At 34.5% G+C, this 57,671-nt stretch carries 56 protein-coding genes, 3 tRNA genes and 4 pseudogenes (1 of these 63 running past the window's edge); 35 read left to right on the top strand and 28 right to left on the bottom strand.

The genetic code is table 11. The features are described from left to right. A protein-coding gene (locus J6569_RS03220; protein ID WP_296317563.1) for a hypothetical protein crosses the window boundary here: on the top strand, nucleotides 1–885 show its 3' portion. The gene continues 747 nt to the left of window position 1, outside the view; 885 of the gene's 1,632 nt are visible here — the last part of the coding sequence; its start codon lies beyond the left edge, outside the window; it ends in the stop codon at nucleotides 883–885. A 14-nt stretch (nucleotides 886–899) separates the two neighbouring features. Then, nucleotides 900–3,029, top strand: a complete 2,130-nt coding sequence (locus tag J6569_RS03215) for an AAA family ATPase (RefSeq protein WP_296317561.1) — start codon at nucleotides 900–902, stop codon at nucleotides 3,027–3,029. A gap of 143 nt (nucleotides 3,030–3,172) precedes the next feature. On the opposite strand, the gene J6569_RS03210 is transcribed toward J6569_RS03215, so the two are convergent. The 3 genes from J6569_RS03210 to J6569_RS03200 all read right to left on the bottom strand — a co-directional run bounded on the left by J6569_RS03210 (nucleotide 3,173) and on the right by J6569_RS03200 (nucleotide 5,587). Continuing rightward, nucleotides 3,173–3,748, bottom strand: coding sequence for a manganese efflux pump MntP family protein (locus J6569_RS03210; RefSeq protein WP_296317559.1), 576 nt, complete (start codon nucleotides 3,746–3,748; stop codon nucleotides 3,173–3,175). Between the two features lie 61 nt (nucleotides 3,749–3,809). Continuing rightward, nucleotides 3,810–4,424 carry a hypothetical protein gene (locus J6569_RS03205; protein WP_085165507.1) on the bottom strand — a complete coding sequence of 205 codons (615 nt, stop codon included), beginning with the start codon at nucleotides 4,422–4,424 and terminating at the stop codon, nucleotides 3,810–3,812. A gap of 29 nt (nucleotides 4,425–4,453) precedes the next feature. Next, a complete protein-coding gene (locus tag J6569_RS03200; protein WP_296317601.1) occupies nucleotides 4,454–5,587 on the bottom strand; it encodes a bifunctional tRNA (adenosine(37)-C2)-methyltransferase TrmG/ribosomal RNA large subunit methyltransferase RlmN in 1,134 nt (377 codons plus the stop codon). Between the two features lie 175 nt (nucleotides 5,588–5,762). On the opposite strand from J6569_RS03200, the gene J6569_RS03195 reads away from it, so the two are divergent. Then, nucleotides 5,763–6,497 carry a M15 family metallopeptidase gene (locus J6569_RS03195; protein WP_065590754.1) on the top strand — a complete coding sequence of 245 codons (735 nt, stop codon included), beginning with the start codon at nucleotides 5,763–5,765 and terminating at the stop codon, nucleotides 6,495–6,497. Nucleotides 6,498–6,510: 13 nt separating this feature from the next. Here J6569_RS03195 and J6569_RS03190 read toward each other — a convergent pair whose 3' ends face one another. Together J6569_RS03190 and J6569_RS03185 are read right to left on the bottom strand one after the other, a co-directional pair. Beyond that, nucleotides 6,511–7,680, bottom strand: a complete 1,170-nt coding sequence (locus J6569_RS03190; RefSeq protein WP_208610473.1) for an ATP-binding protein — start codon at nucleotides 7,678–7,680, stop codon at nucleotides 6,511–6,513. Nucleotides 7,681–7,824: 144 nt separating this feature from the next. Beyond that, nucleotides 7,825–8,505, bottom strand: a complete 681-nt coding sequence (locus tag J6569_RS03185; RefSeq protein WP_034910896.1) for a response regulator transcription factor — start codon at nucleotides 8,503–8,505, stop codon at nucleotides 7,825–7,827. 329 nt (nucleotides 8,506–8,834) lie between these two features. Here J6569_RS03185 and J6569_RS11225 point away from each other — a divergent pair. From J6569_RS11225 to asd, 5 genes and pseudogenes are all read left to right on the top strand, one after another. Then, nucleotides 8,835–9,090, top strand: a pseudogene (locus J6569_RS11225) (serine dehydratase subunit alpha family protein); the annotation flags it as partial. Nucleotides 9,091–9,112: 22 nt separating this feature from the next. Further along, on the top strand, nucleotides 9,113–9,322 hold the full coding sequence (locus J6569_RS03175; protein WP_238786468.1) for an L-serine ammonia-lyase, iron-sulfur-dependent, subunit alpha: 210 nt from the start codon (nucleotides 9,113–9,115) through the stop codon (nucleotides 9,320–9,322). Nucleotides 9,323–9,455: 133 nt separating this feature from the next. Next, nucleotides 9,456–9,531 (top strand) — tRNA-His (locus J6569_RS03170). A gap of 22 nt (nucleotides 9,532–9,553) precedes the next feature. Beyond that, a tRNA-Pro gene (locus J6569_RS03165) sits at nucleotides 9,554–9,630 on the top strand. A 378-nt stretch (nucleotides 9,631–10,008) separates the two neighbouring features. After that, on the top strand, nucleotides 10,009–11,112 hold the full coding sequence (asd, locus tag J6569_RS03160) for an aspartate-semialdehyde dehydrogenase (protein WP_296317554.1): 1,104 nt from the start codon (nucleotides 10,009–10,011) through the stop codon (nucleotides 11,110–11,112). A gap of 86 nt (nucleotides 11,113–11,198) precedes the next feature. Here the strand turns inward: asd and J6569_RS03155 are convergent. The 4 genes and pseudogenes from J6569_RS03155 to nagB form a co-directional block, all read right to left on the bottom strand. Further along, a pseudogene (locus J6569_RS03155) lies at nucleotides 11,199–12,610 on the bottom strand (IS1182 family transposase). A 117-nt stretch (nucleotides 12,611–12,727) separates the two neighbouring features. Beyond that, complete coding sequence (locus tag J6569_RS03150; RefSeq protein ID WP_296317552.1) at nucleotides 12,728–13,957, bottom strand: ROK family protein; 1,230 nt, start codon at nucleotides 13,955–13,957, stop codon at nucleotides 12,728–12,730. A gap of 36 nt (nucleotides 13,958–13,993) precedes the next feature. Next, nucleotides 13,994–15,136: an N-acetylglucosamine-6-phosphate deacetylase gene (gene nagA, locus J6569_RS03145; protein ID WP_296317551.1), complete on the bottom strand. Its 1,143-nt coding sequence runs from the start codon at nucleotides 15,134–15,136 to the stop codon at nucleotides 13,994–13,996. Between the two features lie 11 nt (nucleotides 15,137–15,147). Then, nucleotides 15,148–15,954 (bottom strand): glucosamine-6-phosphate deaminase, encoded by an 807-nt coding sequence (gene nagB, locus J6569_RS03140; protein ID WP_034910836.1) that lies wholly within the window; start codon nucleotides 15,952–15,954, stop codon nucleotides 15,148–15,150. Nucleotides 15,955–16,203: 249 nt separating this feature from the next. On the opposite strand from nagB, the gene nagE reads away from it, so the two are divergent. Further along, entirely contained in the window at nucleotides 16,204–17,694 is a 1,491-nt protein-coding gene (gene nagE, locus J6569_RS03135) for an N-acetylglucosamine-specific PTS transporter subunit IIBC (protein WP_174799279.1), read from the top strand. Between the two features lie 255 nt (nucleotides 17,695–17,949). Here nagE and tusC read toward each other — a convergent pair whose 3' ends face one another. Genes tusC through fkpA form a run of 3 tightly spaced genes read right to left on the bottom strand, consistent with a single transcriptional unit; the run spans nucleotide 17,950 to nucleotide 19,476 of the window. Further along, entirely contained in the window at nucleotides 17,950–18,303 is a 354-nt protein-coding gene (tusC, locus tag J6569_RS03130; RefSeq protein WP_296301218.1) for a sulfurtransferase complex subunit TusC, read from the bottom strand. 14 nt (nucleotides 18,304–18,317) lie between these two features. Continuing rightward, complete coding sequence (tusD, locus tag J6569_RS03125; protein WP_366941233.1) at nucleotides 18,318–18,683, bottom strand: sulfurtransferase complex subunit TusD; 366 nt, start codon at nucleotides 18,681–18,683, stop codon at nucleotides 18,318–18,320. A gap of 4 nt (nucleotides 18,684–18,687) precedes the next feature. After that, on the bottom strand, nucleotides 18,688–19,476 hold the full coding sequence (gene fkpA / locus J6569_RS03120) for an FKBP-type peptidyl-prolyl cis-trans isomerase (RefSeq protein ID WP_296317549.1): 789 nt from the start codon (nucleotides 19,474–19,476) through the stop codon (nucleotides 18,688–18,690). Between the two features lie 228 nt (nucleotides 19,477–19,704). On the opposite strand from fkpA, the gene fabZ reads away from it, so the two are divergent. From fabZ to rnhB, 4 genes are read left to right on the top strand one after another with little or no spacing between them, the layout of a single operon-like run. Further along, nucleotides 19,705–20,151: a 3-hydroxyacyl-ACP dehydratase FabZ gene (fabZ, locus tag J6569_RS03115; RefSeq protein ID WP_034910827.1), complete on the top strand. Its 447-nt coding sequence runs from the start codon at nucleotides 19,705–19,707 to the stop codon at nucleotides 20,149–20,151. A 44-nt stretch (nucleotides 20,152–20,195) separates the two neighbouring features. Further along, on the top strand, nucleotides 20,196–20,975 hold the full coding sequence (gene lpxA / locus J6569_RS03110) for an acyl-ACP--UDP-N-acetylglucosamine O-acyltransferase (RefSeq protein ID WP_296317548.1): 780 nt from the start codon (nucleotides 20,196–20,198) through the stop codon (nucleotides 20,973–20,975). Beyond that, nucleotides 20,975–22,117, top strand: a complete 1,143-nt coding sequence (gene lpxB / locus J6569_RS03105; protein WP_296301222.1) for a lipid-A-disaccharide synthase — start codon at nucleotides 20,975–20,977, stop codon at nucleotides 22,115–22,117. The genes lpxA and lpxB overlap by 1 nt, the downstream gene beginning before the upstream one ends. Before the next feature lie 33 nt (nucleotides 22,118–22,150). Beyond that, nucleotides 22,151–22,741 (top strand): ribonuclease HII, encoded by a 591-nt coding sequence (rnhB, locus tag J6569_RS03100; protein ID WP_296317546.1) that lies wholly within the window; start codon nucleotides 22,151–22,153, stop codon nucleotides 22,739–22,741. A 1-nt stretch (nucleotide 22,742) separates the two neighbouring features. On the opposite strand, the gene J6569_RS03095 is transcribed toward rnhB, so the two are convergent. Next, a complete protein-coding gene (locus tag J6569_RS03095) occupies nucleotides 22,743–23,033 on the bottom strand; it encodes a hypothetical protein (protein WP_244178545.1) in 291 nt (96 codons plus the stop codon). Further along, nucleotides 23,016–23,316, bottom strand: a pseudogene (locus J6569_RS03090) (transposase); the annotation flags it as partial. The gene J6569_RS03095 and the pseudogene J6569_RS03090, both read right to left, overlap by 18 nt. A gap of 138 nt (nucleotides 23,317–23,454) precedes the next feature. Here J6569_RS03090 and recC point away from each other — a divergent pair. The 13 genes from recC (at nucleotide 23,455) to lysS (ending at nucleotide 37,537) form a co-directional block, all read left to right on the top strand. Next, nucleotides 23,455–26,664: an exodeoxyribonuclease V subunit gamma gene (gene recC, locus J6569_RS03085; protein WP_296317544.1), complete on the top strand. Its 3,210-nt coding sequence runs from the start codon at nucleotides 23,455–23,457 to the stop codon at nucleotides 26,662–26,664. A gap of 5 nt (nucleotides 26,665–26,669) precedes the next feature. Next, on the top strand, nucleotides 26,670–27,458 hold the full coding sequence (locus tag J6569_RS03080) for a TatD family hydrolase (RefSeq protein WP_366941232.1): 789 nt from the start codon (nucleotides 26,670–26,672) through the stop codon (nucleotides 27,456–27,458). Nucleotides 27,459–27,525: 67 nt separating this feature from the next. Beyond that, a complete protein-coding gene (locus J6569_RS03075) occupies nucleotides 27,526–28,491 on the top strand; it encodes a bile acid:sodium symporter family protein (RefSeq protein ID WP_296317540.1) in 966 nt (321 codons plus the stop codon). A gap of 128 nt (nucleotides 28,492–28,619) precedes the next feature. Further along, on the top strand, nucleotides 28,620–30,023 hold the full coding sequence (locus tag J6569_RS03070; RefSeq protein ID WP_174799269.1) for a DHA2 family efflux MFS transporter permease subunit: 1,404 nt from the start codon (nucleotides 28,620–28,622) through the stop codon (nucleotides 30,021–30,023). Nucleotides 30,024–30,027: 4 nt separating this feature from the next. Further along, nucleotides 30,028–30,660: an MBL fold metallo-hydrolase gene (locus J6569_RS03065; RefSeq protein WP_065561679.1), complete on the top strand. Its 633-nt coding sequence runs from the start codon at nucleotides 30,028–30,030 to the stop codon at nucleotides 30,658–30,660. A 156-nt stretch (nucleotides 30,661–30,816) separates the two neighbouring features. Further along, a complete protein-coding gene (locus J6569_RS03060) occupies nucleotides 30,817–31,404 on the top strand; it encodes a biotin transporter BioY (RefSeq protein ID WP_051634174.1) in 588 nt (195 codons plus the stop codon). Then, nucleotides 31,388–31,963, top strand: a complete 576-nt coding sequence (locus J6569_RS03055; protein ID WP_065561677.1) for a YiiX/YebB-like N1pC/P60 family cysteine hydrolase — start codon at nucleotides 31,388–31,390, stop codon at nucleotides 31,961–31,963. The genes J6569_RS03060 and J6569_RS03055 overlap by 17 nt, the downstream gene beginning before the upstream one ends. A gap of 97 nt (nucleotides 31,964–32,060) precedes the next feature. Then, a tRNA-Asn gene (locus J6569_RS03050) sits at nucleotides 32,061–32,136 on the top strand. A 211-nt stretch (nucleotides 32,137–32,347) separates the two neighbouring features. Further along, nucleotides 32,348–33,076, top strand: coding sequence for a type 1 glutamine amidotransferase (locus J6569_RS03045; protein ID WP_296302240.1), 729 nt, complete (start codon nucleotides 32,348–32,350; stop codon nucleotides 33,074–33,076). Between the two features lie 25 nt (nucleotides 33,077–33,101). Beyond that, nucleotides 33,102–33,953 (top strand): VanW family protein, encoded by an 852-nt coding sequence (locus J6569_RS03040; RefSeq protein ID WP_296317538.1) that lies wholly within the window; start codon nucleotides 33,102–33,104, stop codon nucleotides 33,951–33,953. A 121-nt stretch (nucleotides 33,954–34,074) separates the two neighbouring features. Next, nucleotides 34,075–34,701 carry a Fe-Mn family superoxide dismutase gene (locus J6569_RS03035; RefSeq protein ID WP_065561675.1) on the top strand — a complete coding sequence of 209 codons (627 nt, stop codon included), beginning with the start codon at nucleotides 34,075–34,077 and terminating at the stop codon, nucleotides 34,699–34,701. 189 nt (nucleotides 34,702–34,890) lie between these two features. Continuing rightward, nucleotides 34,891–35,989 (top strand): peptide chain release factor 2 gene (gene prfB / locus J6569_RS03030; protein WP_363319053.1). Its coding sequence is split into 2 segments (ribosomal slippage): nucleotides 34,891–34,965 and nucleotides 34,967–35,989, totalling 1,098 coding nucleotides; the frame shifts between segments, so codons are not numbered across the junction. A gap of 30 nt (nucleotides 35,990–36,019) precedes the next feature. Then, nucleotides 36,020–37,537 (top strand): lysine--tRNA ligase, encoded by a 1,518-nt coding sequence (gene lysS / locus J6569_RS03025; RefSeq protein WP_065561673.1) that lies wholly within the window; start codon nucleotides 36,020–36,022, stop codon nucleotides 37,535–37,537. Nucleotides 37,538–37,852: 315 nt separating this feature from the next. On the opposite strand, the gene J6569_RS03020 is transcribed toward lysS, so the two are convergent. Beyond that, nucleotides 37,853–39,088 (bottom strand): uracil-xanthine permease family protein, encoded by a 1,236-nt coding sequence (locus tag J6569_RS03020; RefSeq protein ID WP_366941231.1) that lies wholly within the window; start codon nucleotides 39,086–39,088, stop codon nucleotides 37,853–37,855. Nucleotides 39,089–39,214: 126 nt separating this feature from the next. Further along, nucleotides 39,215–39,841, bottom strand: a complete 627-nt coding sequence (gene upp / locus J6569_RS03015) for a uracil phosphoribosyltransferase (RefSeq protein WP_174799263.1) — start codon at nucleotides 39,839–39,841, stop codon at nucleotides 39,215–39,217. 248 nt (nucleotides 39,842–40,089) lie between these two features. On the opposite strand from upp, the gene J6569_RS03010 reads away from it, so the two are divergent. Beyond that, the gene (locus tag J6569_RS03010) at nucleotides 40,090–40,440 is read left to right on the top strand and encodes a DUF805 domain-containing protein (RefSeq protein WP_174799262.1); all 351 of its coding nucleotides are present in this window, start codon (nucleotides 40,090–40,092) and stop codon (nucleotides 40,438–40,440) included. A gap of 68 nt (nucleotides 40,441–40,508) precedes the next feature. On the opposite strand, the gene gntR is transcribed toward J6569_RS03010, so the two are convergent. Together gntR and ung are read right to left on the bottom strand one after the other, a co-directional pair. Beyond that, entirely contained in the window at nucleotides 40,509–41,513 is a 1,005-nt protein-coding gene (gene gntR / locus J6569_RS03005) for a gluconate operon transcriptional repressor GntR (RefSeq protein WP_296317534.1), read from the bottom strand. After that, nucleotides 41,510–42,199 (bottom strand): uracil-DNA glycosylase, encoded by a 690-nt coding sequence (gene ung, locus J6569_RS03000; protein ID WP_065590418.1) that lies wholly within the window; start codon nucleotides 42,197–42,199, stop codon nucleotides 41,510–41,512. Before ung ends, gntR begins: the two co-directional genes overlap by 4 nt. Before the next feature lie 204 nt (nucleotides 42,200–42,403). On the opposite strand from ung, the gene grcA reads away from it, so the two are divergent. Together grcA and J6569_RS02990 are read left to right on the top strand one after the other, a co-directional pair. Next, on the top strand, nucleotides 42,404–42,787 hold the full coding sequence (gene grcA, locus J6569_RS02995) for an autonomous glycyl radical cofactor GrcA (protein WP_034910787.1): 384 nt from the start codon (nucleotides 42,404–42,406) through the stop codon (nucleotides 42,785–42,787). Between the two features lie 582 nt (nucleotides 42,788–43,369). Further along, nucleotides 43,370–44,059 (top strand): aspartate/glutamate racemase family protein, encoded by a 690-nt coding sequence (locus tag J6569_RS02990; protein WP_065609188.1) that lies wholly within the window; start codon nucleotides 43,370–43,372, stop codon nucleotides 44,057–44,059. A gap of 4 nt (nucleotides 44,060–44,063) precedes the next feature. Here the strand turns inward: J6569_RS02990 and J6569_RS02985 are convergent, their stop codons facing one another. From J6569_RS02985 to rlmE, 5 genes and pseudogenes are all read right to left on the bottom strand, one after another. Further along, nucleotides 44,064–44,273 carry a helix-turn-helix transcriptional regulator gene (locus tag J6569_RS02985; RefSeq protein ID WP_034910784.1) on the bottom strand — a complete coding sequence of 70 codons (210 nt, stop codon included), beginning with the start codon at nucleotides 44,271–44,273 and terminating at the stop codon, nucleotides 44,064–44,066. Nucleotides 44,274–44,285: 12 nt separating this feature from the next. Further along, on the bottom strand, nucleotides 44,286–44,864 hold the full coding sequence (locus J6569_RS02980) for a DUF2975 domain-containing protein (RefSeq protein ID WP_296317531.1): 579 nt from the start codon (nucleotides 44,862–44,864) through the stop codon (nucleotides 44,286–44,288). A 243-nt stretch (nucleotides 44,865–45,107) separates the two neighbouring features. Beyond that, a complete protein-coding gene (gene folP, locus J6569_RS02975) occupies nucleotides 45,108–45,950 on the bottom strand; it encodes a dihydropteroate synthase (RefSeq protein WP_296317529.1) in 843 nt (280 codons plus the stop codon). Nucleotides 45,951–46,209: 259 nt separating this feature from the next. Beyond that, nucleotides 46,210–48,003: pseudogene (gene ftsH / locus J6569_RS02970) on the bottom strand (ATP-dependent zinc metalloprotease FtsH); the annotation flags it as partial. Between the two features lie 76 nt (nucleotides 48,004–48,079). Beyond that, nucleotides 48,080–48,706 (bottom strand): 23S rRNA (uridine(2552)-2'-O)-methyltransferase RlmE, encoded by a 627-nt coding sequence (gene rlmE / locus J6569_RS02965; RefSeq protein WP_085165954.1) that lies wholly within the window; start codon nucleotides 48,704–48,706, stop codon nucleotides 48,080–48,082. 96 nt (nucleotides 48,707–48,802) lie between these two features. On the opposite strand from rlmE, the gene yhbY reads away from it, so the two are divergent. After that, nucleotides 48,803–49,096, top strand: a complete 294-nt coding sequence (yhbY, locus tag J6569_RS02960) for a ribosome assembly RNA-binding protein YhbY (RefSeq protein ID WP_034910776.1) — start codon at nucleotides 48,803–48,805, stop codon at nucleotides 49,094–49,096. A gap of 62 nt (nucleotides 49,097–49,158) precedes the next feature. Here the strand turns inward: yhbY and greA are convergent, their stop codons facing one another. Beyond that, nucleotides 49,159–49,635: a transcription elongation factor GreA gene (gene greA / locus J6569_RS02955; RefSeq protein ID WP_296317526.1), complete on the bottom strand. Its 477-nt coding sequence runs from the start codon at nucleotides 49,633–49,635 to the stop codon at nucleotides 49,159–49,161. 305 nt (nucleotides 49,636–49,940) lie between these two features. Between greA and J6569_RS02950 the strand changes: the two genes are divergently transcribed. From J6569_RS02950 to hslO, 3 genes are all read left to right on the top strand, one after another. Further along, nucleotides 49,941–51,485 (top strand): hypothetical protein, encoded by a 1,545-nt coding sequence (locus tag J6569_RS02950; protein WP_296317524.1) that lies wholly within the window; start codon nucleotides 49,941–49,943, stop codon nucleotides 51,483–51,485. 101 nt (nucleotides 51,486–51,586) lie between these two features. Then, nucleotides 51,587–51,982 carry a ribosome-associated heat shock protein Hsp15 gene (gene hslR, locus J6569_RS02945; RefSeq protein ID WP_296317522.1) on the top strand — a complete coding sequence of 132 codons (396 nt, stop codon included), beginning with the start codon at nucleotides 51,587–51,589 and terminating at the stop codon, nucleotides 51,980–51,982. Then, nucleotides 51,978–52,853 (top strand): Hsp33 family molecular chaperone HslO, encoded by an 876-nt coding sequence (hslO, locus tag J6569_RS02940; protein ID WP_366941230.1) that lies wholly within the window; start codon nucleotides 51,978–51,980, stop codon nucleotides 52,851–52,853. The genes hslR and hslO overlap by 5 nt, the downstream gene beginning before the upstream one ends. A 221-nt stretch (nucleotides 52,854–53,074) precedes the next feature. On the opposite strand, the gene tsaA is transcribed toward hslO, so the two are convergent. The 4 genes from tsaA to metN all read right to left on the bottom strand — a co-directional run bounded on the left by tsaA (nucleotide 53,075) and on the right by metN (nucleotide 56,613). Continuing rightward, nucleotides 53,075–53,785, bottom strand: a complete 711-nt coding sequence (gene tsaA / locus J6569_RS02935; RefSeq protein ID WP_141671339.1) for a tRNA (N6-threonylcarbamoyladenosine(37)-N6)-methyltransferase TrmO — start codon at nucleotides 53,783–53,785, stop codon at nucleotides 53,075–53,077. A 125-nt stretch (nucleotides 53,786–53,910) separates the two neighbouring features. Then, nucleotides 53,911–54,813, bottom strand: a complete 903-nt coding sequence (locus tag J6569_RS02930; RefSeq protein WP_065590425.1) for a MetQ/NlpA family lipoprotein — start codon at nucleotides 54,811–54,813, stop codon at nucleotides 53,911–53,913. 14 nt (nucleotides 54,814–54,827) lie between these two features. Continuing rightward, nucleotides 54,828–55,469, bottom strand: a complete 642-nt coding sequence (metI, locus tag J6569_RS02925; RefSeq protein WP_085165959.1) for a methionine ABC transporter permease MetI — start codon at nucleotides 55,467–55,469, stop codon at nucleotides 54,828–54,830. Nucleotides 55,470–55,581: 112 nt separating this feature from the next. Next, complete coding sequence (metN, locus tag J6569_RS02920) at nucleotides 55,582–56,613, bottom strand: methionine ABC transporter ATP-binding protein MetN (RefSeq protein ID WP_296317517.1); 1,032 nt, start codon at nucleotides 56,611–56,613, stop codon at nucleotides 55,582–55,584. Between the two features lie 118 nt (nucleotides 56,614–56,731). On the opposite strand from metN, the gene gmhB reads away from it, so the two are divergent. Both gmhB and J6569_RS02910 read left to right on the top strand, forming a co-directional pair. Next, nucleotides 56,732–57,268 carry a D-glycero-beta-D-manno-heptose 1,7-bisphosphate 7-phosphatase gene (gmhB, locus tag J6569_RS02915; RefSeq protein WP_174799254.1) on the top strand — a complete coding sequence of 179 codons (537 nt, stop codon included), beginning with the start codon at nucleotides 56,732–56,734 and terminating at the stop codon, nucleotides 57,266–57,268. A gap of 110 nt (nucleotides 57,269–57,378) precedes the next feature. Then, nucleotides 57,379–57,671 (top strand): helix-turn-helix domain-containing protein (locus tag J6569_RS02910; protein WP_296317515.1); only part of this gene is annotated, 293 nt, incomplete at its 3' end.

Below are 57,671 nucleotides of genomic sequence, written 5' to 3'. Positions count from 1 at the left end.
GATGTTGAAAAATTAAAAGAGTTGCTAAATTTAACTTCAGAACAGCATACATTACGTCAAGCTGATATGGTTGAATCGGCATTAAAATTTGTGAATCAAGGTAAAGAGCGTTTTGGTGCAATTCGTAATCATCTTGAAAAAATGGTTAAACAGATTGAAGGACTTAGTGACAATAATGGCAATATGATACAAATTTATGCCATTATGAACGAAGCGACCAAAAAAGTAGAGAAAGTCCATCGTGAACGTAGACAAGAGCTTGAGAGTAAAGATGTTGGTGATAATTTGTTAGAGTCAATGAAGCTTGATGAAACACGCCGTAATTTGGATGAACACATTGATACTGTATCCACAGCAACTGTCGATACTATGCAAACCTATGGTGAATTAACAACTGAAGCTATTAAAATTCGTAATATGCAAGCAGCAACCAAAAAACAAGTTGAAAGTGCAAGAGCAATGCATTCAAGAGGCATCGCATCGGTTGCTTCACAACTCAGTGTTGTTGTAACAGCAGTTAACTCAGCTGCAATTAATGAAGCACAATCAATGGCCGGTAATACTTTAGCCGAAATGACTCGAGTAACAAATGATATTGCTAAAAATGAAGCTATTCGAATTGCAACTGGTCGTGATGAAATTAATAATGATTTAGAAGCAATGCTACAAAATTTAGCTGAATTTGGTGATACCCAAAAAGAAGCGACTGAAATCACCCGTGCGGCACTAGAAACAATGCGAGCAAATTTGGAAGAAATTGAAAAAATGTCCAAAGATGTTCAAAATGATACACGAGAATTTATTGCGGTGACAGGTGATGTTTTATCAGAAAAATCTGAAACCAAAAAAGATAGCTCACATACTACTTCACCCTTTAAACTATAACAAAGGAATGCACAATGTATTTAGTTAGAGGGCGTGAATATTTAGCGCAATACCCTAATTTTACTTTAGTAGGAAGGGAACATGATTTAGAGAGAATATCGTCTATTCTCATACGAAAATCATCAAATTCTCTTTTGTTGACAGGGCCTGCAGGTGTAGGTGTTTCAATGCTTAGTCTTGGTTTGCAGGCGGCTAAAAATAACCCAGATACACCATTTGATTTGATTGTAAAAAAATTATTTTGGTTAAATTGTGATGCTCTTTTTTCTAGCGGTGATAGTAATAAGATAAATAATGAGTTTCAAAGTATTTTAAAAAAGCTAATGCAAACTCCTGAGTCAGTGCTGATTATTACTGATACGGCTAATTTTTTAGAAGCAGCACATAATACAGGTAATGCTCATTTTATTAATGCTCTAAATAACGCCGATAAATCAAATAATTTTCAAGTTATCCTCGAAGTTCGTGATGATAAACTTAGTAGTGTGCTAAAGGCTAGCACGAATATGCCTGAACTTTACACACTTTACGATGTCAAAGAACCTACTGGGGATAATTTAAATTCCATTGTTACTACTGTTGCAAAGGAGTTATCTGGATACCACAAAATTGAAGTGGATAAAGATGCTATTGATGAAGCGATACATTTAACCTGTAAATATCGTGATAGTTTAGGTTTAGGTGGGGCACAGCCTCAACGTGCTATTTCATTACTTGATCGTGCGCTTGCTAGTTATCGTCAACTTACACATAAACAGCATCCAAAAATTGCTGAGTTAATGGGTAAGATCGAAAAAAGTACCAGTGAAACAGAACAATATGATTTGCGGCAGCAGCTTGAACAATGGCAGCAAGATTGGCAGAATTTAAAGTCTGAAATTAGTAAAACATATCAATATCAACGTGATGCTGAAACGTTACGCTTCAAACTGCAAGATGAAATCACTCAGTTACAAGAAGAAGAGGACAATAATAAAAATTCAGAATCAGTTGCTATAAAGACATTCGCGCAATTAACGGCTGGAGGATTTGACTCTCCAGCAGTCGCTAAATTAAAGGAAAAAATTCGACAAATTGATGCTGAAATTGCACAAAATAATGAACAACATCAAAAATTGGTGATGTTAGCCAATAAAGATTTGCGACTAAATCGCCAAGAAGTGATTGCTGAATTTAGCAAAGTTTCAGGTATATCAGCAAACAAATTAGATGAGAATGAAGTTGAAAACTTGATTAATTTGGAGGCAAATTTATTATCGCGAATTTTTGGTCAAGATAACATTGTTAAACATGTCGCCAATTCGGTAAAGGTGGCTAAAGTTGACACGCTTGAAGAATCAGGTCCTGCAATGTCTTACCTATTTTTAGGTCCATCTGGTGTAGGTAAAACTGAAATGGCCAAAGCTTTAGCGGAATATGTTTACGGTGACGAAAAATCGTTGGTTCGTTTTGATATGTCAGAATACATGGAAAAACATGCTGTTGCTAAATTAATTGGTGCACCTCCGGGATATGAAGGATTTGAAGCAGGTGGAATTTTAACAAACTCAGTTAGAACAAAACCGGTTGGAATCTATTTATTTGATGAGATTGAAAAAGCACATCCTGATGTCTTTAATATCTTTTTACAGATCTTATCGGATGGAAGATTAACCGATAATGTAGGTCGAACTGTCGATTTTTCTGATATCATGATTATTATGACCTCAAATATTGGACAATCTTACTATTTGGATCCTAACCTTTCTGACGAAGTTGCATGTGAATTAGCGACAAATGAACTGAATAATACTTATCGTTCAGAACTGCTTAATCGTTTTAATGGACGAGAAAATATTCTTCATTTTAAACGTTTACCAATGGAAGTTATTGAACGGATTATTCGTCGAGAAATTGACAAATTAAATCAATCATATAGTCATCGAGGCTATACTATCGAAATAAAAGATTCTTGTATCAGTACATTCTGTCACGATCATTATGATATCATTCGTGGTGCCCGAGGATTGCCGGGTTATATAAAAACCAATGTTAGGCCATTTATTGTTAATCATATTTTGCAGAATCCTCAAGATCAAGGAGTGTTTAAAGCAATTTATAACCAGCAGACACATAGTTTTGATATGGAATTTTACAAAAATTAAAGGAAGATAAAATAGAGTTAGTTTTCTGTAACCTTTATTAAGGAAAGTGATTGGTTTCGGACGTTATTTAAATTTGGATAAAATATATCAATCAATAAAACGTTCGAAACCTAACAGTATAGAAAGTAATTTTATTTGAAATATTAAACTGAAAGATGTTGATAAAGAGTTATTACTCCAATAGAAATAAGTACTAACCCGCCCAAAAGCTCAGCCCGTTTACCAATTAAACAGCCAATTTTATTACCCAATAATAACCCAATAGTAACCATTGTACAGGTAGCGAGTCCAATCATTGATGCAGCAAAAAAGATATTAACACTTGCTAATGCTAAGCCAACACCAACGGCAAATGCATCTATACTGGTTGAAATTGCTGTGAAAATTAGCATTAGAAAAGATTTTTTTGATGATGTTAATTCATCTTCTTGGCAATTTCCATTTGACTGTTTCTGGCTGTTATATATCATATTAATGCCTAAAAATAGCATGACAGCAAATACAACCCAATGATCCCATTGTTCAATATATTGCAACGCAATATAACCAACTAACCAGCCAAGCAATGGGGTAATAGCCTCAACAACACCAAATAGAATACCAATTTTGAATGCGCCTAAAATTGGTGTTGATTTAAGTGAAATCCCACGACAAACGGCGACAGCAAAGGCGTCGGTTGACATTGCTAGTGCTAATAATAAAATAGCCCAAAAATTCATGACATATACTCTTGCTTATAATTATTAAAAATTTATTAATATTATAATAATGGATGATGATTTATTTATTTGTTACTGAAAATAGATAATTTGCTATTTTTTTATCACCTTTGTTTTTATAAAGTTCAGCTGTTTTTATAACGTTGTTTCGACGATTAACATCATATTGAAAAAGCTGCTTAAACATTAAGTCAGCTGTTCTTTTATCATTATTTTGGATTGCACAATAACCATATTGTTCATAAGCATCAGCTTTCCAACGATGACGATCGAACTCAATACTCTGTTCAAATTGTTTTTTTGCTTCTTGATAACGATCTCGACCACATAAAAAAGAACCATAATGGATATGATATAATCCATTACCTGGTTGCATTAGAGTAATACGTTTGTAAATCATCTCGGCTTCGTTGTATTCACCAACATGTTGATCAAACATTGCCATGGCTAACATAACTTGGGGATTATTTGGAGAGTATTGTGCAGCTAATTTTAGATTATAATGTGCTACTTTGATATTTTCTTCTGACTCATTTGCTTTAGCAAGATATCCTAACCCAAGTCGCATCCTAGCCAAAGCGGCTTTTTCTGGATCAAATTCATTGTTGTTTTTCATTTGGCAACCCGCTAGTACTATCATCAAAAAATAGCTAGTTATAACTAACAATTTCTTCATCTATCTCTCCTTTTTATAAAGATTTATCCTTATGCTGTTTGCTTAACAAGGTTCTGCTTTTTGTAAAGAGTTCTTTTAGTGCGATCAACAACTTCACCAGCTAATTGGCCACATGCAGCATCGATATCATCCCCCCGTGTTTTACGAACTATTACGGTAAATCCATATCCCATCAATGTTTTCATGAAGCGATCAATTCGTGTATTTGAACATCTTGAATAAGGCGCACCAGGGAACGGATTCCAAGGAATTAAATTAATTTTGCTAGGTACATTTTTTAGGAATTGTGCAAGCTCATGAGCATGTTCAACGTCATCGTTAATTTGATTAAGTAATACATATTCAATAGTTACTTTTCCGTGATTTGCGTTTGAAGACGAAAGATAACGCAGAATTGAATCACGTAGCATAGACATATTGTATTTTAGGTTAATTGGCATAATTTCACTACGAATAGTATCATTAGGTGCATGAAGTGATATCGCTAGCGCCACATCAATCATACCAGCTAGCTTATCTAAAGCGGGAACAACTCCTGATGTCGATAGTGTTACACGCCTTTTTGATAAACCATAGCCAAAATCATCTAACATAATTTCCATAGCTGGTGCAACATTAGATAAATTAAGTAGCGGTTCACCCATACCCATCATAACTACATTAGTAATGGGCCTATCTGCTAATTTTCCGGTGACACCAATTGCATTTGATGCACGCCATACTTGGCCAATAATTTCAGAAACGGTTAAATTACGATTAAATCCTTGTTGGGCAGTAGAACAAAATTTACACTCTAGTGCGCAACCAACTTGAGATGAAACACATAATGTTGCACGATCACGTTCAGGAATATAAACAGACTCAATCAGTTGGTTATTACCAACATCAAGTGCCCATTTTATTGTGCCATCAGAAGAACGCTGTTCTATGGCAATCTTAGGAGCTTTAATTTCTGCTAAAGTCTTTAGTTGTTCACGTAGTTTTTTATTGATATCGGTCATTTGATCAAAATTATCTACACCAAAATGATAGATCCATTTCATTACTTGATCAGCTCGAAACGGTTTTTCACCAAGTGATATAAAAAACTCTCTCAATTGTTGGCGTGTGAAGTTTAGTAAATTTATTCTTTCGTTTATGGAATTAGTTTTATTAAGATTCATTGTATTGGTAGCGTCTAAACAATTTTCAGACGTATTAGATGTAGATGTTGTTAACATAAGGCCTCGTTTTTACACATTATGGCTATTTCTTTTTTTAGGAAAAGGATTATACTGTTTTTAACTTAATCTGGCTATATAGAATATTGGCAACGCTTGAAAGATGAAGAAATCAACAATGTTAAAAAAAATAGGTGGTTTAACTTTAAACTTATCTTTACTTCTATTTCCTACTTTTACCATGGCACAACAGATCACATTAAATAAACTGATTGGACAGTTTGACGAAAAAAAAGATAATGGTTTTATTGCGTTAGATTCAACTATACTACCTGTTAATAAAAAAGGAATGTATCTGCAAAAAGAGCCAACCGAACAACTTATAAAAGCCTACAATGATTTTAAAAAAGTTCATCCAGATGTTCCTTTTATCATAGTAAGTGCAACGCGGAATTACACTTACCAAAACGGTATTTGGCAACGGAAATGGGATGCTTTATCAGCTAAAATAAATGATCCAGAAAAAATTGCTGAAGAAATTCTAAAATTTTCGTCAATGCCTGGCACATCAAGGCATCATTGGGGAACAGATATTGATATTACCAGCGTTTCATCAAAATATTTTAAGTATGATAAAAAAGGCATCATTTTATATAAATGGCTTCAAAAAAATCTGCCTAAATATGGATTTTGCCAAGCTTTTAATGAAGGACGCAAAGGAGGGTATCAACCTGAAGAATGGCACTGGTCATATAAACCTATTGCTAGCCAATATATTGACCAATACAAAAATATATTGAAAAGTGATCCAGAAGTTATTATGAGATCTTTAAATTTTATAGGGCGCGATAAAATCAAGCTGGAAAGCCTAGTTAAAGAGTATGTATTAACGGTGAATGCTGATTGTTATTAATATATTTTTATTATTAATGTTTTCTCCAATAAGGCAAGCATATTGTTACAATAAGGCCTCCACCATCACGATTAGTTGCTTGGATAGTACCGTTATGCATAATGACGGTCTTTCTGGCAATTGCTAGTCCTAGACCATAACCTTTACCTAATTGTGGAGACTGAATACGGACAAATGGTTCAAAAATACTTGATAACTTATTTTCTTCAACACCAGGACCTCGATCTTTAACTTCAATTTGTAAATACTTACCTGTTTCTTTTAGTGAAACTTCTACGGCTTGCTCAGCTTTTGAAAAGCGAATAGCATTTCGGATAATGTTTTCAACAGCACGACGTATTTGTTCTGAATTACCTTTAACAATTGGATGAGTAATAGATGATAAAGTAAAATGTACTTCAATTAACTGGTGATTAGCTTCATAATTAGCATCATTGATTACTACACTTATTAAGTCTTTTAAATCAAAATATTCATCAGTGCGATTATTCATTTCAGCACGAGAATAATTTAGAATTTCGCCAATTAACTGATCTAAACGTTCTGACTCTAACTCTATTCTAGCTAAAGATGTATCAATATTTTGTTTATTTTGTTGAGCAAGTCCAATTGCTAGTTGCAATCGAGCAAGCGGAGTTCTAAGTTCATGAGAAACATCATGAAGGAGAGACTGACGATCAGAAAGTAATATATTAAGTTGCTCAACCATCATATCAAAATCTTTACCTAATTCGCTAAGTTCGTCACGCCTAGGTTTTAGTTTATTGAATAATCTGACAGAAAGATCTCCCTGAGATACCTTGAAAAAACCTTGCCTTAATAACCTCATCGGTCTAGTTAAATTCCATGCTAGAAAGAGGCTAAAAACAAGTCCAACACATATGCCCATTAATACAATGGGCAATGGCATGTTGAACAATGCCTTTTTAACATGATCCTCTTTATCCTCTTTAAATGAAACAGAATAAAGAGTTCCGTCAGGAGCGACAGTCATGCGTTGATAAGCATATGTAGGTGTTTCTAATTCATCGGTTAAAATATTAACTTGATCATTCAATGGAGAAACTAATTTTATTGACAGTAACGTTCTTTCTCGCTCAGGTAAATGTGCTATGAAATTAAGCGTTTCATCTTCACCAGCTACATGTAATAACTGGGCAATCATATCGACTTTCGTAGGCATATGATTGAGAAATCTTTGATTTTTATTTTCTACATAAATAGAAAACGCAATCCAAGTCAATTGGAAGGTAAGATAAAAGATTACCCCAAACGTGATAAGTATTTTCCAGAATAATCGATGATTCATGTCAAGCCTATTTGTTTGTTAACGAATACGGTAACCGACGGCTCTAATCGTCTCTATTGTCACATCATTTTGTGCAACTTGATGTAATTTTTGGCGAATATTGCTGATATGGACATCAACACTACGATCATAAAGTTCTCTTGCTCGACCAAGCCCAATTTCAGATAATTCTTCTTTAGTTACTACTCGCTCGCTATGTTTCACTAATAAAACTAATAAATTAAACTCGGTTGATGTCAAATCAATTACTTGTCCATTCCACGTACAAAGCCGTTGAGGTAGATCTAACATTAAACCATTAAAATGGTATTTTTTATCATCAACCATTTCGACCGAACGTTCATCAAAACGTCGTAAAACTGCACGTAATCTTGCTAATAATTCACGCGGATAACATGGTTTTGGAATGTAATCATCAGCACCTAATTCCAAACCCAAAACGCGATCAATATTATCACCCTTAGCAGTTAACATAATAACAGGCATATTACATTGTTGACGGATGCTTTTCAGGACATCAATACCATTAATATCTGGTAACATCACGTCTAAGATTGCTGCACGATATTTACCTGATAGAGCTTCATCAATACCATCTTTACCTAAATAAACACTTTTGATATTAAAACCTTCATTAGTCAAATATTCGCTAAGCATTTGTGATAATTCAATATCATCATCTATTAATAAAATATTTATCATAATCGCAATCGCCATTGTTATCTAATTATAGGTTTTTACATTATTGCAATAATAAAAAAAAAGTCAGGTTCTTTTACTAAAATATTACATATTTTAAACTATTCCTGATTATTTAATTCACTATTAAATAATGTAAAAAGGTTTAAGACATAACTATATGTATTAATATATTTTTTCACAATAACCACCATAACCATTATGCTACTTTCTAATGGTTATAAGTAGGTATTATTCAAATCTTAATTAAGATAGACTAAAATAGTCAGTTTACTTAACACTAAATGTTCCATCATTTAACATTACTAAAGTTAATATGGAGATAAAAAATAGAACAACAAGTAATCTGGCAACAATTAATTCAATTGGTAAAACATGATGTTTTACCTGCAGTTGGTTGTACAGAGCCCATATCTTTAGCTTTGGTTGCAGCTATTGCGATGCAACATAGTAGCAACAAACATTGAAAAAATTGATGCTTATGTTTCGCCTAATTTAATAAAAAATGGTAAGGTGGTAACTGTGCCAGGTACTGGTCTGGTTGGATTACCTATTATTGCTGCTGCCATTGGCGCAATCGGTGGTTGGGTATTATGAGCCTATTGATATGGCTATTTGTAGTATGATTCGTGATTTATCTGGTATTATTTGTGATGGTGCTTCAAGCAGTTGCGTAATGAAAGTATCAACTTCAGTGTCTTCTGGATTTAAAGCAGTATTAATGGCATTAAGCCAAATTAGAGTGATAGATAAAGAAGGAAGGAATTGTTTTTTGATAGCGTGGAAACATCAATCAATAATCTTGGTACCATTGTAGTCAAAGCATGAATATTTGCTTTATGATAAAATATTAGGCTTTTAGCGATTTTAATATAAGCAATCAGCATATTTTTAAAAAAATTACTGGACAATGTTATTTTTTATGCGTAATATTTTGTCCTGATTCTATGGTGGCTATAGCTCAGTTGGTAGAGCCCTGGATTGTGATTCCAGTTGTCGTGGGTTCGAATCCCATTAGCCACCCCATTTTATTAAATAGAAAAGCTAACGGCGAGTAGCGCAGCTTGGTAGCGCAACTGGTTTGGGACCAGTGGGTCGGAGGTTCGAATCCTCTCTCGCCGACCATTTTTAAATAAAAAGCTCGTTCATTTAGTTGAGATTTTTTGTTTCAAAATAGACTGTTTTTTCATCTGTTTGTTCCAATATGCACAACGAATTGATTCAACTAAGAAAAAAGTGTTGAGAACATATAACTTATTATAAATAAGTTGACTAATAATCCAATTATTTCAAAAAATAAAATACTGATTATTAATCATTTTGTTATGATAATTTGTTTTTTTTGTTCGTTATTGTGGTTGTTTTGTCTTTTTAATATATAACAGCATGTTATTATATTCCTACCTACAAAAATTATTCTTATCTTACTTGTTTTATGGTGATATTTTGTTTTAATAGATAAAAACATCTCTTTATATAACCTCTATTTATTGGGAATAAATTATGAAAAATGTTGGTTTTGTAGGATGGCGTGGAATGGTGGGTTCTGTTCTTATGCAACGTATGGTTGAAGAACATGATTTTGATTATATCAATCCTGTATTCTTTTCTACTTCTCAAGCAGGTCAAGCAGCTCCTATCTTCGGTGGTAAAACAGGTACATTACAAAGTGCAGATAATACTGATGCATTAAGGGCATTAGATATTGTTGTGACTTGCCAAGGTGGTGATTATACCTCAAAGATTTACGCAAAATTACGTGCAACAGGTTGGCAGGGTTATTGGATTGATGCAGCTTCAACGTTACGCATGGAAGATGATGCAATTATTGTTCTTGATCCTGTAAACAAAGCTAATATTCATGCTGCTTTAAATAGAGGTATTAAAACTTTTGTAGGCGGTAATTGTACGGTTAGTTTGATGTTAATGTCATTAGGTGGGTTATTTGCTGAAAATCTTATAGATTGGGTTTCTGTTTCGACTTATCAAGCGGCATCTGGTGGTGGTGCTCGCCATATGCGTGAGCTATTAACTCAAATGGGTATGCTAAATGCCGAAGTAGCAAAAGAGTTACAAGATCCGCATTCCTCTATTTTGGATATTGAGCGTAAAGTGACACAAAAAATGCGTGATGGTAGTTTACCTACTGATAATTTTGGTGTGCCATTAGCAGGAAGTTTAATTCCTTGGATCGATAAAGCGCTAGATAATGGACAAAGTAAAGAAGAGTGGAAAGGGCAAGCCGAAACCAATAAAATTTTGGGAACAAGTCAGATTATTCCTGTTGATGGACTTTGTGTTCGTATTGGAGCTTTGCGTTGTCATAGTCAATCGTTTACGATTAAATTGAAAAAAGATATTAGTGTGCCAGAAATTGAAAGGCTTCTTGCTGCACACAATGATTGGGTAAAAGTCGTGCCGAATGATCGTGATGTTTCGATGCGTGAACTTACCCCAGCAGCAGTAACAGGCACTTTAACAACACCTGTTGGGCGCTTACGTAAATTGAATATGGGCAAAGATTACCTTTCTGCTTTTACGGTTGGTGACCAATTATTATGGGGTGCGGCTGAACCATTACGTAGAATGTTACGCATTTTAGCCTAATTAGAAATAAAATAGAAAAACCCGATTTATCGGGTTTTTTCAGATTGATGACAAACCTCGATATAATTCGGGGTTTATTTTTTTATTTAAACCATAAACAGGATTTTTAATTTGGATTTTATTAAATAAATTAAAAAATGGCCTAAAAAATGTAACAAAAATAGCTTTATCGCTATTTTCTTGATATTTTGAGCCGTTGCGGCCAATAAACACTGCATTTGAACCTGTGCTCTTCCCCTAAATCTTGCATAGCGATGTCCGTGGTGTTGTTTAGCATCAGCAAAACTGCGCTCTACGGTCTCTTTTCGCCGAGCATAGACTTTTTTACCCCACTGACTTAAACGAATCTCATTGGCTTTCTCTTTATATGCTTCCCAGATATGGCGTGTGATGACTTTCTGTGTATTTTTACTCTGTGTACACTGTGACAATAACGGATAGACTTTGCAGGTTGCTGCATCAGAATGATAATGACGATAACCTTCTCTGCTGGTAGTTTTATATATTAATGATTTCCCGTTTGGGTAAGTATAAGTATCGGTTTGACTATTATAGATAAACTGCTTTTTTCTGATAGGATTCGCACCATGACTGGCACGGCGATAACCCAACACCGGATATATCTGCTCTGCCAGTAGTAAATGGCAAATGGGCGCTGTAAAATAGCCTGCATCAAGACCCACACCAACCGGATTAAAGCCAAATCGCTCTAACTGGCGTTTTAATCGAGCCATATAAGGCTGAGAATCATGGACATTTCCCGCTGTAACATAGGTATCGGTAATTAAATTATGTTTGCCATCAACCGTTCGATGATCTAAGTAGAAAAAACCTTTAGGCTTACCTTCCCGATGCATAAAGCCACTATCCGGATCGGTAGTACTGACTTTGACATCCTTATATTTCTCTACCGTCTATGGCTTTAAGGCTTTTTTCCGTTTAATTCTCTTTCTTCGTTGATGGCTTGATTAAGCGCATCAACATATTGACTGGGATCAACAATACGCTGCTCATTACGTGCCTTGCCTTTATTGGCATTTGCTTTTAGGCGAGTACTGTCCGTATATAAAACCCGACCACTTATCAACCCTTTGGCAATGGCTTGCTCAACAATATTATCAAAAATCTGTTGATAGATTTCACTGTCATTAAACCGACGGCGACAATTTTGGCTGAGTGTTGAGGCGTCAATCACTTTTTCGGTTAATCCCATTCCCAGAAACCAACGGTAAGCTAAATTGACCTGAATTTCCTGAACCAGACGACGCTCACTGGGAATACCAAAAAGATACCCCAATAGCATAATTTTAAACAGTCTGACCGGATCTTCTGCCGGACGACCGTTATTAGGGCAATAAAGTGGTGCTACCGCTTCTCGAATAAATTCAAAATCAATGACTTTAGCTATTTTACGAACAAGGTGATTTTGAGGGACAAGCGCATCTAACGAGATTTGCTCTATTTTTTCGGGTGTCGCTGGCGTTAGTTTTTTTAGCATAGAAGAATTCCTCTTATCATGGACTCTTCTCTATTAGATCAAAAAACTCGCCAAAAAGCGAGTTCTTTGTCATCAATCTGGAAAAACCCGATTTATCGGGTTTTTTATAACAATAGATTATGGTTCTTTTTCATTCAATAACGTCACTAATAGTGATCCATTAAATAAAGCTTGCTGCACTAATGCAAATGCGCCAATTGCTGAGCTGTCGTTAAGGGAAGAACAAGTGATAGTTAGGTTTTTCCGTAATCCCTCTAAGCTTTGAGCATTTAATGCACTATTAACAGCAGTTAATAGTATTTCGGGCGACTTGGTAAGTTCTCCTGCTAACACAATTCGCTGTGGGTTAAAGATGTTAACCATAATTGCAACTGCTCTACCAAGATTTTCACCTGCATCCTTAACTAACTTAGTAGCTAGTTCATCGCCTTGATTAGCATACTGACAGATATGATATATATCATAGTGTTCTAATGTTAACTTCGATATATAACCTTGCTCAATCATCTGTTTAGCTCGGTATTCAATTGCTTTATTTACAACTCGGTTTTCCAAGCAACCGAAGTTACCACAATGGCAACGTTCACCTAATGTATCTACTTGAATGTGCCCAACTTCACAAGCGCTTTGATTGTGGTTAGTAAGCAACTGTTGATTAACGATAACACCAGAGCCTACCCCGCGATGTACTCGGATTAAAATAGAATCATCAACATGTTGTGTTGAACCAAAATAACTTTCGGCTAATGCTAGACTTTGAATATCATTTCCTAGAAAAATAGATACATTGAATTCCTTTTGTAGTATCTCACCTAAAGCCCACTCTTTTACTTGAATATGTGGAGTGTATCGGACAATGCCATTAACTGAGTCAATCAAGCCTGGGAGTACAATAGATATTGCAACTAAATATTTTATTTTTTTGCTGTTTACCTGAATAAATTCTTTAATCAATGCAATTAGATATTCTTGAACTTGTTGTTGAGTAAAATTGATAAGTGAGCATCTTTTTGATGTAAGGCATTTAGCCCCTAAATCAAAAAGCTCTATTGTGACGTGGGATCGACTTAATTGTACGGCAATTGCTTGGTAATGTCCAAACTTAGCTTCGATTGAAACTGCAGGTCGTCCCCCCGTTGATTGTTGTGCATCAACTTCTTTAATTAATTTTTTTTTAAGAAGTTGACGGGTTATTTTGGTAATGCTTGCAGGAGCTAATTGGCTGATTTCGGCCAATTGAATACGAGAAACAGGTGCTTGCTGAACAATCAAACGGTAAATCATTGCATAATTTAGCTGTTTGATTAATTCAGCGTTGCCAACTAAGTTCAGATAATTAAATTTCATATATTACTCAATATTTTTCATTAACTATCTGATATTCTAGCGACTCACTTCTCCATTAACAACAGTTTTAATTATTTTAAAGTCACGATTAAATACAACAAGGTTTGCAATTTTACCCTCACTAATACTACCAAGATCTTTATCCACACCGATTGCTTTGGCAGGATATAGCGTTGCCATTCTTAACGCTTCATCTAGTGCAATACCGACATATTCAACTGTGTTTTTTACGGCTTCAATCATGGTTAATGATGAACCACCCAATGTGCCATTTTCATCAACACAGCGACCATCTTTATAATAAATGGTTTTACCTGCAAATACGCCTGATTCTAAATTAGAAGCAGCAAGCAGCATCGCGTCAGTAACTAAAATTAAATGATCTTGTTTTATTTTGTGACTATTGCGAATATTTGCCCAACTAACATGTTGACCATCAGCAATGATACCAACATAAACTTCTGGTTCATCATAAATTGCGCCAACTACACCAGGCTCTCGCCCTGAAATATAAGGCATAGCATTAAATAGATGCGTTCCTAAACGAATGCCATCATTAAAGCCACGACGGCAGTCATCATAATGACCATTTGAATGACCAACCGAAACATGAATGCCTGCATTAACCAATTGCTTGATGAAATGGCTTTCAACTCTTTCTGGCGCTAAAGTAATGATTTTAATTACATCAGCATTTTCGCAAAGGAAATTAATCATTTCTTTTGACGGCTGTCGAATAATATTTTCGTCATGAATTCCTTTTTTTTCAGGGCTGATATAAGGTCCTTCAAGATGCAATCCAAGTGCTTGATTAGGATGCGTAGCTAAGTATTCACGCATCACTTCAACTGCCTTTATCATAAATTCATCAGTTGATGTAATTAATGTAGGCAAATAGCTAGTACAGCCAGAAATAAGATTTGTGGCCTGCATGGCTTCTAATGTTTCAACGCTCAGTGCATCAAACGTTTCATTAAATTGCACACCACCACAACCATTAACTTGGATATCAATAAATCCAGGTGCAACAAGTGCACCTTGTAAATTTTCAATTTTGATATCTGTAGGTAATTCGTTTTGTTTACAGACTTTTGTAATTTTATCTCCATCAATAATAACAGCGTGGTTATCAAGGATCTCATAGCCTGTATAAAAACGGCAATTTGTTAATGCATACATTGAATTATCCTTTATAAAACGGTCACTTTAAGATTATCAGCTTCCATTTGTTTAAAATATTTTAGTGTTTTCACTTTAAGATCATCAGTACTTGGTTCATCACAAACAATAATTGATGCAGGATGCATTTGTAGTGCAGTGACAGTCCAAAGGTGATTAACAGATCCTTCAACACCAGCTTGTAATGCTAAACTTTTGTTATGACCACAAACTAATAAAATAACTTCCTGTGCATCCATTAAAGTTGCAACACCAATGGTTAACGCATGTTTTGGTACTTGATTCACATCATTATCAAAAAAGCGAGAATTAGCAATGCGTGTATCTTCAGTTAATGTTTTGATGCGTGTACGTGAACAAAGTGAAGATCCTGGTTCATTAAAAGCGATATGTCCATCTTGACCTACCCCCCCAACAAAGATATTAATTTTGCCGTAAGCTTTGATCTTGGCTTCATATTGACGGCACTCTTGATCAATATCTGGCGCATTACCATTTAATATATGGATATTGTTTTTATCAATATCAATATGATTGAAAAAATTTTCGTACATAAATGTGTGGTAGCTTTGTGGATGCTCTTCTGGAATACCAACATATTCATCCATATTAAAGGTTACAACATGTTTAAAGCTGACGTTACCTGCTTTATATTGTTTAATCAATTGTTGATACATAACTAATGGTGAACTACCTGTTGGCAGCCCCAATAAAAATGGACGATCTGCGGTAGGTTTAAACTCATTAATTTTATTAACAATGCGCTGTGCAACCCAGGCACCGACTTCTTGTGCATTTTCTAAGGGAATAAGTCTCATGTGCTGTTACCTCTTGTGATATAATTAAAAACTTTTTTCTTGAAATAAAATATGTTGTCTTTATTTTACTATATTAAACTAATTAATCAAAAAAAATGGTGATTTAAATCACAAAAAGAGAATAATTAATTTGCGAAGTAAAATAAATAATATAGAGTGGAATAATAATACTTAATTATCATCACTTAAAGATGTAAAATTTTATTACTTTTTATTATATACCCCTAATAACTATATGAGGTTAAACTTATGGGAATTTTAGCTTATATGCAACGTATCGGGCGTTCATTGATGGTACCTGTGGCAGTTCTACCAGCTGCTGCAATACTACTAGGAATTGGATATTGGATCGATCCTAATGGTTGGGGGCAAAATAGTATTGTAGCCGCTTTTTTAATTAAATCTGGCGGAGCAATTATTGATAATATGCCAATACTTTTTGCTATTGGTGTGGCTTATGGTATGTCTAAAGATAAAGATGGTGCAGCCGCACTTGCTGGGTTAGTTGGCTTTTTAGTGGTTACAACTTTACTGTCTCCTAGTTCGATTGCACTATTTAGTGGTATTGATACAAAAGCAGAAAATTGGTTAGAAAAAGTTCCTGCTGCATACCAAAAAATAAATAACCAATTTATTGGTATTCTCGTTGGTATTATTTCAGCTGAACTTTACAATCGTTTTAGTCAAGTGGAATTACATAAAGCATTAGCATTTTTTAGTGGTAAAAGGCTAGTGCCTATTATCGTATCGATAGTTATGTTATTGGTTTCTGCTGTTTTATATTTTATCTGGCCATCTATTTATGATGCATTAGTTGCTTTTGGTAAATATATTAAAGATTTAGGTTCAGTGGGTGCTGGTATTTATGGGTTCTTCAATCGTCTATTAATTCCTGTTGGTTTACATCATGCACTTAATTCTGTTTTTTGGTTTGACGTTGCAGGTATTAATGATATTCCAACTTTTTTAGGTGGACAAAAGTCAATTGATGATGGATTAGCTACAATTGGTATTACGGGTCGTTACCAAGCTGGATTCTTCCCAATTATGATGTTTGGCTTACCAGGAGCTGCGTTAGCTATGTATCATACAGCAAAAAAAGGTAATAAGGATAAAACAGCTTCAATTATGTTAGCCGCTTCATTTGCTGCATTCTTTACTGGCGTTACTGAACCATTAGAATTTGCGTTTATGTTTGTTGCGCCATTACTTTATGTTTTACATGCTATTTTAGCTGGTATTTCACTTTATATTGCCGCAGCGATGCAATGGATTGCAGGATTTGGTTTTAGTGCTGGCTTAGTTGATATGTTACTTTCTAGTCGTAATCCACTTGCTGTACATTGGTATATGCTTATACTTCAGGGTTTAGTGTTCTTTGTTGTTTATTATGTTGCATTCCGCTTTGTTATTGTGAAATTTAATCTTAAAACACCAGGTCGTGAAGATGAAGTGGAAACAACCCAAAGTGAAACGAAAAAATCAACGCAAGGTAATACAGATACAACAAAAATTGCAGAGCAATATTTAGCAGTTGTTGGCGGTAAAGAAAACCTAACCAATATTGATTCTTGTATTACACGTTTGCGTTTAGGCGTTAATGATTCGGAGCTTATTGATGAACAAGCTGCTAAAGCCCTTGGTGCAATGGCAGTAATAAAATTAGGTAAAACAGGGGTACAAATTGTGGTTGGTCAGCAAGCAGAAAAGATTGCAGATCAAATGAAAAAGTTAGTTTAGTTAATTAAAATAAGAGTTAAATCAAATTAAACCATAATCTACTCCTATTTAAGTATAATGAAAAAATAGAGTGGATTATTTATTTGATTTAATCATATACAAAATACTATTAGCTTATTTATAAATACTAGAATGTATTTATAAATAATCAGAAAAATCAGATAAAATAAATAAAACAAATAGTCTTATTGAACGATTTTTATTTAGGTATAATGCCTATTATTGCAGTGTAATATGTTGTATTTTAGTCTAGAATTAGAATCGAAAAATTACATCTTGAAGAGTTAATAATTGAGTTAATAACTGATTATTAATGACTTTACTAGGAATATTATGAGGTATTTGAATTAGATTTCTCGATTTGAGTGAAGATTCACATACGTACACATCATCAATATCATAAAGCTCAAGCATATTAAAAGTTGCAATATAATCACGCATTAAAATTTTATGGGGTTGTTGTTCTGGTAATAAATGGAATACACCATCATCAATAAAAAAAACAGAAATGTGGTTAATGACTGATATGGCCAATGCTATATCAAGAGCTTCTCGGCCTTTGGCATTTCCGTGAGGTGGTGAGCTAATAATAATTGCTAATTTTTTCATTTCAGTATCTTAAGTTAAAACTGAATAGTTCGATCTGTTGTTGCAATTGATTCACTTAGTTCTCCAAGGCCCGTTAAATGAAAATAATCCGCGAGATTATTTTTAATAACGCCACGCCTCTGAGCGGCAGCAACACAAACAGTTAAAGTTAAAGGGTATGTTTTTGCTAATTCCTGCCATGCAGAGATTAAATCAAATTCATCATTAGCGGGATCAGTATAACTGTTGCCATTATAAACACCATCAGCATAAAAAAAGATATTTTTAATGGTATGGGGAGTCTGTGACAGTAAAACTTGTGCAAATTGATATGCACAATAAGCGGATTGGGTCCCATAAGCAGGACCCATAACAACAAGAGTATAACTCAATGAATCAATCAAGTTAGTTAACTTGTTGTTCTTGATTTTGAGCTGGCTCTTGATTTTTATCATTTTTATCCCCATCAATGCCAAGCAATTCAACTTCAAAAATTAAAGTTGATGCAGGTTGGATTCCAGCTTTACCTTCTTGACCTGGAAGACTTTGGTCACCATAAGCTAAATCAGGTGGTACAACAAGTTTGATTTTTCCACCAATTCCGATCAACTGAATTCCTTCTGTCCAACCTTTGATAACAGCATTTAGTGGAAATGTTGCTGGTTCACCTCGATCATAAGAACTATCGAATTTACGTCCGTCAGTTAAAGTTCCTGTATAATGAACAATAACTGTATCTTGAGCTGTTGGACGACGATCAGAACCTTCTTGAATGATTTGATAAAGTAACCCTGATTTTGTTTGTTTTACTCCATCTTGTTTAGCAAATTCTGCACGGAATTTCTCACCAGATGCTGTATTTTCAGTTTTTTCTTTTTCAAAACGCTCTTTGCTTTCTTTTTGGATTCTTTTACCAAATTCATCTAAGATGGTTTTCACTTCATCTTTTGAAAGTTGAGAGGCATCTCGGAAAGTTTCATTAAAGCCACTGATTAAATATTCTTGGTCTGGTTTAATTTCATTTTGTTCTAAATTTGACTTCATGTATGTTGCAAATGATGAACCTAATGCATATGCTTCTTTTTGTGCATTAGTTGAAATTGTTACTTTATTTGATGAATTTTTCTCATCACAACCAGCTAATGTTAATACAATTACGCTGCTTACTAACGTCATTTTAATCAATGATTTCATTCTACTTCTCCAGATTATAAACTTTTTGGGTAATTATCTTAGTTATTATATCTGATTTGATATAAGATAATAAGGGTTTACAAATCATTTATTTTATAAATTTATAGTAATCCATTGATAATATATTAAGGAAAGCATCTTTTGCAATTTAAATCATCCTTGAGTGAAAGTGGTATCCTCAGTTATAATGTTAAAAATTTATAGTAATAATGTATAAGGATAGCTATTTTGACTACCGAACTTAATACCCTTGATGTTGAAGAAATCATCAGCCTGTTACCTCATCGTTATCCGTTTTTAATGGTTGATAGAGTTCTTAGTTACGAGAAAGGTAAAACACTAAAAGCGATAAAAAATGTTACTGTGAATGAGCCATTTTTTCAGGGGCACTTTCCAAATAAACCCATTTTCCCTGGTGTTTTGATTTTAGAAGCAATGGCTCAAGCGACTGGGATATTGGCTTTCAAAAGTATTGAAGAGCTATCACCAGGTCAACTTTATTATTTTGCTTCCATTGATAAAGCACGTTTTAAACGCCCTGTAGTACCAGGAGATCAGCTTATGCTCGATGTTGAATATATTAAAGAACGTCGTGGTATTGCATTATTCCATGGTGTTGCAACTGTCGATGGTAAGTTAGTTTGTGAAGCTGAAATGATGTGTGCCCGTAAATAATCGTTTTTTAGCATTTCCCCCAAAAACAGTATTAAGGAATAATTATGGCAATGGAGATACATCCAAGCTCAGTGATTGAAAAGGGAGCAAAAATTGGCGATAACGTCAGAATTGGTCCGTTTTGCTTTATTGGTGAGAATGTTGAAATTGGTGACGGTACTTTTTTAAAATCACACGTTGTTATCAATGGTCACACAAAAATTGGTAAAGATAACCAAATCTATCAATTTGTTTCGATTGGTGAGGTAAACCAAGATTTAAAATATCGTGGAGAGCCAACACGCACTGAAATTGGCGATCGTAATATGATTCGTGAAAGCGTAACTATTCACCGTGGCACTGTTCAAGGTGGTGAATTAACGCGAATTGGTAGTGATAATTTATTGATGATTAATGCACATGTTGCTCACGATTGTCATATTGGTGATCATTGTATTTTAGCAAATAATGCCACTTTAGGTGGGCATGTTCAATTAGATGATTATGTAATTATTGGCGGAATGACAGCCGTTCATCAATTTTGTGTGATCGGATCACATGTTATGGTTGGTGGTTGTTCAGGTGTTGCTCAGGATGTTCCACCTTATGTTATTGCCCAAGGTAATCATGCAACACCTCATGGCGTAAATTATGAAGGCTTAAAACGTAGAGGGTTTAGCAAAGATGCTTTGCAGGCGATTCGCAATAGTTATAAAATCCTTTATCGAAATGGCTTATCGTTTGAAGAGGCAAAAGTTGAAATTGAAACCATTGCCAAGCAACACTCTGAAATCCAATTGTTTATTGACTTTTTTACCCGTTCAACGCGTGGCATCATCCGTTAATGGCTAATGAAACAGTAGTCATTGCATTAGTCGCAGGAGAAGCCTCGGGCGATATTCTTGGCGCAGGATTGATTCGTGCGCTAAAAAATTACCATTCTAATATTGAATTTGTAGGTATAGCGGGTCCGAAAATGCAAGCCGAAGGCTGTAAAGCTTGGTACGAAATGGATGAATTATCGGTCATGGGAATTGTTGAAGTATTGGGTCGATTACGCCGTATTTTATCTATTCGCCGAGATATCACTAAACGCCTAGTTAAACTCAAACCCGATATATTTATTGGTGTTGATGCTCCCGATTTTAATCTTTCCCTAGAAGGAAAATTAAAGCAAGCTGGCATTAAAACGATTCATTATGTTAGTCCATCTGTTTGGGCTTGGAAGCAAAAACGCGTTTTCAAAATTAAGCGTAATACTAATCTTATTTTAGCCTTTTTACCTTTTGAAAAAGTCTTTTATGATAAGTTTGATGTTCCTTGTCGCTTTATTGGGCATAAGATGGCGGATGATATTCCTTTAAATCCAGATCAAACAACTATGCGTCAACAATTAGGTGTTCCCTTAAATAGCCTTTGTTTATCATTATTACCAGGTAGCCGTCATGCTGAAGTGACATTATTATCAGCACCTTTTTTAAAAGCAGCAAAGCTATTGCGAGAGCGTTATCCTAATATACATATTCTAGTGCCTTTAGTTAATGCTAAAAGACAAAAAGAATTTGAACAAATCAAAGCTCAAGTTGCACCAGAACTTAAAATACAGTTACTACATGGTCAAGCCCGTGAAGCGATGATTGCAAGTAATGCAGCAATCTTAGCATCGGGGACTGTGGCATTAGAATGTATGTTAGCTAAGTGTCCAATGGTAGTTGGGTACAAAATGAAAGCATTCACTTTTTGGTTAGCTAAAAAATTAATTAAAACGCCTTATGTGTCTTTACCTAATATTTTAGCCGGTAAAGAGATTGTACCTGAATTGTTGCAACAAGATTGCACACCAGAAAATATCGCCAACTGTATTATCCCTTTTTTAGAAGGGGATAATTCAGTATTGAAAGACACCTTTCTATCTTTGCATAAACAAATCCGTTGTAATGCTGATGAACAAGCTGCACAAGCTGTATTGGATGTTTTAAATAAATGATATCCTAATGATAATGTTAGAGGATTTACCTTGTTGTTAGAATTTACTTACCCCGATGCTACATTAATTGCTGGTGTCGACGAAGTTGGACGAGGTCCACTTTGTGGCGATGTTGTTACGGCTGCAGTTATTTTAGATCCTAACAAGCCCATTAAAGGCTTAACTGATTCTAAAAAACTAACCGAAAAAAAACGAGAACATCTATTTGATATTATCAAACAAGATGCTTTAGCTTGGAGTGTTGCAAGAGCATCTGTGGACGAAATTGATAAATTAAATATATTACATGCTTCCATGCTTGCTATGCAGCGAGCTGTATCTAAATTACCTATTAACCCCGATTTTGTATTAGTTGACGGCAATAGTTGCCCCGATTTTGGTATACAAACACAAGCTGTAGTTAAAGGCGATTTATTAGTGCCAGAAATCAGTGCTGCGTCTATTTTAGCTAAAGTTACACGCGATCGTGAAATGGTTGAGCTTGATAAATTATATCCACAGTATGGACTTGCTAAACACAAAGGTTATCCAACTAAATCGCATTTAGCTGCAATAAAGGAACATGGTATTAATCATTTATACCGTAAAAGTTTTGGACCAGTTAAGAGTTTAACATTATTTTAATTCACCATTGTTTATCAAGCGTTGTCAGCAATGGTGAGTTAAAAATAGAAACTGGTAAAATGACCATTTCTTGATAAAGAATTTTGTTTCCATAACGTTCTTTCAATTTCTTTTTTACGGCAGACGATGAAAGATTAAAATCTTTGATAGTTTTTAATTGGCCAATTTTCAATTTAAGTGCCTTATCATAAATTATTTTCCAAACTACTTGCTTTAATTTAGCAATTTCGCTATTAGGATCTGTTGATCTTTTGTGTTCATATATCAACCAATAATACATTGGTAGCCACATAAGTATAAATGCCAGCAATAACATGCAGGCATAATTGCTTTCTAATTTATCATATCTTTTTGATATTGAACGATACTGCTTAATTCTGTCAAACGCATTTTCAATTAAATGGCGATATTTATACAGATATCAATCCATGCTATTAACAGAAAGGTGGATTTTAGTTGAGTTTCCTCCATAGTTTTTTCCTATCTGTTCTTAATGCTGAGTTGGTGCATTTTGAGCTATGTTGATGCGCTCGCATAATAGAATCATCGAGGAAAGCCCATTCGAGATTAGCTATAATCAAAGATAACCCCCCATTTATTATTACTCGTTAATGGCTATCTTACTTATAAAATTGATACTAGAATAGCAACTAGATTTATTAATAACGATCAGCGATAATCTTAACCCAATCTTACTAATAATTAGTGTTGTTATGTTTACCATTTATCATTCAAATCAAGTCGATTTACTCAAAACATTATTAAGTGAATTGATGCGCAGGCAACCATTAGATGATGTATTTACACCTGATGTTGTTATGGTGCAAAGTCAAGGCATGGCACAATGGTTGCAAATTGCGTTAGCGGATGAGCTTGGTATTGTGGCTAATGTTGATTTTCTTTTTCCAACTCAGTTTATTTGGCAACTTTATCAAGTCTTGTTACCAGAGGCGCCAATTGAAAATAGCTTTAATGTTGAATCAATGAGTTGGCGTTTGTATTATTTGTTACCTCAAGTTATTAAACAACCTGAGTTTAGCGCGCTTAAACATTATCTTGATATTGATAAGCAAGATAAAAAACGGTATCAGCTTGCAACGCGTATTGCACGATTATTTGACCAATATTTAGTTTACCGTCCAGATTGGCTAGCAAAATGGGAGGCAAACCAGACTGTTGCCGAATTGAATCATCATTCTGATGAAACGTGGCAAGCGGAGTTGTGGCGAAAACTAATATCAATTAGCCAACCTTATCATCGCGCTAATATTTATCAACAAATGCTTGAAATGTTATTAAATAATAACTTTGAACGTTCACGTTTAGATGCATTACCCAACCGTATTTTTATTTTTGGTATTACTTCTCTTCCTCCTATTTATCTTTCGCTACTTTCAGCACTTGGCCAACATATTGATGTCCATTTAATGTTTAATAATCCGTGTAAATGGTATTGGGGCGATATTGCTGAAAAACAGTTGTCAGATATATTAAATACACCCGATAAAATACCCAATCCTCTGTTAACCTCATGGGGAAAACTTGGGCGTGATAATCTATTTTTGTTACAAGAATTTAATAATAAGCAAGATATTGAAGCGTTTGCCGATCAGGATCGTTCTTGTCTATTACATGCTATTCAGCAAGATATTTTAGAACTGTATCAAACCGATTTTGATAATAAAACTTTTGCCGTAACAGATAAGTCGATTTCGTTTCATGCCTGCCATAGTGAACAACGTGAAGTTGAGGTATTGTATGACTACCTGCTATCGGTTTTTGATGCCGATCCTACGCTGGAGTTGCGCGATTGCATAGTTATGGTATCAGATATTGATAAGTATGTTCCTTATATTCGAGCCGTCTTTGGTAATGCTGTTGAAAAGCGCTATTTACCTTTTACTATTTCAGATCAAAAAGCACGAAATATCGATCCTATCGTTCAAGGCTTTTTTGCCATTTTAAATTTTCCAAATAGTCGATTTACAGCAGAAGAACTATTTAATTTACTTGAAATCCCTGCTATTGCCGAAAAATTCGCTATTAACGAATCTCAATTAACCTTGTTGCGAACTTGGATTGTTGAGTCAGGCATTCGTTTTGGACTTGATAGTGCACATAGTTGGTTATTTGGGCTTGAGCGGTTATTACTCGGTTACACGATGAACAGTGAACAAGGCGGTTGGCAACAAATATTACCTTATGATGGTGCAACAGGTTTAGATGCCGAATTAATAGGCCAATTAGCCGAATTTATTAAAGTTGTAAGTAAGTGGTTTGCTATCTTAAATGAAGAAAAACCGCTAATTAATTGGCAACCTTGTTGCCTTGAATTAATCAATGACTTTTTTGTAAGTAATGTTCAACGTGAATCCATTTTATTGATGATCGAAGAAGAATGGCAAGAACTGATTAATAGTGGATTATCGGCTTGTTATACAGATAATATTTCTATCACTATTCTACATGATGCTATGCAATCACGCTTAGAGCAAAATCATTTAGCGCATCGTTTTTTAGTTGGTAAGATAAATTTTTGTACCATGATGCCAATGCGTTCTATTCCATTTAAAGTTGTTTGTTTACTTGGTATGAATGACGGCGATTATCCAAGAACGTCTCTTCCACTTGATTTTGATTTAATCGCACAACATCCAAGACGAGGGGATCGTAGCCGTCGTACAGATGATCGTTACCTTTTTTTAGAAGCAATTTTATCTGCGCAAAAACAGTTGTATATCAGTTATATTGGTCGCGATATGAAAGATAATAGTGAACGTTATCCTTCTATACTTGTTGATGAGTTTTGGGAATATATTGGCCAATATTATGGCAAGGCTAAAAATAATACAGATGGCACTACAAATAGCTTAGATTTTTTACGTGTAAACCATACACGCACACCGTTTAACCCCAAAAATTTTTTACAAGAACCCAAAAGCTATGCCGATGAGTGGTTACCTGCAGCATTGCAACAGGGTGAAAGTCAGTTATTTATTAGTAAAATACCAATTATTAGTGTAGATAATATTAATCTCGATGAATTAAAACGATTTTACCAGCACTCTATTAGGCTATTTTTACAGAAACGGTTTAATTTTTATATAAATTATCTGGATGATACCTTACCAGATGCTGAAAACTTTAATCTTGATAGCTTAAAGCGCTATCAATTAAACTTACAGATTTTAAATGAATTAATTGCCAATAGATCGCAACAATCAGATGATTTCTATCAACGATTAGCGTTAACAGGTGACTTACCAGATGGTGCGTTTGGTGAAATTATTTATGATAATCAACTTGAATCACTGCAACCTTTGGCTAATAAAGTTGACCAAGAACGTTTAATCATGACAACACAAGAAGTTAATTTAACTATTTCACCCAATGATCAACATTACCAATTACAAGGTTGGCTAACTCACATTCAAGACGATGGTATATTGACATGGCGACCATCAAAGCTTTCCATTCGTGATGGTATTTCATTGTGGATTGATCATTTGGTTTATTGCATTTTAAATCCCAATAAAATTGACAGTCAAAGCCGCATGTATGGTAGGGAAGATAATGAATGGCGATTTTCACATTTAAATGCAGATCAGGCTTTAGCCATATTAACTAATTTAGTTGAAGGCTATCTGCAAGGTATCAATGAACCATTATTAATGCCATTAAAAAGTTCATGGAGTTGGTTAATTACAGCTTATGATAAAAAAACAGGTCAGATTATCGCTAGTGAAAGAGCTATCAATCAACTTTTAAATTCATGGCAAGGCGGATTTAACCAATCCGCCGAGTGTGACAGTTATTATACTCGTCTTTATCCTGAGTTAACCGATACACTGATTGAACAAATTATATTTACTGCTGAGCGATTTTTATTGCCAATTTTATTACATCAAACAACGGCAGAATAAGAGGCATTAGCATTATGTTTATTGATACACATTGTCATTTTGATTTTCCACCTTTTAGTGATTTTCTTGCTGATTCAATAAATAAGATTCGCCAAGCGAATATCGTTGGGTTAATTATACCCGCAGTTAGTGCTAACTATTTTGATGCTGTTTTACAACTTACGAATAAATACCATGAACTTTATGCCGCTTTGGGGTTGCATCCTATCTATCAACATACTATGGCTGATTTAGAACTATTAACCAATATTGTTAAAACAAAACCTAAAAAATTAGTTGCCATTGGTGAAATCGGGCTCGATCGCTACGATTTAAGTATCGATTGGCAACAACAATTATTATTTTTTAGGTCGCAATTAACAATTGCCAAACAGTTTGATTTGCCCGTTTTAATACATTCACGCAAAGCGCACGATATTATGTACTGTGAATTACACAAGGCCAACTTATCTTGTTGTGGCGTAATACATGGTTTTTCAGGTAGTTATCAACAAGCCATGCAATTTGTTAAGCTGGGTTATTATATTGGTGTAGGTGGCGTAATTAGTTATGAACGTGCGAATAAAACTCGCAATACAATTGCTCAATTACCACTTAGCAGCCTAGTACTTGAAACAGATGCGCCCGACATGCCATTAAGTGGACGCCAAGGTCAACCAAACCGCCCTGAATATATTACCGAGGTTTTTAAAATCTTGACACAATTACGCAATGAATCACCAGATCACATACTTAACACAATTTTAACAAATACCTTGACGCTATTTAGTGGAATTAATAGAATTAAAATTTAACAAGCAACTAAAATAAATTTACTATTATTATGAAGTTATTTTGGTAAACCGACAACAGTAGGTTTATATGGCTAGACAATTGAATCAACTATTTGTTCGATCTATTTCCTCCCTCACCCGATTATTTCCTTTGTGGGCAGTTTTGTGTGCTGTTATGGCCTATTTTTCTCCTGATACTTTTACACCTATACGTCCCCATACATCACAATTACTCATGTTTGTGATGTTCACCATGGGAGTTACATTAAGTATTGATGATTTTAAACGTGTAGTCACCAAACCTAAAGCGGTGGTTATTTGTACTTTGCTACATTATATTGTTATGCCGTTAACTGCTCTAATTTTATCAAAACTATTTACAATGAGACCAGAACTATTGGTTGGCATGGTGTTAGTTGGAAGCGTAGCTAGCGGAACAGCATCAAATGTGATGATTTATCTTGCCAAAGGTGATGTTGCATTGTCTGTTACAATTTCATCTGTTTCGACACTTGTGGGGGTAGTTATAACACCACTGATAACACTACTATTAGTTGGAACAACAGTTGAAGTCCCTGTTTGGGGAATGCTTGTACATATTGTACAGATTGTACTAATACCGATTATATTAGGATTAATTGTTCACCATTTCTTAAATGCTATTGTTAAAAAATGTGAGCAATTTTTACCACTTTTATCAATGATTTGTATTTTATTAATTATTTGTATTGTAGTAGCAGGTAGCCATACTCAAATTGGCCAAGTGGGAGGTACTGTTATTTTTGCAGTTGTGATTCATAATGCGTTAGGATTGCTTGGTGGTTACTGGGGAGGACGTTTATTTGGATTTGATGAATCAACCTGCAGAACCATGTCACTTGAAGTAGGAATGCAAAACTCTGCCCTTGCAGCTACTTTAGGCACCACCTACTTTTCGGCTTTATCGGCTCTGCCTGCTGCAGTATTTTCTGTTTGGCACAATATTTCAGGCTCATTACTGGCTGGCTATTGGCAAGGTAAACCAGTAAAGAATAAGAAAAAATCCAATCATTAACAAATAATATTGTAAAATAGCATTCATCAGCTCTCTTTCTTAATCAACTCTAAGTAAGAGAGCTTAATTTTCTGAGCTTATATCCAACCGCTCCACTAGCATTTAAATTAATTTTAGGCCAAATTAAAATGAATAGCGAATTACAGTTACCACCGTTTGTCTATCGTATATTACCGTGGATTGCGGCGTTTGCATTCTTTATGCAATCACTTGATACCTCGATATTAAATACAGCTCTCCCCACTATGGCTAACGACCTCAATGAGTCCCCATTAAATATGCAATCAGCCGTGATAAGTTATGCTTTGACCCTTGCATTATTTATTCCTGTTAGTGGTTTTTTATCAGATAAATTTGGCACTAGAAATATTTTTGTCATGGCCGTTTCACTATTCACACTGGGTTCATTACTTTGCGCTTTATCTAATTCATTAATTTTTTTAGATATATCACGAGTGATCCAAGGTGTTGGTGGCTCGATGATGGTGCCTATATCACGTTTAGTATTGATAAAATCTTTTAAGCGTAGTGATTTTTTAGCTGCGTTAAATACAGCCACGATTCCTGGATTAATTGGTCCCGTTTTAGGACCAGTATTGGGAGGATATCTAGTTGATATGGTAAGTTGGCACTGGGTGTTTTTTATTAATTTACCCATTGGTATTTTAGGTATAATAATTAGTTGGAAATACATGCCTAACTTAAAAGGCCAACACATGCCTTTTGATCTATTAGGCTTTATATTTATTGTTATTAGCTTTATTAGCGCCACTTTGAGTGTAGAGATTTTAAACCAAAATCAGACATATTATTGTCCATTACTACTTGCGACAATTAGTCTACTTTTTTTATTTATTTATCGTGAATATGCAAAAAAGAAACAAACTCCATTATTCCCACTATCGCTATTTAAAATCCGTACGTTCAAAATAGGAATTATCGGAAATTTAATTTGCCGATTAGGTATATCAGGAGTGCCTTTTCTTATTCCACTATTATTACAAGTGGGATTTGGTTATTCAGCTATTTTTGCCGGCATTATGTTGATGCCAATGGCCATTGCTTCAATTTGTACTCGAATCTTTATTCCACGTATTTTAGCACGTTTAGGTTACCGTTTCGTACTAGTTACTAATACAATTTTAGCTGGCATAATGATTATTTTAATGTCCGTATTAAATTTATCGACACCACTTATTCTTATCAGTTTATTGCTATTTTGTATCGGTGGAATCAACTCCATGCAATACACGTCCATGAATAGCATAACCTTAGCTAATCTAGAAAACGACAATACAAGTAGTGGCAATAGCTTAATGGCAGTAAATCAACAATTAGCAATTAGTTTTGGTACCGGATTGGGTGCTGTTTTATTACGCTTAATTAGCACCACAACAAGTACTATTCACTCATTTCAGTTAACATTTGTTATACTTGGTATGATTACCGTTTTATCAAGCATTATTTTTGCACAATTAAAAAAAGAAGACGGACAAAATCTAACCAATCATCAGCAAGAAATAAGGAGATAAATCTATGTTCCAGTACCAAATCATCCCAGTTACAGCTTTCCAAGAAAATTGTAGCATCATTTGGTGCGATCAAACCATGGAAGGTGCATTTATTGATCCCGGAGGTGAACCCGAACTGCTTATAAAAGCGGTTGAAAAGCTAGGCGTTAATATTAAGCAGATTTTATTAACCCATGGACATTTGGATCATGTCGGTGCTGCAACTATATTGGCTAAACATTATGATGTGAAGATTATTGGACCAAGCCAAGAAGATGAATTTCTATTAACAAGTTTACCACAACAAAGTACACAATTCGGTTTTCCTTATACTGATAGCTTTTTGCCTGATCGTTGGTTGAAAGAAGGTGAGCAGATTCAAGTTGGTAATATTAGCCTTGATGTACTTTTTTGCCCGGGTCACACTCCGGGACATATTGTTTTTATTAACCATTTGGATAAGCTGGCTTTTGTCGGCGATGTATTATTTAAAAGTAGTATAGGAAGAACTGATTTTCCACGAGGCAACCATGCCGATTTAATTTCATCAATCACTAATAAATTATTACCACTTGGGGATGACTTTATTTTTGTACCAGGCCACGGACCTATGTCTAGTTTTGGTCATGAACGAGTTAGTAATCCTTACTTAGTTTAAGTAACAAATTATTTTAATTATCACACTCTTTATTTTAGAGTGTGATAAAAATATCCTATATTCCACTCCAATGTAAACAAATTAAAAACAAAAAAGTTTACAACAATAATAATTGCGCTATTATAGTTCTACTATTTATATAAAAGGTAGAAAATAATGAAACTTCAACCGACTTCGTATTATCCAACATTTATCACTACACTTGTAAATTTATCTTCTTGGCAACGTAAATTATTAACCACAACAAGTGCAGCATTACTTTTAGGATTAGCCGCTAACATTAGTATTCCAACTTACCCTGTTCCATTTACATTACAATCATTGGCTGTATTGTTAATTGGTGCTTTTTTAGGTCGTAAACTAGGTGCATTAGCAATAATCCAATACCTTATTTTAGGTGCAATTGGGTTACCGCTATTTGCCAATGGTAGTGGTGGAATTATGGCGTTAGCATCACCATCTTCAGGTTACTTATATGGCTATGTATTTAGTGCCTATTTAGCAGGGTTTGCAGCAGAAAGAGGTTATGATCGTCACTTTATTTTAGGTTTAATTGCATTCGCTTGTGCGCATCAATTGTTATTTGTATTTGGCGTTGTCTATTTAATGGGCTATTTACACATCACGCTAATTGATGCTTTAAAAGTGGGTTATCTGCCATTTGTTGGGGTGGATGCGCTTAAATTTATTATTGCAACTTGTGTAATGTTTTCGCTATGGCGCTATCGTGCTAAAAAACAATAATATCCAATGTGGAGATATAATCTTCCAAAGCCTAAAAAAAAATAATGCTTTTAATGGCGCTGTAAGCCTTTCAGGTGCATTGTCAAAGATAGATGAAATAACCAAAAGTATTAATCATGTTGGTTTATATATTGGAAATAATACCGTTATTGAAGCAACGCAAAACTATGGCGTGATTGAACAATCGTTTACTAATTTTATTTGTGCAGCTAAGCACAATATCATTGGTAGAATCCATGATTTAGTTGTTATTCAAAATGCATTAAGACGGGTAAAGAAATGCTTGGGTTCACCTTACAATCACAGCTTTCATCCCAATGCAGATGGGTTTTATTGCAGTGAACTAATTACTTATGCCTTTAAAACTGAGCAAGGTAATGATTATTTCGCATTATATCCAATGAATTTTAAAGATTTAGCGACAAATGAGATTTTATCTTATTGGGTTGATTATTATCGCGATCTAAATCAGATTATTCCACAACATGAACTAGGATCGCACCCACAGCAATTACTTAGACAACGCCATTTATTCAAGACAATCCTAACACTTGAATGATAATAAAAGGAGGAAATTTTACACAAAAAAACATTTAAAATAATTTAACTATTGACATAGCGCCATTAAATCTATAATATGCGCGCTACATTTCGGTTCCTCCATAGTTCAGTCGGTAGAACGGCGGACTGTTAATCCGTATGTCACAGGTTCAAGTCCTGTTGGAGGAGCCAACTTTCAGATTTTCATATTTATCTTTCCCTGTTGTTTCATATTTTAAGTGATTTCTTTTTACCTGTTTTTTATCGTGTTAGTTCAAAATTCTGTATTGCAATTGCAAATAAATTATTCATAATAACTCAAAAATAAATTTATATCCTTTGATATAAATTTTATCAAATCATAATGTTAATAATGATATTTATAGACAAGGAGGAGTTATTAATGCATATACATTTTATTATTCATGAGGATTTTGAAGCGCCCGGAGCTTATGAACAATGGGCGATAAATAATCATCACACTATAACTTATTCTCGCGTTTACCTTAATGAACCACTTCCTAATAGCATTGATGATATCGACTTTCTTATTGTTATGGGCGGTCCACAGTCACCATCAACGACCAAACAAGAATGTGCTCATTTTGATTCTAAAGCAGAACAAGCCATTATTTTATCAGCAATAAAAGCAGAGAAAGTAGTCATTGGTGTATGTCTTGGTTCACAATTAATCGGCGAAGCTCTAGGGGCAAATTATAGCAACAGCCCAGAAAAAGAAATTGGCAAATTCCCTATTATGTTAACTCAAATCGGTAAAACAAATCCTTTGTTTACTGATTTTGGTAGTACATTAGAAGTCGGTCATTGGCACAATGATATGCCTGGTTTAACCAAAGATGCTCAAATTATTGCGTATAGTGAAGGGTGTCCTCGTCAAATCATTGCATACAGTAAATTTGTTTATGGTTTCCAATGCCATATGGAGTTAACACCTGAAGTAGTCGAATTATTAATTACCCATTCACAAAAGGAACTTAGCCAAGCAGAAAAATACCGCTTTGTCGATACACCTGATAAGCTTCGCTCTCATGATTACACTGAAATGAATCAAAAACTTTTCACTTTTCTCGACAAGTTAAGCCAACGCTATCTGTCACCTTTAGAAAAATAACTGATTATATCTTGTCGATAAGGGAATGGAAAATATGCAGGATATTATTATCGATAAACCGATAAAACGCAGTAAATTAAGGCTAAAATTAGGCAAAGAATATTTTATCTTAAAACGAAAATTTGATTGGTGGCGACATCGTAACGCATATTGCACTGTCGACATAAATAATAATACATGTTGTTATTCACACAAAAAACATCAGTCTGTTTTATTAAGACAACTAAAAGATGTTGATATGTATTTACAATATAACAAAATCACTAATCTTAGATTAGCAATTGAAAAACTTAATGGTTCAATCATTAAGCCTAATCAACGTTTTTCGATCTGGCAAAAAGTAGGACGCCCATCCCAAAAACGGGGATTTTTAGAAGGACTATCATTACATAATGGACAGATAGGCAAAGATATTGGTGGAGGATTATGCCAATTAGGTAATTTGATTTATTGGATTGTATTACACTCCGATCTTACAATCATAGAACGTTGGCGTCATAGTTTTGATGTTTTTCCCGATATTAATCGAACGATTCCTTTTGCTTGTGGCGCCACCTTATCTTATAACTATGTAGATTTACAGTTAATCAATAAAACCAATAGCACTTACCGGCTTAATCTTTGGCTTGATGATCAATATTTACATGGCGAATTACTTGCTGATACCCCCTTAAGTAATCATTATGAAATCCTAGAAACCGATCATCGTATTGAACAACAATGGTGGGGAGGTTATACCAGACATAATAAAATATGGCAACGTAAAACACATTTAATTGATAACCATGTTGAAGAAAAGCTCATCAGCGAAAACCACGCAATTATGATGTATACCCCATTTATAGCAAATAATGAAGACGAATTGAAAAAGCAATAGTCATTCTGATAACAGATAGTCACTAACTATCTAAGTGATAGTTTGAGAGCTATACTAATAGCCCGTATACTCATGAAATAAAGTAGTTAATAATACCTAATATATGAAAGGAGCAAATTTCATGGCTTATACTTTACCTCCATTACCTTATGCTTATGATGCATTAGAACCTTATATTGATTCTGAAACTATGCATCTGCATCACGATAAACATCATCAAACCTATGTGAACAATGCAAATGCCATTCTTGAAACTTTGCCAGCTGAATTAAAAGAACTTTGCCCTAGCACTTTGTTAAAAAATTTAGATAAAGTACCTGCTGACAAAATTACGGGTATTAAAAATAACGTAGGTGGTCATGTTAATCACACTCTTTTCTGGGAACTATTAAAAGTTGGTACTGAACTAAAAGGCGACCTAAAAGCGGCCATCGAAAAAGATTTTGGTTCAGTTGATGCATTTAAAGAAAAATTTGCAGCAGCGGCAGCAACTCGATTTGGTTCAGGTTGGGCTTGGTTAGTATTACAAAATGGTAAACTTGAAGTTGTTTCTACAGCCAATCAAGATTCACCGATAATGGGCGAAAAATTTGCTGGTGTTTCTGGTACGCCGATTTTAACACTAGATGTTTGGGAACATGCTTATTATTTGAAATATCAAAATCGCCGTGTTGATTACATTGGTGCATTTTGGAATGTAGTTAATTGGGATAAAGTTGCTGAGCTATACGCTGAAGCAAAAAAATAACTCGATTGTACTCATATCCTTTTCATCTTAAAAAGTGGCGCCTAGTGCGCCATCTTTTCTTTTTGAGCAATGCTTTATTTACTGAGTCAAAGTCAAAAATAGTAATTGGCAATTGCTAAATTATGCCCAAATCCGCTACAATGGACGCTTGTTTAATAAATCATAAAACAGAGCAACTCCATTTAAATCATGTTTGAAATTAATCCAGTTAAATCAAAGATAGCAGAACTTACCGAACGCACAGCCGTGATTCGGGGGTATCTTTGACTATGATCTAAAAAAAGAACGGCTCGAAGAAGTCAATGCCGAGCTAGAGCAATCCGAAGTATGGGCCGATCCAGAAAAAGCACAAGCATTAGGTAAAGAACGCGTTGCACTTGATGAAATAATCAATACCATTCATTCATTAACTCAAGGTCTTGACGATGTTGAAGGCTTGCTTGAACTTGCTATTGAAGCTGAAGATCAAGATACTTTCGATGAAACTAATTTTGAACTTGAACAGTTAGAGAAAAAACTGGCTGGACTTGAATTCCGACGAATGTTTTCAGGCAATTACGACAGTGCCGATTGTTATTTAGATATCCAATCAGGCTCAGGGGGAACTGAAGCACAAGATTGGGCAGAAATGTTACTTAGGATGTATTTACGCTGGGCTGAATCAAAAGGTTTTGCAACTGAAGTGATGGAAGTATCGGATGGTGATGTTGCTGGTATCAAATCGGCAACGATTAAAGTATCGGGTGATTATGCTTACGGTTGGTTACGCACAGAAACTGGAGTACACCGCCTAGTTCGCAAAAGTCCATTTGACTCAGGCAATCGACGCCATACCTCGTTTGCTTCTGTATTTGTTTATCCTGAAATTGATGATGATATTGATATCGACATTAACCCAGCCGATCTCCGTATCGATGTATACCGTGCGTCAGGCGCTGGTGGTCAACATGTAAATAAAACTGAGTCTGCTGTACGAATCACTCATATTCCTACGGGTATTGTTACTCAATGTCAAAATAACCGTTCACAACACAGCAATAAAGATCAAGCAATGAAACAGTTAAAAGCAAAACTGTATGAGCTTGAGATGCAAAAAAAGAATGCTGAAAAACAACAAATGGAAGAGACTAAATCTGACATTGGTTGGGGAAGCCAAATTCGCTCTTACGTACTTGATGATTCGCGTATCAAGGATTTGCGTACTGGCGTTGAAACTCGTAATACACAGGCCGTATTAGATGGCGATTTAGATCAATTTATTGAAGAAAGCTTAAAAGCAGGTTTATAAACCGCTTGGTTATAAATAAAAGGTAAAACTATGTCAACAGAGCAGCAAGATCAACAAAACCAAATTGAAGAGTTAAATAATGAACTAAAAGTACGTCGCGAAAAGCTCGCTCATCTTCGCGAACAAGGTATTGCTTTCCCTAATGATTTTCGCCGTGATGCGATTTCTAGTGATCTCCATAAACAATATGGCGATAAAACTAACGAAGAACTGATTGAAAAGAAAATTATTGTAACTGTGGCTGGCCGTATGATGATGCGTCGTATAATGGGTAAAGCTTCGTTTGTTTCTCTACAAGATGTTGCTGGACAAATCCAACTTTATGTTACTCGTGATGATCTCCCTGAAGGTTTTTATAACGAGCAATTTAAAAAATGGGATTTGGGAGATATTGTCGGCGCTAAAGGTTACCTATTTAAGACTAAAACTGGTGAGCTTTCTATCCACTGTGAAGAAATTCGTTTATTAACTAAAGCTCTTCGCCCATTACCTGATAAGTTTCATGGACTTGCCGATCAAGAAATGCGTTACCGTCAACGTTACTTGGATCTTATCACCAATCAAGAATCAAGAGAGACTTTTAAAGCGCGTTCCAAAGTTGTCAGTGAAATCCGCAACTTTATGATTGAAAACCACTTTATGGAAGTCGAAACGCCAATGATGCAGGTAATTCCGGGTGGTGCATCAGCTAAACCATTTATTACGCATCACAATGCGCTTGATTTAGATATGTATATGCGTATTGCGCCAGAACTTTATCTAAAACGATTAGTTGTAGGCGGCTTTGAGCGGGTATTTGAAATTAATCGCAACTTCCGAAATGAAGGCGTATCACCAAGACATAATCCAGAATTTACCATGATGGAAATGTACATGGCTTATGCTGATTACAAAGATCTGATCGTATTAACAGAAACATTATTCCGTCGTTTAGCTATTGCGGTAACAGGTGATGCTGTTGTGCAATATGGTGAACATACGTTTGATTTTGGTAAACCATTTATCAAAATGACCATGCGTGAAGCCATTTGCCATTACCGCCCTGAAACCAATAATGCAGACTTAGATGATTTTGATAAAGCTTGTGCTATTGCACAGTCAATTGGCATTAAAATTGAAAAAGGTTGGGGACTTGGTCGTGTTGTGACTGAAATTTTTGAAGAAGTGGCTGAATCGAACTTAATTCAACCAACTTTTATTACCGAATACCCAGCAGAAGTATCACCGCTTGCTCGCCGTAACGACGAAAATCCATTTGTAACAGACAGATTCGAGTTTTTTATTGGTGGTCGTGAAATTGGCAATGGATTCTCAGAGCTTAATGATGCTGAAGATCAAGCTCAACGCTTTGCTGATCAAGTATCACAAAAAGATGCGGGTGATGATGAAGCGATGTTTTATGATGAAGATTATATTACAGCGCTGGAGCACGGTTTACCGCCTACAGCAGGACTTGGGATTGGTATTGACCGTACGGTGATGCTATTTACCAACAGCCATACAATTCGTGACGTAATTTTATTCCCAACCATGCGTCCAATCAAATAAAACGGTTTATCATTAAAAACACACTTATTTTTGGATAAGTGTGTTTTTATACTCAAACACATGCTTACCTGAAACTTTTTGACAAAAAACAGCGATAAGCATATAAAAACAAAAAATCCATTGAATATAAATACTGCATAATTCTATACATGGATTTTGAGCTGACTGTGAAGTGTGATAACCACCGTATTGATTAAAAATGCAAAAAAAGGTTTGCCACCAAAAAAATAGAAAGGCTAAAAAGAGTGATAGATTAATACAGTTATATTATAAATATCGTTGGCCATAAAAATAACCAACGATATAGCAGTTAATTTAGTGGCTATTAGTTGATTTGACTTGATGTGGCAAGATAAGATTTAACACAATAGCTAAAATACCGCACAAACTAATACCTTGCAGTGTATAAGAGCCAAAATCAAAGATCATCCCTCCAATACCAAAAACTAAAACTAATGAAACAATACACATATTACGCGGTACAGATAGATCGACTTTATGTTTCACTAAGATATTAATGCCCACTGATGCAATAGAACCAAACAGTAACACCATAATCCCCCCCATTACTACAGTTGGAATTGAACTTAAAAATGCACCAATTTTTCCGATAAAAGACATTAAAATTGCCCAAAAAGCTGCCCATGTCATTACTCGAGTTTTGAAATTGCGAGTTAGCGTTACTGCACCAATCACTTCTGCATAAGTAATACACGGTGGTCCACCAAAAAATCCTGCCATCGAAGTTGCTAGCCCATCACCAAGTAATGTACGCTGTAAACCGGGATCGCGTGTATAGTCTTTACCTGTTACCGAACCAATCGCCATAATATCACCAACATGTTCAATGGTTGGCGCAATTACAATCGGGATCATATACAAAATGGCTTGCCAGTGAAATTCAGGAAAAGTGAAATCGGGAACTTTAAACCATGGTGCGTCAATAATAGGCTGGAAATTGACAATACCAAACATGCAAGAGAGCGTATAACCAACTACAATACCCGAAATAATAGGTAATAATTTTAAAAAACCTTTTGCCCAAATGGCAACCACTAAAGTTGTTAATAATGATACCATTGAAATAATAATCAATTGATAATTTTCAGCTTGCAGTCCACTGTTTTTACCCATTGCCATACCTATAGTAACAGGCGCCAATGATAAACCAATAACCATAATAATTGGTCCAGTTACAACTGGCGGTAAGATACTATCAATAACATGTTTACCATTTATTTTTACTAAAAAAGAAAAAAAAATAAATACAAATCCCGCAGCTATTAAACCGCCTAAAGTAGCAGGAATCCCCCATTGAGCAACACCAAATGAGATAGGAGCAATAAAAGCAAATGACGAAGCTAAAAATACAGGAACTTTACCTTTAGTTGTCAATTGAAATAATAAAGTACCTACTCCAGCAGTAAAAAGAGCTACATTCGGGTTTAACCCTGTTAATAGTGGAACTAACACCAATGCACCAAATGCGACAAATAACATTTGCGCTCCAGTAAAAATATCTTGCCAAGAATGTTTATGCAGTGATGTTATATTTTTTGTTTTATCTGTTGTGATATTGCTCACATCTCGCCTCTCTTACTTAACGAAATTTATTGTATAACTTGCCTGATTAACAGGCATAAAAAAACCGGATTAACCGGTCTAAATTTTGAGATTTTATTTTGTGCCGAAGATTTTGTCTCCAGCATCACCCAGTCCAGGTAGTATGTAGCCTTTTTCGTTCAACCTCTCATCAATCGATGCAGTATAAAGTTCAACATCAGGGTGAGCTTGTTCAAGCACTTTAATACCTTCTGGTGCAGCAACTAAAACTAATACTTTAATATTTTTACAACCTGCTTTTTTAAGCAAATCGATTGTCGCCACCATTGAGCCACCTGTAGCTAACATTGGATCAACAACTAAAGCCATTCGATCTTCAATATCCGAGGTTAGTTTTTGAAAATAAGGAACAGGTTCTAACGTTTCTTCGTTACGGTAAAAACCAACAACGCTAATACGGGCACTTGGCACATGCTCAAGCACACCATCCATCATACCTAAGCCAGCACGCAAAATAGGTACAACCGTAATTTTTTTACCCTTAATACGTTCTACTTGAACAGGTCCACACCAACCATCTATTGTTACTGTTTCGGTAGGTAGATCAGCAGTTGCTTCATAAGTTAATAAACTGCCAACTTCGCTGGCAAGAGCACGAAATTCTTTGGTACTAATATCGTGTTCACGCATTAATCCAATTTTATGGCGTACAAGAGGGTGTTTTACTTCAACTATTTTCATGGATGGCCTCAGTGTTATTTTCTATAATCTGTTAGCTGGTATAAATAACCACTGAGCGATAATTCTAACATAGTTATCACTTTATGAAAACCTGAAATCAACAGCCTTATAGGCAATGTAAATATTGATAAAAAATAAAAATAAAAAAATTTAACGATAAAAATCAGTTTTATTTTCGTTTTTTTTTCATTAAAATAGCGGCCCCAAATAATTTATTTCAGTAATTAATTAAAAAAAGGAATATAGGAATGAATTGGTTTATTGATTGTATTACAAAAAATTATGCAAATTTTAATGGTCGAGCTCGTCGTAAAGAATATTGGATGTTCGTTTTATTCTATATTATTTTAACTTTCATCACGATAATCATTGATAAAATGATTGGAAGTCCCTTAGCTATAACCGCTATCTTAGTGTTGGCATTATTCCTTCCTAGTTTAGCTGTTACTGTACGCCGCTTACATGATATAAGTAAATCAGGTTGGTGGATTTTGTTACAATTTATTCCATACATTGGTGGTATTATTATATTAGTATTCTGCGTAATGGACTCAACACCAGGCAGCAACCAATACGGTGAAAACCCTAAAGGGTTGTAATTATTACTAATAACCTTATCACTAAACGTGGTAAGGTTAAATCATTATCAATGTCATCTTCTACTTTATTAAATACTTTCTCCGTTTAAATACTCAACAGGTAAATCAATCACTTTTTTATCAATTTGTTCACCATTAATCCGTTTTAATAACAGCTCCGCTGCAATTTTTCCCATTTCAATTCTCGGTGTTTGTATAGATGCCAATTTGGGATTCATAAATTGACCAATTTGATGTCCATGAAATCCAACAATCGCTATTTGTTTTGGTACTTCAATTCCCATCCGTTGGCACTCAAGTAATACCCCTAAAGCCAAATCATCATTGGTACTAAAAATACCATCAACACAAGGAAACTCTTTTAAAATTTGATGTAAAAATCTTGCCCCTAATTCATAAGATGATGCTTCTTTAGTCGCTAGCGTCCGAGGTGTCAATCTAGCTTCTTCCATAGCCTTTTCATACCCTTTTTGACGAATAATACTTCGTTGATCTTGTCTTGCACTAAAATAGACAATATTACGGCGACCTCTATCTATCATACGATGAATCATATTTCTGGTTGCAGTAAAATTATCAAATCCTACAGCCATATCAAGACAAGGCGAAACACTGTCCATAATTTCAACCACAGGAACACCCGAAATTTCAATCATCTTTAATGTTGCTGGAGTATGCGTTCTTTCCGTTAAAATTAATCCGTCAATATTATAAGAAAGTAATGAGCGTAAGCGTAACTCTTCTTTGTCAGCACTGTATCCGGTATGAGTGATCATGGTTTGATATCCTCTTATATCAGTCACCATCTCAATACCTTTTAAAATATCGGCGAAAACCTGATTGGTTAAAGAAGGGAACACAATACCAATGGCATTACTTTTAGCGTTAGACAGCATATCGGGAGCTTTATTAGGAATATATCCTAACTTATCTATTGCGGCTGAAATTTGTAATTGAAGTGGTTTAGATACAAGATTGGGATCGCGTAAAAAACGACTCACTGTCATTTTACTAATCCCGATTAAATTTGCAATTTCCTGCAAACTTGTTCGGCGTCTTTTATTATTACTCATGTTTGTTTTTCCGCTAGTCTTGGTTGCCAATCTATTGCTTTTTTACCTTGTTGCATAATAAGATCATTCGCTTTGGAAAAGTGCTTACAGCCAAAAAATCCACGATGAGCTGATAATGGTGATGGATGCACCGATGTTAATACATGATGTTTTTGGCGATTAATAAACTGTCCCTTTTTTTGTGCAGGAGATCCCCACAATAAAAAAACCACACCTTCAAGATACTCATCGATTGCTGCTATCACATTATCAGTAAAAGTTTCCCAACCTATTTTTGCATGAGAATGCGCTTGCCCCGCTTCAACAGTCAACACATTATTTAATAGTAATACACCTTGAGCAGCCCAAGAAGCTAAATAGCCATGAGAAGGAATTGTAAAACCATCAATATCGGTTGCCAGTTCTTTATAAATATTAACTAACGATGGTGGTGTCTTAACTCCGGGTAAAACAGAAAAAGAAAGACCGTGAGCTTGATTAGGACCATGATAAGGATCTTGCCCTAAAATCACCACTTTGATTTGATCAAATGGTGTAAAACGAAACGCATTAAACACATCATGCTGAGGCGGGTAAATTATCTTGCCATTAGCACGCTCAGTCTTTACAAATTGCATTATTTGTTGAAAATAAAGTTTTTGTTTTTCTGCACCAATAACTTCATGCCAAGTCAATTTTGTTGTCATATTTTGATATCACTCATCAATAATGCCAGTGTTTCTGGGCAATAACTAATATATTTCTACATAATAACCTATCACAAAAGAAAATAGAAATTAAAGGTATTACTTATCGAAGCAATAGTTTTTTTTGACTTTTATCAAATTTTTAAAGTGCTATATTAACCATAATTATTTTAGGGCAATAAGGCCCCGTTAGGAGGATTTAAAATGATTACAGGTATCCAAATTACTAAAGCAGACAACTCAGCACTTCTAAACTCTTTCTGGTTATTAGACGACTCTACAAAAGAAGCTCGTTGTGTAGCTGCTAAATCAGTTTATAAAGAAGATCAAATCATTCCTACTGCAGAACTTGGTCAATTCGAATATCGCGAAGTTCCATTAGATGTTGCTCCAACTGTAAAAGTTGAAGGTGGTCAACATTTAAATGTGAACGTTCTTCGTCGTGAAACTTTAGAAGACGCTGTAAAACACCCAGAAAAATACCCACAATTAACAATTCGTGTTTCTGGTTATGCAGTACGTTTTAACTCATTAACAGCAGAACAACAACGTGATGTTATTGCTCGTACATTTACAACTAAAATTTAATAAAATAACAAAAACTTTTAACCCAGCATTTGCTGGGTTTTTTATAATAAATAAGATATTTATTCCGAATTTAATTTTTCATCTTATCAGATTAACTATTTTATCCTAGTGATGTTAAACATTTCAGCAATACTTCTGTTAATTTCGATGCGTTAGTCCTTTTTATGTAGTTGACATTAATATAAGAAAAAGAATTTTCTTGCTCAAGAATATAAATAGTTGCTATTGTAGCTATTATCGCGATTAAAGTCATAGCAGGTTACTTAAGTTAGGTATTGGTGGATGTGTTTATGCTACCAACCGTACTTTTTATTCCTTAAACTGTTTTATATTGAACAATATTTCTTTATTTTGTTAATAAAATTTTTTTCTAAAGATAAAATTTAGTAGATGTTTTTGCTTGCTAAGTAAAAACACAATACCTTCATAGCGATAATTAACCATTGATTGCTTAAACAAGTACTAATTAAATTCCACCTAACTCTACCACAATTGAAATAACTTTACACATTCTACAATATAGTTAAGAATAAAATTATTTTAATATCAAAAATCATAAACTTTCTATAAGGAATTTTTAGAATGAAAACAATTGGTTTAATCGGGGGTATGAGTTGGGAAAGTACAACAACTTATTATCAAGTTATTAATCAAACTATTGCTAAATCATTAGGAGGCCTGCATTCAGCAAAAACGATTTTATATAGCGTTGATTTTCAAGAAATTGAAAGTTGCCAAGCTAATAATGAGTGGAACAAAAGCGCAGAAATTTTAATTGATGCGGCTAAAAGAGTTGAATTAGCTGGTGCAGATTTTATTGTTATTTGTACCAATACTATGCATAAAGTTGCAGATCAAATCCAAAAAGCAATTAATATTCCGATTATTCATATTGCCGATGTGACAGCTAAACATTTACTCGCACAAAATATTAAATCGGTCGCTTTGTTAGGTACTAAATATACAATGGAGCAGGACTTTTATAAATCTAAACTGATCGATAAAAATTTAAATGTGTTTATTCCAGAGGTTCAAGATAGAAATATCATTAATGAGATCATTTATGATGAACTTTGCAAAGGTATTATTCAACTTGGTTCTAAGCAAGCCTATCTTAATATTGTTGATAAACTCATTAAAAATGGCGCAGAAGGTGTTATTTTAGGCTGTACGGAAATTGGGTTATTAATCTCTCAATCCGATCGTAATATCCCTTTTTTTGATACAGCCTTAATTCACGCGCAAGAGGCAGCATTACTTGCAATAAGTTAATAAGTTATTCTTCGTTGGTATATTCTAGTATATCACCTGGTTGGCAATCTAGATGTTTGCAGATTGCTTCGAGTGTTGCTAGTCTAAATCCTTTTACTTTACCTTGCTTAAGTAATGATAAATTTTGTTCTGTAATACCAACTGCTACCGCTAGATCTTTTGATTTAACTTTACGTTTAGCAAGCATGACGTCTAAATTTATTATAATTGGCACAGATGACTCCTTTTAAATAAATTGTTTATTTTCTTCATCTAGTTGGCAAGCTTTTTTAAGTATTTGACCAATGAGCATAATACTAATCGCAATAAATAGCGTTATGATATCATCACTAGAAAAAGAAATAGAAAAGTAACGTGCTGATGCATCTTGATTATAGGTTAAGATCATTGTTAATAACGGTTCAGATAAAAAACGTATTACCTCCCAACAAACAAGTAATTTGCCAAAGATGTAACAATGGTTGGCTGATTTTACTGAGAAATATTCGGATTGACTGTAATTGATAAACAATAGTCTAAGTTGATAAAACGCATAAATTAAAATAAGTATTAATGAAGTTTCCATTAATGTTGCGATAGTCGCTTGCCATCCTGCTAAGGATTTAGAATCAACATAATCTTCCCCACTAGTGAAAAAAGAAAACCCTGCAAATTCAAGTCCAATATTTTGTATATCAAAAAAATAATATAAGAATGGAGACATTGCGCCAATTAACAAAATTAGAATTGGAATTAATGTTAGTAATGCCATAATTCGACAATATTGATTCAATCGAGAATATGTTTTAGTCATATCTGTGTTCATTTTTAAATCCTTTCGTTTTATAAAAAGTGAACACAGTATAGCATTGGGAAATTCATTAAACAATAAAAATTAAAGTAAAACGATAATTTTTTATTTTATTATTTTTAATTATAAAAACTAAATATTAAATAAAATTACTTTATAATCATTTGATTTCACTAAAAAATAATTAGATATAAATTAATTAAAATCAATGTTATATATGAAAAAGTTTGTTCGAAAAAATACAACGATTTTACAATCTCAAAAGGAATCTTGTTCTGCAAGGGTTGCTTGTACAATCCTTAGTGCATTGAAAGTTTCCTTTACATCGTGTACGCGAATAATTTTTGCTCCTTTCATTGCCGCAATTACTGCACATGTAACACTACCAAGTGTACGTTCTTGCGGTGGTACATTTAATAATTGTCCTATCATGGATTTTCGGGACATGCCTACTAATAAAGGAAGGTTTAAATGGTGAAACCGTTCAAGTGTTGCTAATAGCTGGTAATTGTGCATTAGTGTTTTACCAAATCCAAAACCAGGGTCGAGTATGATTTTTTGACGGTCAATGCCTTCGTTTATGCAGCGTTGGATCTGTTTTGTAAAAAAATTATCGACTTCTTGATAGATATCTAGCTCATAGTATGGCGCATTTTGCATAGTTTTAGGAGCGCCTTGCATATGCATAATGCAAACAGGTAATCCTGTTTGTGCAGCTGCTTCAACCGCACCTGGTTCTGTTAAAGCTCTAATATCATTAATTAGATGGGCTCCTACTTTGGCAGATTCGGTCATGACTTGTGGTTTTGATGTATCAACCGAAATCCAAACATCAAAATAATGGGCAATTTTTTCAACTAATGGAATAACACGGTTAAGCTCTTCATCGACAGACACTTCAGTTGCACCAGGGCGTGTTGATTCGCCGCCGACATCAATAAATGTTGCACCAGCTTGGATCATACTGTCAACTCGACGCATAGCATCATCAAGGTTGTTATAATTACCACCGTCAGAAAATGAATCTGGCGTCATATTAACGATGCCCATCACTTGTGGGAATGAAAGATCCATCACATGATTTTGAAAATGTATTTCCATGATTAAAAGCCCTATTTGATTAAAATTAATGATGCAGTTGTTTAAATGATCTTCAAAATTATTAAGCATAATTAAAGTAAAATTTTCAATATAATCGTTGCTTTATTCCTGCAAATTTATTGATAAGCTATTTTTAGTTTACCGATAAAAAACGCGCTGTAAGCGCGTTATATTTTATTAAAGCAAATTAACTTTTTGATTGTAGTGGTGTATCACTACCTCCATTTGCTGCTTTTTCATCGCTTTCCGTCCAATCATCAGGTGGTGTGACCGGTTGACGATTCATAAGTTCATCAATTTGTTGTTTATTGATTGTTTCATATTTTAATAGTGCATCTTTCATGGCGTGAAGAATATCAATATTTTCAGTTAGGATCGTTTTTGCACGTTGATAGTTACGTTGAATAATAGCATCAACTTCTTCATCAATAATTTGAGCTGTACTATCTGAGATTTTTTTCAATGGCCCATAAGATGATTCTTCGTACTCAAATAATACAGGTGGTAAACGTTCTGAGAATCCCCATTGGGTTACCATTGCTCGAGCAACATTAGATGCATATTGAATATCACTTGATGCCCCCGACGTAATTTTATCTTCACCAAAGACTAATCCTTCAGCAATTCGGCCTGCATAAGCGGTAGAAATTTTTGATTCTAATTGAGTTCGGCTTTGGCTAATTTGGTCACCTTCAGGTAAAAAGAATGCTACACCTAATGCGCGCCCACGAGGGATAATAGTTACTTTATGAAGTGGATCATGATCTGGCACAAGATAGCCAACAATCGCATGTCCAGCTTCGTGATAAGCAGTATTAGTTAATTGTTCTTTCGTCATAGATAATGAACGGCGTTGAGTTCCCATATTGATTTTGTCTTTGGCTTCCTCAAATTCTTCCATGGTAACTACTCGTTTGTTTCGACGTGCAGCAAATAAAGCTGCTTCGTTAACTAAATTAGCAAGTTCTGCACCAGAGTAATTTGGTGTGCCACGAGCTAATACCGATAAGTTGACATCAGAACCTAACGGAACTTTGCGTACATGAACGGCAAGAATTTGTTCACGGCCTTTCATGTCTGGTAAACCAATTTGCACTTGGCGGTCAAAACGACCAGGACGGAGTAACGCCGAATCTAAAATATCAACTCGGTTAGTTGCCGCGATGATAATAATGCCGCTATTAGCCTCAAACCCATCCATTTCAACCAACATTTGGTTTAATGTTTGTTCTCGTTCATCATGACCTCCCATTGAGCCAGCACCACGCTTGCGTCCGACGGCATCAATTTCGTCAATAAAGATAATACAAGGTGCGTGTTTACGTGCTTGTTCAAAGAGATCTCGCACTCGCGAAGCCCCCACTCCCACAAACATCTCAACAAAGTCAGAACCTGAAATGCTAAAAAAAGGCACATTGGCTTCACCTGCAATAGCTCTTGCTAGTAAAGTTTTACCTGTTCCAGGAGGTCCTACCATTAAAATCCCTTTTGGTATGCGTCCTCCCAATTTTTGATATTTGCCTGGATCGCGTAAAAAGTCGACAACTTCGGTGACTTCTTGTTTTGCTTCTTCACTTCCGGCAACATCGGTAAATTTTGTTTTGACTTGGTCTGGCGTTAGCATTTTTGCTTTACTTTTACCAACTGACATTGGTCCACCTTTACCACCACCTTGCATTTGACGCATCATAAAGAGCCAAAAACCAATAAGCAAAATCATAGGAAACCAAGAGATAAGAATGCTGGTGATTAAGTTTGGTCTTTCATCGGGTTTACCATAAACAGGTACTTTATTGGCCAATAAATCATCCATTAATTTTCCATCAAGGTAAGGGATATATGTAGTGTAATTGCCTTTATTTTTAGTTGTGGCAACAATTTCTCGTCCGTTAATATGCACTTCTTGGAGATTACCAGCTGCGATATCGGAATTAAATTGGGTATAATTGACTTGAGGTCCACTATTAGATATTGAGCTGAATTGGCTAAATCCAACAATCAATGCTACAGCGATGATTCCCCAGATCAGTAAATTCTTTATCATGTCGTTCAAAAGAAAAACCTCTTATAAAAATTAACAGTTACGACTAAATTTAACAAAGTATGGTACTACAAAATTATACAACTGGCTACTTCATACCCATTGCAACAATATAAACTTCTCGAGATCGTGTTCGTGAGGCTTCAGGCTTACGAATTTTGACCGTTTTAAACATTGAACGGACTTGCTTTAGGTACTCTTCAAATCCTTCGCCCTGAAACACTTTAACAATAAAATTACCATTAAGAGCAAGTACGTCTTTACACATATCTAACGCTAGTTCAACTAAATACATTGCTCTAGGTATATCAACTGCAGGTTGACCGCTCATGTTGGGCGCCATGTCTGACATGACAACTTGGACTTTTTCTTCGCCAACTCGTTCAAGTAATGCTTTTAAAACTGCGTCATCCCGAAAATCGCCTTGAAGAAAGTCAACGCCAACAATGGGATCCATGGGAAGTAAGTCACAGGCAATAATACGCCCTTTATTGCCGATAAGCGATGCGACATATTGTGACCAACCTCCTGGGGCTGCACCTAAATCAACAACCGTTATTCCGGGCTTAAATAATTTGTCACTTTTTTGAATTTCTTCAAGTTTGAACCAAGCTCTAGATCGGAGCCCTTTTTTGTGTGCTTGTTGTACAAAGCGATCATTAAAATGCTCATTGAGCCAGCGCGTTGAACTTGCTGAGCGTTTTTTATTACTCACAACTAATAAATCCTTAATGTAAAAGGTCACTTCATTGATTACAAACATATATAAGGGTAGAATAGCAAAATTACAACTTAATGTGATAAAAATTTAATGAATTTATCGAATAAACAAAAACAGTATTTAAAAAGTGAAGCTCATCATTTAAAACCTATAGTGATGATTGGGGCTAATGGATTTACCGAGGGTGTACTTGCCGAGATTGACAACGCTTTAAATTTCCATGAGTTGATTAAAATTAAGGTTTCTGCTGAAGATCGTGAAACAAAAAGGCTTATTTGTGATGCAATTGTACGCGAAACAAAAGCGTTAGCAGTGCAATTGGTTGGTTCTAATTTCACTATTTTTAGACCAAGCGAAGATAAGAAAATTTCCCTACCTAAATAAATGTAACAGGGCTTAGCCCTGTTGCATTTATCATCTGTTTTTGTAAGTGATTTATTTAATAATTAGATATATTCAACTTTAACAATATCAAATTCTACATCACCCCCTGGGGTTTTAATTTGTACTGTATCACCATCTTCTTTGCCAATTAACCCTCTGGCAATAGGTGAGTTGACTGAAATAAGATTTTGTCTGTAGTCAGCTTCATCATCACCCACTATGCGATATGTTGTCTCTTCGTCCGTTTCAATATTTATTACTGTTATTGTAGCACCAAAAATAATACGACCAGTATTTTTTACTTTGGTAATATCAATAATTTGAGCTTGTGATAATTTACCTTCGATTTCTTGAATACGACCCTCACAAAAACCTTGCTGTTCTCTTGCTGCATGGTATTCAGCGTTTTCCTTTAAATCGCCATGAGCTCTTGCCTCTGCTATTGCTGCCGTTATTTGTGGTCTTTTGACATTCTTTAACTCTTCTAATTCGGCTCGTAATAGTTCAGCTCCCTTTACTGTCATTGGGATTTGTTTCATCTAGGTATCTCCCGTTTTTACTTATTTTAGTAAATAAAAAATAATTATCCCTTATCTTAATCAAAAGAAAGAGAAAGTTAATTGTTTTTTGTTTATTTAAAAACGTTAAAGTGAATATTTATATATTAACTGTAAAGTTAGTTTAATAACAAATCATTTATACTGAAAATGAGATGATATTTTTATAAAAATCGGTTATCGTAATATAACTATTTAGTAGTTCATTATAATAATTACATTTATTTATGCGGCAATTCCGATTTTATATAATCATTTCTCTGTCCATCGTTTGGTTTTTTTTATTGTTGTCTTATTTTGTTTTACAAACTTCGTTCGGAGCAAAATTAGTTAGTTATCAGTTATCTAAATTAAGTTCATATACAATCTCAATCGGCAGTGTTCATCACTCTTTTTCAACTTTTTATGAATTGGTTTTTGATGATGTTGTTGTCAATGATAATAATCAAGAGATTGTTAATGTTCCTAAATTAGTTGTAGGGTTGGATAAAAGTGATTTATGGCAATTAAGCCATTTTAATTATGTTACTGTCATTAATGGTACTATTAATACTACTCAATCCAAGCATTATGCTTTTTCAACAAACACACTAAAATTTGTTAATTCAACCATTAATATTCTGGCTAATAATGGAAAAGACAAACTTTCTTTCTTCAAAATCAATGGAGGGATTCAACCTTTTTTTTCATCAGGGGGAGATAAATATCAATTTGATTTTACTTCTCAAGAAGCTTTGGTAAATCAAATACCAATAAAATCTTTGCTTATTCAAGGTTTCCATCGAGATGGTATTACTACGATTACTAATTTAGGTGGAAATATTAAAGACGGATTTTTTGTCAGTAAATTAAAAATACAGGCCGACAATATTTTAGATATCGAACAATTAAAGTTGCATAATATACATTTTCAATCAACCGATGATGATTTTTTTGATAAAGATTCTCATGTCCTGCCAAAGCTAACAATCAAACAACTATCAATACAGGAAAGTAGTATTCAGTTACCCAATTTTTTAATGGAAAAAGGCAATATTGAAGCGACGAATCTTCGTTATGATGGGCAATGGCATTTCGAACAGGGCTCCTTTATTTTTACTGCCGAGGAACTAGTTTGGCATAATCAGTTATTTTCGTCAGTATTAGCAAAATTATTATTTCAAGACCAAGAATTGATACTTCAAAAAGTACTAGCAAAATGGAATAAAGGTAGTATAAATTTTTCTGGTAAGTGGAAAGATAATACCTTACATCTAGATCAATTAATGTTAGCGGATATTGTCTATGAGATTCCTGAAAATTTGGGACAGACTCTGTTACCTAATATTTTTAGAAATATTAAGCTTGATAAGCTGAATATTTTTCAAAGTTTGATAATTAGAAAGCAGAGCGATTTTCCTTTTAGTTTATATAATTTTCAAGCTTCAGGTAAAGATATCACTTTAGCAAAAGCGCAAAAATTAGGACTATTTTCAGGAACTGTCTTTTTTAAATCTGAAAAAGCTTCGTTAAATCGAATTGATATTCGTTATCCAGATCTTGTTCTCAAATTTGATTCTGATAACCATCCTTCATTAAGTTTTAGTTCTTTAACTAATGGGGGAATAATTGAGTCGAGAGCAAAAGTTGATTTATCGCAAAATGAACCGCTATCTTTGCAATTTGATGCTTATGGTGTAACAAGTTTGTTACTAGAGAATTGGAAATTGATAAAACAACCGCCAAATGCTATGAATTACTCAGCTAATTTACATGGTAAATTACAACCATTTAATTTCTCAGGTAAATTTTCGGCTAATGGGTATGAGTATATCATTAATCTTGCGCATTGATTTTTACAAAAGCATCCTTATATAACATCGTTAAGATGTTTAAGTTATTATGTTCATTTGAGCTTAAAAAACTCAATAATAAGTAATATGAGGTAGTAATAGTGCTTATAAGATTAGATAAATGGCTTTGGGCGGCAAGATTTTATAAGTCTCGATCATTAGCACGAGAAATGGTTGACGGTGGTAAAGTGCATTATAATGGCCAACGTACCAAACCAAGTAAGCTTGTTGAAGTCGGAGCAATCTTAACGCTTCGCCAAGGCTCTGTTCAAAAAACAGTTCGGGTTTTAGCCATCAGTGAACAACGAAGAACTGCTATTGAAGCCCAACAACTTTATCAAGAAACTCCTGACAGTATTGCAAAACGAGAAAAAATAGCGCAAGCGCGTAAACTTAATGCATTGATAATGCCGCATCCAGATAGACGGCCTGATAAAAAGGAACGGCGTAATTTGATTAAATTTAAATATGATAGGCAACAAGATGGCAATAATTAATATGGATACTTTAAACCGTTTTTTATTTGATAATCACCCTATTCGTGGTGAAATTACCCGTTTGGAACAGACATATCAAGCGATTTTAGATAATCATACTTATCCAATAGCAGTACAAAAATTGCTTGGTGAATTATTGGTTGTAACTAGTTTATTAACTGCAACACTAAAATTTGAAGGCGATATTGCTGTTCAGTTACAAGGCGATGGAGCATTATCTTTAGCAGTTGTTAATGGTAATGATCAACAGCAGCTACGCGGTGTTGCTCGGATTAGCGGTGAAATCGCTGATAATGCAACACTTAAAGAGATGGTGGGTAATGGCTATGTCGTTATTACTATTACCCCTAAAAATGGTGAGCGTTATCAAGGTATCGTTGGTCTGGAAAAAGATACACTTATTGGTTGTATCGAAAATTACTTTATACAATCAGAACAGCTCCCTACTCGTCTATTTGTAAAAATAGGTGTACATGATAATAAACCAATAGCAGCAGGTATTTTATTGCAAGTTTTACCTGCTAATGAAAATACAATTGAATCATTTGAACATCTTAACGCTTTAACTGAGACAATCACTAGTGATGAGTTATTTCAACTTTCCACTGATGAGATTTTATATCGTTTATATAATCAAGAAGAAGTGCGTCTTTTTGAAACGCATGATATTACTTTTAAGTGTAGATGTTCACGTCAACGTTGTGAAGATAGCTTAATGACTTTACCAGCTAATGAAATTGATGAAATCCTAAAGGAAAATGAGGGTAAGATTGATATTCATTGTGATTATTGTGGAAAGCATTATCTGTTTGATGCAATTGATATTGCTGAAATTAGAAGTACAAGTACAAGTAACCTACATTATCATTGATCTTAATAGAAAAATACCACTAAGGTTATTAACACCTTAGTGGTAAAGTGAAATATAGGGAATTAAACCCGTATTCAATTTAACAGAATAGAAAAAAGATACCAATCTATTTTATCGGTTTTATATAAAAATTTTGTAAAGTAAATTTACAAAACTATTTTACATTGAAATTAATAAAAAATTTTTTAGCCTTAACTTTTTGAAATTCATAAAAATTATTTTCATTTACTTCCTACATAAATATCTTCAACAATGGCGTGTTGATTTACGATTCTCCATTTAATATTAAAATGGTAAAGTGTAAATCCGTATGCTTGTTCATTAATGTTTTTTTGTTTATAGGCTGGTCTTGGATCTTGGGATATTACTTGTGTAATTAATTCGGCGAGTTGAGGATAACTTTGTTTTTGTAAATCCAAAGATAATCGTGCTTTTTGTGAGAACTCTACTGTTATTTTTTTTTCAGGAGTAGATTGTGCGTATCCTGCAAGTGCTTCTGAGTGGCTATCGGAATAAGGGAGATAAGGCTTGATATCAATAATTGGTGTGCCATCGACTAAGTCAAGACTTCCTAATTTTAAGACTACTTGCTTATTTTCTATGATGATATCTTTTAACTCTACTGCTGAAAGCCCAATATGATTAGGTCTAAACGGCGATCGTGTAGCAAACACCCCTATTGTTTTATTACCACCTAAACGAGGAGGGCGAACGGTTAATCTCCATTTTTCAGGGGCAACATGGTGAAATAGGAATAATAGCCATAAATGTGAAAATTGTTCTAATCCTTTTACACTGATAGGGTCATTATAAGGTGCTAATAAATAAAGTTCCCCTTGTCCTGCACTAACTAGATTGGGTTGTCTTGGAACGGCAAATTTTTCACTATACGGTGAGCGGATAATACCGATTGGTTCAATTTGATATGTCATTATTGGTCGATAATTTTATTTATGAGTAGCAATTTTGTTAAGCCATTGAATTATTATCTCTATTTCCGCCGATCGATACAAAGATCGGCGGATTTAATATTAGTCTAATATCTATTTATAGATTATTACCAACCGCGAATAGCTCCACCATTAAAAATTTGGTCAGCTTTTTGTGCAACAGCTTCGGTTTGGTATGCTTTTACAAAATTTTTCACATTTTCATTATCTTTATCCGTTTCACGCGAAACAATAATGTTGACATATGGTGATTCTTTATCCTCAACAAAAATACCATCTTTACTTGGTGTTAAGTTTGCTTGTCCTGCAAATGCGTTATTGATGATTGCAAGATCAACTTGGGCATCATCCAATGAACGAGGTAACATTGGAGCTTCAAGTTCTAAAATATTGTAGTTATAAGGGTTACTGGTAATATCAAGTACAGTTGGTAGTAAACCCTTAGATTTATCAACCGTAATCATCCCTTCATGTTGTAATAATAGTAATGCACGTCCTAAGTTTGTAGGGTCATTAGGAATAGCAATCGTTGAGTTAGCTGGAATGAAAAATGCTTCACCGCGTGGTGAAGTGACTTTTACGCCTTCGCCTGTTTCTATTGATTCATCAATTGGTTTTAGTTTATGAGAATAGCTTGCAATAGGATAAACAAATGAATTACCTACTACAGCTAATTTATAGCCACGTTCTTTCATTTGTTCATCTAAATAAGGTTTATGTTGGAAAGCATTTACATCAATTAGCCCATCATTTAATGCTTGATTTGGGGTTACGTAATCGTTAAAAATAACTAGTTCAACATCTAGATTATAAAGATCTTTTGCTTGTTGTTTAACTACTTCAGCAACTTCTTGTTCAGGGCCTGAAATTACTCCGACTTTTAGAACATTTACTTTAGTTGGTTCTGTTGGTTTGTTATCTGTTGTGGCTGTTTGCTTATTATTATCACAGCCAGTTAAAAAAAATGCACTTACCAATGTGGTAATAAGAGCTAGCTTTTTAATAGACATATATTTCTCCAAAATTAATGATGCGTGACGCGTTTAACAATCATATTGCCAATAAATTGAATAATAAAGACAATAATAATTAATATAACTAAAACAGTATTCATTATAGCTGGCTTGTAGCCGTTGTAACCATATTGAATAGCAAGTTGCCCAAGGCCTCCTGCGCCAACAGCTCCAGCCATTGCAATATATCCTGTCAAAGTAATTAAGGTAATTGTCATACTATTGACAATTATAGGCAATGACTCAGGTAATAAAACTTTATATATAATTTGTAGTGGTGTTGCACCCATTGAGCGTGCAGCCTCTATTAATCCTTTGGGAACATCTAATAATGCATTTTCTATCATACGTGCAATTAATGGCGATACACCAATACTTAATGGTACCACTGCAGCTTGTTTACCTATAAAGGTGCCCATTAAAATTGTGGTGAAAGGAATAATCCATACAATTAATATGATAAAAGGGATTGAACGAAATACATTAGTAATAAATGAAATAGTGCTATTAGCGGCATAACAATCCAATATTTGTCCTTTACGCGTCGTATAAAGTAATATACCAACGGGTAATCCAATTATCGTTCCCCAAAAACCTGATAAGATGACCATAAATAGAGTTTCATCTGTTGCTTGTGCCATTTTGAACAGCATTGCTTCATTAAAGCCATTAAATGATGAACAAAAAGCAACAAAGTCAGCCCAAAAATTATATTGAGTTAAATATCGAAATAATGATTCAAAAGGTTTAAATGAAGGAATAAAATCAAACATAGCCGAGCACCTCTACTTTAGTATTATTTTTTTCTAAGAATTGAATTGCTGATGCCATACTTTTTTGTTTCCCTTTCATTTCCAATAACATTAAGCCAAATTTGACTCCTCCAGCATAATCCATTTGTGCACTGATAATGTTACTATCAATTTCGAATTCTTTAGCGATTTGAGATAATAATGGTAAATCAACGGAGACTCCTGTAAATTCTAAACGTAATAGCGGATTGAGTCCTTCTTTGTGTTCAGATGATAGCCTTATTAAATAATCATCTGGAATACTAAGGTGTAAGGTTGATTGAATAAATTGTCGTGCAATATCTGTTTTAGCATGAGAAAACATTTCGCCTACTGATGACTGTTCAACTAGTTCGCCATCACTTATAACAGCTACTTGATCACAAATTTGTTTTACTACATCCATTTCATGAGTAATTAATAAAATTGTTAATCCTAATTTTTGGTTAATATCTTTTAGTAATGACAAAATTGAACGTGTTGTTTCAGGATCAAGCGCACTGGTTGCTTCATCACATAATAATACTTTGGGGTCACTTGCCAAAGCTCTCGCAATAGCAACACGTTGTTTTTGTCCACCAGATAAATTAGTTGGATAAACATTCGCTTTTTCTGTCAATCCAACTAATTCCATAAGCTCATTTACTTTCTGCTTAATTGCTATTTTAGACGTTTTATTTAGTTCAAGAGGGAAAGCGATATTATCAAATACAGTACGTGAAGAAAGTAGATTGAAATGTTGAAAAATCATACTAATTTTTCGGCGTATTTCAATTAATTTTCTATTAGATAAATTAGTGATCTCTTGATTATCAAAGAATATCTTCCCACTAGTCGGCTTTTCTAGTAGGTTAATGCAGCGAATAAGTGTGCTTTTCCCTGCCCCTGATTTGCCAATAACACCGTAAATTTTCCCTTGGGGAACATGGATATTAATGTCTTTTAAAGCATAAATAGGGGTTTTATTATGCTCAAATGTTTTCGAAATATGTTGTAGTTGTATCATAATATATAAAAACAAAAGATGAATAAATGAATATTAAGACGTCTAGACATCTAAGTCAATCAATAATATGCTATATGAATTAGAGTAATATCTAAAATTAAAAGGAAAAAAAGTAAATATGAAGCCAGCAATTTTTTTAGATCGAGATGGTACTATTAATATAGATTATAATTATGTACATACAATTGATAAGTTCCACTTTATTGACGGTGTTATTGAGGCAATGCAAGAGCTCAAGAAAATGGGTTTTTTATTAGTCATTACAACCAATCAATCAGGTATTGCTAGAAATATATTTACAGAAGAACAATTTCATACTTTGACTGAATGGATGGATTGGTCTTTGCAAGATCGTGGTGTTGATTTAGATGGTGTCTATTATTGCCCTCACGACCCGTTAATGGATACTTGTGAATGTCGCAAACCAAGTCCAGGTATGATTCAAACAGCAGCTAAAGAACTAAAAATTGATATTGCTAATTCCTATATGGTTGGAGATAGAGTGTCTGACCTATTATCGGGTAAAAAAGCTGGCGTTAAAAAAACTGTGTTAGTAAAAACGGGTGATACCATAACAGAAGAGGCATTAGAACAAGCTGATTTGATTATTGATAGTTTGGCTGATCTACCAAAAAGAATAAAAAACCAATCTTGATTGTTGTTTTAACTAATACAGTGTTTAGATTAAACGCTGTATTAAAGTGTAATAGTCTTTACTTAATCTGACGTTTGAGTTATTTTATAACACAAAAAGGAGAGTCAGAAATGAATCAAACTGCCAAAATTATTAAACCTAAATTAGGACTTTTAGAATTAGCTAAACAACTCGGTAACGTTCAACAAGCTTGCAAAGTCATGGGATACAGTCGAGATAGCTATTATCGCTTTAAAAAACTGTATGAACAAGGTGGTGAGCTTGCGCTTCAAGAAATCAGTCGTAAAAAGCCTATCGAAAAAAATCGGGTAGAGCCACATATAGAACAAGCCGTTGTCAATATGGCTTATGAATATCCAGCTTATGGGCAACATCGAGTTGCCAATCAACTCCGCCAAGAAGG

The sequence above is a fragment of the Gilliamella sp. genome (assembly GCF_024104075.1).
Lineage (GTDB): Bacteria > Pseudomonadota > Gammaproteobacteria > Enterobacterales > Orbaceae > Gilliamella > Gilliamella bombi.
Note: the sequence above shows the minus strand (reverse complement) of the source record. Positions and strands in the feature narration are given on the sequence as shown.

What these genes read in the sequence shown, in the direction of transcription:
- tsaA (WP_141671339.1), bottom strand. Translation starts at nt 53,785, where the DNA reads ATGACATATCAAATTGAACCAATCGGTATTATCCGCTCACCGTATAGT.
- upp (WP_174799263.1), bottom strand. Translation starts at nt 39,841, where the DNA reads ATGAAAATAGTTGAAGTAAAACACCCTCTTGTACGCCATAAAATTGGA.
- J6569_RS03065 (WP_065561679.1), top strand. Translation starts at nt 30,028, where the DNA reads ATGTTCCAGTACCAAATCATCCCAGTTACAGCTTTCCAAGAAAATTGT.
- lysS (WP_065561673.1), top strand. Translation starts at nt 36,020, where the DNA reads ATGTCAACAGAGCAGCAAGATCAACAAAACCAAATTGAAGAGTTAAAT.
- J6569_RS03205 (WP_085165507.1), bottom strand. Translation starts at nt 4,424, where the DNA reads ATGAAGAAATTGTTAGTTATAACTAGCTATTTTTTGATGATAGTACTA.
- nagA (WP_296317551.1), bottom strand. Translation starts at nt 15,136, where the DNA reads ATGTATGCATTAACAAATTGCCGTTTTTATACAGGCTATGAGATCCTT.
- lpxB (WP_296301222.1), top strand. Translation starts at nt 20,975, where the DNA reads ATGGCTAATGAAACAGTAGTCATTGCATTAGTCGCAGGAGAAGCCTCG.
- J6569_RS03040 (WP_296317538.1), top strand. Translation starts at nt 33,102, where the DNA reads ATGGAAAATATGCAGGATATTATTATCGATAAACCGATAAAACGCAGT.
- J6569_RS03150 (WP_296317552.1), bottom strand. Translation starts at nt 13,957, where the DNA reads ATGAAATTTAATTATCTGAACTTAGTTGGCAACGCTGAATTAATCAAA.
- lpxA (WP_296317548.1), top strand. Translation starts at nt 20,196, where the DNA reads ATGGCAATGGAGATACATCCAAGCTCAGTGATTGAAAAGGGAGCAAAA.
- J6569_RS03060 (WP_051634174.1), top strand. Translation starts at nt 30,817, where the DNA reads ATGAAACTTCAACCGACTTCGTATTATCCAACATTTATCACTACACTT.
- J6569_RS03175 (WP_238786468.1), top strand. Translation starts at nt 9,113, where the DNA reads ATGGCTATTTGTAGTATGATTCGTGATTTATCTGGTATTATTTGTGAT.
- nagE (WP_174799279.1), top strand. Translation starts at nt 16,204, where the DNA reads ATGGGAATTTTAGCTTATATGCAACGTATCGGGCGTTCATTGATGGTA.
- nagB (WP_034910836.1), bottom strand. Translation starts at nt 15,954, where the DNA reads ATGAGACTTATTCCCTTAGAAAATGCACAAGAAGTCGGTGCCTGGGTT.
- J6569_RS03045 (WP_296302240.1), top strand. Translation starts at nt 32,348, where the DNA reads ATGCATATACATTTTATTATTCATGAGGATTTTGAAGCGCCCGGAGCT.
- metI (WP_085165959.1), bottom strand. Translation starts at nt 55,469, where the DNA reads ATGCTGTTCAAAATGGCACAAGCAACAGATGAAACTCTATTTATGGTC.
- J6569_RS03035 (WP_065561675.1), top strand. Translation starts at nt 34,075, where the DNA reads ATGGCTTATACTTTACCTCCATTACCTTATGCTTATGATGCATTAGAA.
- yhbY (WP_034910776.1), top strand. Translation starts at nt 48,803, where the DNA reads ATGAATTTATCGAATAAACAAAAACAGTATTTAAAAAGTGAAGCTCAT.
- recC (WP_296317544.1), top strand. Translation starts at nt 23,455, where the DNA reads ATGTTTACCATTTATCATTCAAATCAAGTCGATTTACTCAAAACATTA.
- J6569_RS03010 (WP_174799262.1), top strand. Translation starts at nt 40,090, where the DNA reads ATGAATTGGTTTATTGATTGTATTACAAAAAATTATGCAAATTTTAAT.
- ung (WP_065590418.1), bottom strand. Translation starts at nt 42,199, where the DNA reads ATGACAACAAAATTGACTTGGCATGAAGTTATTGGTGCAGAAAAACAA.
- J6569_RS03070 (WP_174799269.1), top strand. Translation starts at nt 28,620, where the DNA reads ATGAATAGCGAATTACAGTTACCACCGTTTGTCTATCGTATATTACCG.
- J6569_RS02990 (WP_065609188.1), top strand. Translation starts at nt 43,370, where the DNA reads ATGAAAACAATTGGTTTAATCGGGGGTATGAGTTGGGAAAGTACAACA.
- J6569_RS03095 (WP_244178545.1), bottom strand. Translation starts at nt 23,033, where the DNA reads ATGTGGCTACCAATGTATTATTGGTTGATATATGAACACAAAAGATCA.
- J6569_RS03215 (WP_296317561.1), top strand. Translation starts at nt 900, where the DNA reads ATGTATTTAGTTAGAGGGCGTGAATATTTAGCGCAATACCCTAATTTT.
- folP (WP_296317529.1), bottom strand. Translation starts at nt 45,950, where the DNA reads ATGGAAATACATTTTCAAAATCATGTGATGGATCTTTCATTCCCACAA.
- J6569_RS03195 (WP_065590754.1), top strand. Translation starts at nt 5,763, where the DNA reads ATGTTAAAAAAAATAGGTGGTTTAACTTTAAACTTATCTTTACTTCTA.
- metN (WP_296317517.1), bottom strand. Translation starts at nt 56,613, where the DNA reads ATGATACAACTACAACATATTTCGAAAACATTTGAGCATAATAAAACC.
- gntR (WP_296317534.1), bottom strand. Translation starts at nt 41,513, where the DNA reads ATGAGTAATAATAAAAGACGCCGAACAAGTTTGCAGGAAATTGCAAAT.
- J6569_RS03075 (WP_296317540.1), top strand. Translation starts at nt 27,526, where the DNA reads ATGGCTAGACAATTGAATCAACTATTTGTTCGATCTATTTCCTCCCTC.
- J6569_RS03190 (WP_208610473.1), bottom strand. Translation starts at nt 7,680, where the DNA reads ATGCCTACGAAAGTCGATATGATTGCCCAGTTATTACATGTAGCTGGT.
- J6569_RS02930 (WP_065590425.1), bottom strand. Translation starts at nt 54,813, where the DNA reads ATGTCTATTAAAAAGCTAGCTCTTATTACCACATTGGTAAGTGCATTT.
- tusC (WP_296301218.1), bottom strand. Translation starts at nt 18,303, where the DNA reads ATGAAAAAATTAGCAATTATTATTAGCTCACCACCTCACGGAAATGCC.
- asd (WP_296317554.1), top strand. Translation starts at nt 10,009, where the DNA reads ATGAAAAATGTTGGTTTTGTAGGATGGCGTGGAATGGTGGGTTCTGTT.
- greA (WP_296317526.1), bottom strand. Translation starts at nt 49,635, where the DNA reads ATGAAACAAATCCCAATGACAGTAAAGGGAGCTGAACTATTACGAGCC.
- J6569_RS02980 (WP_296317531.1), bottom strand. Translation starts at nt 44,864, where the DNA reads ATGAACACAGATATGACTAAAACATATTCTCGATTGAATCAATATTGT.
- fkpA (WP_296317549.1), bottom strand. Translation starts at nt 19,476, where the DNA reads ATGAAATCATTGATTAAAATGACGTTAGTAAGCAGCGTAATTGTATTA.
- grcA (WP_034910787.1), top strand. Translation starts at nt 42,404, where the DNA reads ATGATTACAGGTATCCAAATTACTAAAGCAGACAACTCAGCACTTCTA.
- J6569_RS03200 (WP_296317601.1), bottom strand. Translation starts at nt 5,587, where the DNA reads ATGAATCTTAATAAAACTAATTCCATAAACGAAAGAATAAATTTACTA.
- J6569_RS03210 (WP_296317559.1), bottom strand. Translation starts at nt 3,748, where the DNA reads ATGAATTTTTGGGCTATTTTATTATTAGCACTAGCAATGTCAACCGAC.
- gmhB (WP_174799254.1), top strand. Translation starts at nt 56,732, where the DNA reads ATGAAGCCAGCAATTTTTTTAGATCGAGATGGTACTATTAATATAGAT.